General features: G+C 54.5%; 56 protein-coding genes (1 of these 56 only partly in view). 21 read left to right on the plus strand and 35 right to left on the minus strand.

The window, feature by feature from the left end:
- The 3 genes from AC2FFA_RS19455 to AC2FFA_RS19465 form a co-directional block, all read right to left on the minus strand.
- On the minus strand, nt 1-501 hold a 501-nt coding region (locus AC2FFA_RS19455), incomplete at its 3' end, for an enoyl-CoA hydratase/isomerase family protein (protein ID WP_496852865.1).
- Between the two features lie 11 nt (nt 502-512).
- Entirely contained in the window at nt 513-1199 is a 687-nt protein-coding gene (locus AC2FFA_RS19460; protein WP_014880570.1) for a dimethylsulfonioproprionate lyase family protein, read from the minus strand.
- Complete coding sequence (locus tag AC2FFA_RS19465) at nt 1196-2800, minus strand: fatty acid--CoA ligase (RefSeq protein WP_496677425.1); 1605 nt, start codon at nt 2798-2800, stop codon at nt 1196-1198. Before AC2FFA_RS19465 ends, AC2FFA_RS19460 begins: the two co-directional genes overlap by 4 nt.
- A 237-nt stretch (nt 2801-3037) precedes the next feature.
- Between AC2FFA_RS19465 and AC2FFA_RS19470 the strand changes: the two genes are divergently transcribed.
- Nucleotides 3038-3961 (plus strand): LysR substrate-binding domain-containing protein, encoded by a 924-nt coding sequence (locus AC2FFA_RS19470; RefSeq protein WP_298856016.1) that lies wholly within the window; start codon nt 3038-3040, stop codon nt 3959-3961.
- Nucleotides 3962-3994: 33 nt separating this feature from the next.
- On the opposite strand, the gene AC2FFA_RS19475 is transcribed toward AC2FFA_RS19470, so the two are convergent.
- The 6 genes from AC2FFA_RS19475 to AC2FFA_RS19500 form a co-directional block, all read right to left on the minus strand.
- Nucleotides 3995-5053, minus strand: a complete 1059-nt coding sequence (locus AC2FFA_RS19475) for a quaternary amine ABC transporter ATP-binding protein (protein ID WP_298856018.1) — start codon at nt 5051-5053, stop codon at nt 3995-3997.
- 12 nt (nt 5054-5065) lie between these two features.
- Nucleotides 5066-6094, minus strand: coding sequence for an ABC transporter permease (locus AC2FFA_RS19480; RefSeq protein ID WP_298856020.1), 1029 nt, complete (start codon nt 6092-6094; stop codon nt 5066-5068).
- A gap of 67 nt (nt 6095-6161) precedes the next feature.
- A complete protein-coding gene (locus AC2FFA_RS19485) occupies nt 6162-7133 on the minus strand; it encodes an ABC transporter substrate-binding protein (RefSeq protein WP_058274113.1) in 972 nt (323 codons plus the stop codon).
- 729 nt (nt 7134-7862) lie between these two features.
- Nucleotides 7863-8399, minus strand: coding sequence for a hypothetical protein (locus AC2FFA_RS19490; protein ID WP_281996014.1), 537 nt, complete (start codon nt 8397-8399; stop codon nt 7863-7865).
- Nucleotides 8383-9153 (minus strand): hypothetical protein, encoded by a 771-nt coding sequence (locus AC2FFA_RS19495; protein ID WP_496852867.1) that lies wholly within the window; start codon nt 9151-9153, stop codon nt 8383-8385. Before AC2FFA_RS19495 ends, AC2FFA_RS19490 begins: the two co-directional genes overlap by 17 nt.
- A gap of 73 nt (nt 9154-9226) precedes the next feature.
- On the minus strand, nt 9227-9742 hold the full coding sequence (locus AC2FFA_RS19500) for a DUF805 domain-containing protein (protein WP_171711797.1): 516 nt from the start codon (nt 9740-9742) through the stop codon (nt 9227-9229).
- 568 nt (nt 9743-10310) lie between these two features.
- Here AC2FFA_RS19500 and AC2FFA_RS19505 point away from each other — a divergent pair.
- The 6 genes from AC2FFA_RS19505 (at nt 10311) to AC2FFA_RS19530 (ending at nt 15668) form a co-directional block, all read left to right on the plus strand.
- A complete protein-coding gene (locus tag AC2FFA_RS19505) occupies nt 10311-10610 on the plus strand; it encodes a hypothetical protein (protein WP_170790054.1) in 300 nt (99 codons plus the stop codon).
- Nucleotides 10611-10910: 300 nt separating this feature from the next.
- Nucleotides 10911-11273, plus strand: a complete 363-nt coding sequence (locus tag AC2FFA_RS19510) for a hypothetical protein (protein WP_170790053.1) — start codon at nt 10911-10913, stop codon at nt 11271-11273.
- A 55-nt stretch (nt 11274-11328) separates the two neighbouring features.
- On the plus strand, nt 11329-11943 hold the full coding sequence (locus AC2FFA_RS19515) for a hypothetical protein (RefSeq protein ID WP_171728198.1): 615 nt from the start codon (nt 11329-11331) through the stop codon (nt 11941-11943).
- Between the two features lie 402 nt (nt 11944-12345).
- Complete coding sequence (locus tag AC2FFA_RS19520; protein ID WP_170493938.1) at nt 12346-12519, plus strand: hypothetical protein; 174 nt, start codon at nt 12346-12348, stop codon at nt 12517-12519.
- Nucleotides 12520-13303: 784 nt separating this feature from the next.
- On the plus strand, nt 13304-14737 hold the full coding sequence (locus AC2FFA_RS19525; protein WP_496852868.1) for a hypothetical protein: 1434 nt from the start codon (nt 13304-13306) through the stop codon (nt 14735-14737).
- A gap of 61 nt (nt 14738-14798) precedes the next feature.
- Entirely contained in the window at nt 14799-15668 is an 870-nt protein-coding gene (locus AC2FFA_RS19530) for a metallophosphoesterase family protein (protein ID WP_170790474.1), read from the plus strand.
- Here the strand turns inward: AC2FFA_RS19530 and AC2FFA_RS19535 are convergent, their stop codons facing one another.
- Entirely contained in the window at nt 15669-16427 is a 759-nt protein-coding gene (locus AC2FFA_RS19535) for a DUF4956 domain-containing protein (RefSeq protein WP_170493949.1), read from the minus strand.
- 182 nt (nt 16428-16609) lie between these two features.
- Between AC2FFA_RS19535 and AC2FFA_RS19540 the strand changes: the two genes are divergently transcribed.
- On the plus strand, nt 16610-17542 hold the full coding sequence (locus tag AC2FFA_RS19540; RefSeq protein ID WP_170790473.1) for an SdiA-regulated domain-containing protein: 933 nt from the start codon (nt 16610-16612) through the stop codon (nt 17540-17542).
- A gap of 345 nt (nt 17543-17887) precedes the next feature.
- Nucleotides 17888-19306, plus strand: coding sequence for a ShlB/FhaC/HecB family hemolysin secretion/activation protein (locus AC2FFA_RS19545; RefSeq protein WP_496852870.1), 1419 nt, complete (start codon nt 17888-17890; stop codon nt 19304-19306).
- A 1999-nt stretch (nt 19307-21305) separates the two neighbouring features.
- Here AC2FFA_RS19545 and AC2FFA_RS19550 read toward each other — a convergent pair.
- The 17 genes from AC2FFA_RS19550 to AC2FFA_RS19630 form a co-directional block, all read right to left on the minus strand.
- Nucleotides 21306-23198, minus strand: coding sequence for a type IV secretory system conjugative DNA transfer family protein (locus tag AC2FFA_RS19550; RefSeq protein WP_496852872.1), 1893 nt, complete (start codon nt 23196-23198; stop codon nt 21306-21308).
- The gene (locus tag AC2FFA_RS19555; protein ID WP_496852874.1) at nt 23191-23349 is read right to left on the minus strand and encodes a hypothetical protein; all 159 of its coding nucleotides are present in this window, start codon (nt 23347-23349) and stop codon (nt 23191-23193) included. The genes AC2FFA_RS19550 and AC2FFA_RS19555 overlap by 8 nt, the downstream gene beginning before the upstream one ends.
- 12 nt (nt 23350-23361) lie before the next feature.
- Entirely contained in the window at nt 23362-24375 is a 1014-nt protein-coding gene (locus tag AC2FFA_RS19560) for an ATPase, T2SS/T4P/T4SS family (protein WP_496852876.1), read from the minus strand.
- A 207-nt stretch (nt 24376-24582) separates the two neighbouring features.
- On the minus strand, nt 24583-25416 hold the full coding sequence (locus AC2FFA_RS19565; RefSeq protein ID WP_496852878.1) for a TraB/TrbI/VirB10 family type IV secretion system protein: 834 nt from the start codon (nt 25414-25416) through the stop codon (nt 24583-24585).
- An 11-nt stretch (nt 25417-25427) separates the two neighbouring features.
- Complete coding sequence (locus AC2FFA_RS19570; protein ID WP_496852880.1) at nt 25428-26108, minus strand: hypothetical protein; 681 nt, start codon at nt 26106-26108, stop codon at nt 25428-25430.
- Nucleotides 26108-26923 carry a TrbG/VirB9 family P-type conjugative transfer protein gene (locus AC2FFA_RS19575; RefSeq protein WP_496852882.1) on the minus strand — a complete coding sequence of 272 codons (816 nt, stop codon included), beginning with the start codon at nt 26921-26923 and terminating at the stop codon, nt 26108-26110. The genes AC2FFA_RS19570 and AC2FFA_RS19575 overlap by 1 nt, the downstream gene beginning before the upstream one ends.
- Nucleotides 26923-27567: a VirB8 family type IV secretion system protein gene (locus AC2FFA_RS19580; RefSeq protein WP_496852884.1), complete on the minus strand. Its 645-nt coding sequence runs from the start codon at nt 27565-27567 to the stop codon at nt 26923-26925. The genes AC2FFA_RS19575 and AC2FFA_RS19580 overlap by 1 nt, the downstream gene beginning before the upstream one ends.
- A gap of 17 nt (nt 27568-27584) precedes the next feature.
- Nucleotides 27585-28640 carry a TrbL/VirB6 family protein gene (locus AC2FFA_RS19585; RefSeq protein ID WP_496852886.1) on the minus strand — a complete coding sequence of 352 codons (1056 nt, stop codon included), beginning with the start codon at nt 28638-28640 and terminating at the stop codon, nt 27585-27587.
- On the minus strand, nt 28637-29137 hold the full coding sequence (locus tag AC2FFA_RS19590) for a hypothetical protein (RefSeq protein ID WP_496852888.1): 501 nt from the start codon (nt 29135-29137) through the stop codon (nt 28637-28639). Before AC2FFA_RS19590 ends, AC2FFA_RS19585 begins: the two co-directional genes overlap by 4 nt.
- Entirely contained in the window at nt 29134-29880 is a 747-nt protein-coding gene (locus AC2FFA_RS19595) for a type IV secretion system protein (protein WP_496852890.1), read from the minus strand. The genes AC2FFA_RS19590 and AC2FFA_RS19595 overlap by 4 nt, the downstream gene beginning before the upstream one ends.
- Entirely contained in the window at nt 29880-30017 is a 138-nt protein-coding gene (locus tag AC2FFA_RS19600) for a hypothetical protein (protein ID WP_170417970.1), read from the minus strand. Before AC2FFA_RS19600 ends, AC2FFA_RS19595 begins: the two co-directional genes overlap by 1 nt.
- A complete protein-coding gene (locus AC2FFA_RS19605) occupies nt 30014-32380 on the minus strand; it encodes a VirB4 family type IV secretion/conjugal transfer ATPase (protein ID WP_496852892.1) in 2367 nt (788 codons plus the stop codon). Before AC2FFA_RS19605 ends, AC2FFA_RS19600 begins: the two co-directional genes overlap by 4 nt.
- Nucleotides 32373-32651, minus strand: coding sequence for a VirB3 family type IV secretion system protein (locus tag AC2FFA_RS19610; RefSeq protein ID WP_496852894.1), 279 nt, complete (start codon nt 32649-32651; stop codon nt 32373-32375). The genes AC2FFA_RS19605 and AC2FFA_RS19610 overlap by 8 nt, the downstream gene beginning before the upstream one ends.
- Nucleotides 32652-32654: 3 nt before the next feature.
- Entirely contained in the window at nt 32655-32951 is a 297-nt protein-coding gene (locus AC2FFA_RS19615; protein ID WP_496852896.1) for a hypothetical protein, read from the minus strand.
- A complete protein-coding gene (locus AC2FFA_RS19620) occupies nt 32948-33739 on the minus strand; it encodes a lytic transglycosylase domain-containing protein (RefSeq protein WP_496852897.1) in 792 nt (263 codons plus the stop codon). Before AC2FFA_RS19620 ends, AC2FFA_RS19615 begins: the two co-directional genes overlap by 4 nt.
- Nucleotides 33740-34311: 572 nt before the next feature.
- Nucleotides 34312-34725 carry a thermonuclease family protein gene (locus tag AC2FFA_RS19625; protein ID WP_496852899.1) on the minus strand — a complete coding sequence of 138 codons (414 nt, stop codon included), beginning with the start codon at nt 34723-34725 and terminating at the stop codon, nt 34312-34314.
- A gap of 48 nt (nt 34726-34773) precedes the next feature.
- Nucleotides 34774-35130 (minus strand): hypothetical protein, encoded by a 357-nt coding sequence (locus tag AC2FFA_RS19630; protein WP_142638830.1) that lies wholly within the window; start codon nt 35128-35130, stop codon nt 34774-34776.
- Between the two features lie 155 nt (nt 35131-35285).
- On the opposite strand from AC2FFA_RS19630, the gene AC2FFA_RS19635 reads away from it, so the two are divergent.
- On the plus strand, nt 35286-36008 hold the full coding sequence (locus AC2FFA_RS19635) for a hypothetical protein (RefSeq protein ID WP_496852901.1): 723 nt from the start codon (nt 35286-35288) through the stop codon (nt 36006-36008).
- 153 nt (nt 36009-36161) lie between these two features.
- On the opposite strand, the gene AC2FFA_RS19640 is transcribed toward AC2FFA_RS19635, so the two are convergent.
- Nucleotides 36162-36428, minus strand: a complete 267-nt coding sequence (locus AC2FFA_RS19640; RefSeq protein ID WP_496852972.1) for a hypothetical protein — start codon at nt 36426-36428, stop codon at nt 36162-36164.
- Between AC2FFA_RS19640 and AC2FFA_RS19645 the strand changes: the two genes are divergently transcribed.
- Complete coding sequence (locus tag AC2FFA_RS19645; protein WP_496852903.1) at nt 36375-37664, plus strand: helix-turn-helix domain-containing protein; 1290 nt, start codon at nt 36375-36377, stop codon at nt 37662-37664. The two genes, AC2FFA_RS19640 and AC2FFA_RS19645, sit on opposite strands and share 54 nt — an antisense overlap.
- Before the next feature lie 187 nt (nt 37665-37851).
- Complete coding sequence (locus AC2FFA_RS19650) at nt 37852-38805, plus strand: autoinducer binding domain-containing protein (RefSeq protein ID WP_496852905.1); 954 nt, start codon at nt 37852-37854, stop codon at nt 38803-38805.
- 122 nt (nt 38806-38927) lie between these two features.
- On the opposite strand, the gene AC2FFA_RS19655 is transcribed toward AC2FFA_RS19650, so the two are convergent.
- Nucleotides 38928-40652, minus strand: coding sequence for a hypothetical protein (locus AC2FFA_RS19655; protein WP_496852906.1), 1725 nt, complete (start codon nt 40650-40652; stop codon nt 38928-38930).
- Nucleotides 40653-40846: 194 nt separating this feature from the next.
- Between AC2FFA_RS19655 and AC2FFA_RS19660 the strand changes: the two genes are divergently transcribed.
- The 7 genes from AC2FFA_RS19660 (at nt 40847) to AC2FFA_RS19690 (ending at nt 47831) form a co-directional block, all read left to right on the plus strand.
- Nucleotides 40847-41125, plus strand: coding sequence for a hypothetical protein (locus tag AC2FFA_RS19660; protein WP_496852908.1), 279 nt, complete (start codon nt 40847-40849; stop codon nt 41123-41125).
- Nucleotides 41085-41984 carry a hypothetical protein gene (locus AC2FFA_RS19665; RefSeq protein ID WP_496852909.1) on the plus strand — a complete coding sequence of 300 codons (900 nt, stop codon included), beginning with the start codon at nt 41085-41087 and terminating at the stop codon, nt 41982-41984. Before AC2FFA_RS19660 ends, AC2FFA_RS19665 begins: the two co-directional genes overlap by 41 nt.
- Nucleotides 41985-42188: 204 nt before the next feature.
- Nucleotides 42189-43583: a metal-dependent hydrolase family protein gene (locus tag AC2FFA_RS19670; protein ID WP_496852910.1), complete on the plus strand. Its 1395-nt coding sequence runs from the start codon at nt 42189-42191 to the stop codon at nt 43581-43583.
- Nucleotides 43584-43600: 17 nt separating this feature from the next.
- Entirely contained in the window at nt 43601-43987 is a 387-nt protein-coding gene (locus AC2FFA_RS19675; RefSeq protein WP_496852911.1) for a hypothetical protein, read from the plus strand.
- Between the two features lie 62 nt (nt 43988-44049).
- Complete coding sequence (locus AC2FFA_RS19680; RefSeq protein ID WP_496852912.1) at nt 44050-45405, plus strand: metal-dependent hydrolase family protein; 1356 nt, start codon at nt 44050-44052, stop codon at nt 45403-45405.
- A gap of 1 nt (nt 45406) precedes the next feature.
- Nucleotides 45407-47029, plus strand: a complete 1623-nt coding sequence (locus AC2FFA_RS19685; protein ID WP_496852914.1) for a HoxN/HupN/NixA family nickel/cobalt transporter — start codon at nt 45407-45409, stop codon at nt 47027-47029.
- Between the two features lie 166 nt (nt 47030-47195).
- A complete protein-coding gene (locus AC2FFA_RS19690; RefSeq protein WP_496852915.1) occupies nt 47196-47831 on the plus strand; it encodes a hypothetical protein in 636 nt (211 codons plus the stop codon).
- Between the two features lie 332 nt (nt 47832-48163).
- On the opposite strand, the gene AC2FFA_RS19695 is transcribed toward AC2FFA_RS19690, so the two are convergent.
- The 6 genes from AC2FFA_RS19695 to AC2FFA_RS19720 all read right to left on the minus strand — a co-directional run bounded on the left by AC2FFA_RS19695 (nt 48164) and on the right by AC2FFA_RS19720 (nt 54768).
- On the minus strand, nt 48164-49519 hold the full coding sequence (locus AC2FFA_RS19695; protein WP_496852917.1) for a phospholipase D family protein: 1356 nt from the start codon (nt 49517-49519) through the stop codon (nt 48164-48166).
- Between the two features lie 253 nt (nt 49520-49772).
- Nucleotides 49773-50879, minus strand: coding sequence for an AI-2E family transporter (locus AC2FFA_RS19700; protein WP_496852918.1), 1107 nt, complete (start codon nt 50877-50879; stop codon nt 49773-49775).
- Between the two features lie 1050 nt (nt 50880-51929).
- Nucleotides 51930-52253: a potassium channel family protein gene (locus tag AC2FFA_RS19705; RefSeq protein WP_496852919.1), complete on the minus strand. Its 324-nt coding sequence runs from the start codon at nt 52251-52253 to the stop codon at nt 51930-51932.
- A 251-nt stretch (nt 52254-52504) separates the two neighbouring features.
- Nucleotides 52505-53164: an alpha/beta fold hydrolase gene (locus tag AC2FFA_RS19710; protein ID WP_496852920.1), complete on the minus strand. Its 660-nt coding sequence runs from the start codon at nt 53162-53164 to the stop codon at nt 52505-52507.
- Between the two features lie 26 nt (nt 53165-53190).
- Nucleotides 53191-54299, minus strand: a protein-coding gene (locus tag AC2FFA_RS19715) for an IS3 family transposase (protein ID WP_496852921.1) whose coding sequence is annotated in 2 segments (ribosomal slippage) — nt 53191-54035 and nt 54035-54299 — 1110 coding nt in all. Because the reading frame shifts where the segments join, the coding sequence is not laid out codon by codon here.
- Nucleotides 54244-54768, minus strand: a complete 525-nt coding sequence (locus AC2FFA_RS19720) for a hypothetical protein (RefSeq protein ID WP_496852923.1) — start codon at nt 54766-54768, stop codon at nt 54244-54246. Before AC2FFA_RS19720 ends, AC2FFA_RS19715 begins: the two co-directional genes overlap by 56 nt.
- 710 nt (nt 54769-55478) lie before the next feature.
- On the opposite strand from AC2FFA_RS19720, the gene AC2FFA_RS19725 reads away from it, so the two are divergent.
- Both AC2FFA_RS19725 and repA read left to right on the plus strand, forming a co-directional pair.
- Nucleotides 55479-56534 carry a tyrosine-type recombinase/integrase gene (locus AC2FFA_RS19725; protein ID WP_170724941.1) on the plus strand — a complete coding sequence of 352 codons (1056 nt, stop codon included), beginning with the start codon at nt 55479-55481 and terminating at the stop codon, nt 56532-56534.
- A 366-nt stretch (nt 56535-56900) separates the two neighbouring features.
- Nucleotides 56901-57534: the 5' portion of a plasmid partitioning protein RepA gene (repA, locus tag AC2FFA_RS19730; protein ID WP_170724940.1), read on the plus strand. 551 nt of this gene lie beyond the right edge of the window; the window shows 634 of its 1185 coding nt (coding positions 1-634); it begins with the start codon at nt 56901-56903; its stop codon lies off the right edge, out of view.

Raw genomic sequence — 57534 nt, forward strand, 5'->3', positions numbered from 1 at the left:
CCCACAAGACAGGGCATAATCGCCTTTCACGGGGTCACCGGAAAGGATCATTTGCGTTGCCACTTCCAGACCGGCAATCCGGGGTAGTCGTTGGGTGCCTCCGGCACCAGGCAGCAGCCCCAGTTTGATCTCAGGTAGGCCCATCACGGCATCCGGCGTGGCGACACGGTAATCACAGGCAAGCGCGATCTCCAGCGCACCACCCATAGCGGGACCTGCTATCGCGGCGATAATGGGTTTCTTGCTGGTTTCAATCGTTACACACAGGTCTGGCAGGTCCGGCTTGTCCCAAACTGCCCCGGTGCGGAACTCAACGATATCAGCGCCGCCGCAATAGAGCGGCAGAGCCGAGCATAGAACGATAGCTTTGACCTGTTCATCGGCGTCCAGCTCGTGGATGGCCGAGGAAAGCGCCAGTCGCATCTTGAGACCAAGAGCGTTCACTGGCGGGGCATTCAGCTCAATGAAAGCGACACTCTCGGTGTGTTTAGTGGAAATCATGTTTGGAAACCTCAATTGGACTGTTTGGCAAGATCTTGTTCGATCTCTGCCCAATCGTCGAAGTGGATTACGTTGCAGGGTGAATTCACGTTCTCGAGCCAGACAAAGACGGAGATGAATGGCTGGTCATAGACCCGGGTGGCGTGGGGATCGCCCGCCGCGTTCCAGATAAGTGATCCAGCCGGATAATCCTGCCAGTCACGGGTGCCAAACCGCCAACCAGATTTCTCGGACAGGTTCAGGTACAGCTCTGGCGCGTCGTGGTTGTGGTCGCGATACAGCGTCCTTGGACCCAGCATGAAAATGCCAAGGTTGAAATCGGGATGGTGATGTCCACATGCGTCTGGCCCAATCAGCAGAGTATGTAGGTTACACTTTGTGTATCCCTCGCCCAATTCGGCACCAGGGGGATAGAATTGGGCGTTGTCTTCGCGCCAGATCAGATCATCCTTGGCCGCTTTCAGACAACCTGCGATTTCCTGCAATTCGGGGGCGACAATCCCGGCGATGGCGTTCTTCAGAACCTCATCGTGCCGGGTTCCTTGGGGAGGTAAATCAATGAGCCTCTCACCCTTCAGGTCCATGGCTGCCAGCTTGTCCAACGTCAGGTCAACGCCGCGCGTGGCAGCTCTGTGAGCCTGCAGATAGGTGACAATGGACCCGATAAGCGCCTGAATACGGCGTTGCTTGTCTGTCATGATTTAAAGTCCGAGCGCGTTGAAATATCTTTCCGCACGAGTTTCTTGTCGAGCTTGCCGACGCTGGTTTTAGGTAGGCGGTCGACAAAGACTATCTCGTCTGGAACTGCCCATTTTGAGATCTCGCCTGCACCGACACGCGACTGGATTTCTTCAATGACTCTCAAGCGCACAAGATCCGGATCGGCATCCTTTGCGGCTTGAGCGACCAACACTGGCCTTTCGCCCCATTTCGCGTGCGGCAGCCCGATTGCTGCGACGTCCTCAACGCCGCTGCAAGACGATGCTATGTTTTCCAGTGCCAGTGAAGATATCCATTCGCCGCCGGTCTTGATCACATCCTTGAGGCGGTCAGTAATCTGCAACGATCCATTCTCGCGGATATACCCAACATCCCCGGTATGCAGATACCCAGCGTCCCAAAGCTCATCCGAGGCTTGCGCATTATCCAGATAGCCTTGTGTCAACCAGGGAGCCCGAGCAACAACTTCGCCGGTTGTTTCGCCGTCATGTGGAACGTCCTGCATATCCGGTGTCACAACACGAAGGTCGACAAGCGGGCCGGGAAAGCCGGTTTGCGCCTGCACCTCTGGATCGTCGCTGGACAAATCGGCCACCGTCAGAAACGGACAGGTCTCGGACATCCCATAGGCCGCATGCAAGGATATGCCTGCCGCCGCCGCCCGGTCCTGCAAATTGCGCGGCAAAGCGGCCCCGCCAATGATCACTTTCCATCTGTCCAGGTCAATTTGTGGGCAGCCCGGATGGTCGAGCACCATTGACAGAACCGTGGGCACGCAGTGGGAAAAGGTGACGCCTTCGTCTGCAATCAATCGTAAGATTGTGTCAGGGTCATATCGACCGGGATAGACCTGACGCAGCCCCAGCATCGTTGCGGCATATGGAAATCCCCAGCCGTGGACGTGAAACAAGGGCGTCAGCGGCATGTAGACGTCGCCGCGATGAAATCCGGCGTTTCCGGGCCACGCTCCGAAGCCGGCGATCAGGCCCAACGTGTGAAGGACCAACTGCCGGTGTGAATAGCTCACCCCCTTGGGATTGCCGGTGGTCCCGGTCGTATAAAACAGGGTTGCGGTTTGGTTTTCATCGAAGTCCGGGAAGTCAAAGCTGTCTGGGGCCTCGCCTATCCACTCTTCATATCCTTCTCCGTCTCCAATCGGCACGATGGTGATGTCCCGATCAAAGCCCGATTTGATACCCTCTATGAGCGACATGAAATCGCGGTGCACGATGATCAGATCTGGTTGCCCATGGTTGATCGTATAAAGAACCTGAGCAGGAGATAGTCGCACGTTGATCGTGAAAAGGGACGCGCCCATCATCGGGATCGCGAAAAAACACTCAAGATAGCGGTGGGTATCCCAATCCATGACGCCGACGCGCATGCCCTCACCTATCCCGCTGGCCTTTAGAGAACTGGCAAGTTGGCGTACGCGTTTGCCCAAATCCGCATAACTCAACCGCATTTTGGTGCCGCTGACGATCTCTTGGCTGGCTGACGCGAGCTGAGATCCGGCCAGCAAGTGTTTAATCAGCAACGGATAGCCATATGCATTTGACGAAGGTGATAATGGTGGCATGAAGGTGGAATCCTTGAGCTTCTTTAGCCCCTAATCTGGCATCTCTTCCCCAGTTGAAGAACTGAAAGAAATTTCCGTTCATCAAGATATTCTAACCGATCACATCGCACCGCGAATTGCGTGCTACCCCCTGACAGGTTATGAAAAAGAGTATCAATACCCTGCTATATTCGCGCCCGTCGTCGGATAACTCTGCTTGAGGGTAAGCAGAATTGATTTCATCGAGGAGATGCAGCAATGACCACTCACATGCCCACGCTGGTTTCACTGCGCGCTTTTGAGGCGGTGGCGCGTCACAAGAGTTTCCGAAAGGCCGCTGACGAGATTTGTGTGACGCATGCGGCAGTCAGCCACCAGGTCAAAGCATTAGAAACAACAATCGGTGTTAAACTACTGGAACGCACAAGCCGTTCGGTCGAGCTAACACCGGCTGGCGAGCAATATTACCCGCCAATACGCGAACACATTCAGGGAATCATCAAAGCCACTCGGCGCATCCAGACACCTGAGGAACCGGACGTGTTGCTCGTTCAGTCCTACGCAAGTTTCAATACAATGTGGTTACAGCCCAGATTGGCTGAATTTCTTCAGGATAATCCGGACACACGCGTGCGCATCGTCTCGACCTTTGAAGACGGTGATTATGATATGCACCGGTTCGATGTGGGCGTGTTCAACGCGCCACCGTTTGATAAGAGATTTGACTACAGCCCCTTGTTCGAAACCGATATCTACCCGGTATGTGCTCCGGAGGCCTTGAAAACCGCAAGCGGTGGAATGCCGCTGGAAGAGCTCAGAAATTTCCTTCTGCTTAGTGTCCCAAGCACATGGAATGAGCCGGATGACTGGGACTGTTGGTTGGATGCGGCGGGCTTAGATCGCGAAACGATGAAATTTGGCTCTGTTTTCGACAATTACCCGCTTGTCCGTGAGGCTGTTCTAAATAATCACGGTATCAGCGTCGCAAGGGCACCGTTTTGCGAGCGTGATCTTGAGCGGGGGCGTCTGGTTAGACCCTTCGACATTTCAGTACCCGAGCCAGGCCGCTGGTATCTGGCGACGCAAAAAGAGCGTGCACCCAACCCCAAGCTCGATACATTTATCGACTGGCTGTTCGAACAGATCGAGGCCGACCCAACCATGCGGCTATTTCGGGCCTGATCTGTTGAATTCCAGCTCTGCCGTCAGCGCGCTTCAGGACTGACGGGCACCGGCCTCGGATGCGACGCGAGGGACAAGAGCGCGAACCAGTTCAGTCATATCCAGTGAGCCGACTGTCTTCTCCCCATCCTTGACAACATAGGCGTGTGACGTATCCCCGCCGGACCGCGCGATCATGCTTTCGAGCGTGTCGTTCACGTCCACTTCGCCATGGGCATCTTTTGGCACTTTGCCACCGACAAGCGGGGTCATAATCGAGCGCACCCGCAGAACCCGTGCGCGGTTGATGTCGCTCACGAAATCTTCGATATAGGGATCGTTGGGGTTCAGCAGGATGTGCTGCGGCTCACCCTGCTGCACGACAAAGCCGTCCTTTAGGATCACAAGGTGATCGGCCAGCTTCAACGCCTCATCTAGATCGTGAGTGATGAAGATGATGGTCTTGTGCAGCTCTTTTTGCAGCTCGAGCAGCAGGTCCTGCATGTCGGTTCGGATCAGTGGGTCAAGAGCCGAGAAAGCCTCGTCCATCAGCATGATCGGTGTGTTCGCGGTCAGCGCCCGGGCAATGCCCACACGCTGTTGCATCCCACCGGACAATTGCGCTGGATAATGGTTCTCGAACCCGCTAAGACCCACGCGTTCCAGCCATTTTGCGGCTTCACGGTCGCAAGTCGTCTCGTCCTCGCCGCGCACCGAGAGCGGCATGCCTGCGTTCTTCAGCACGGTTTTGTGCGGCAAAAGCGCGAACTTCTGGAACACCATCGACATCTTTTCCTGTCGAGCATGGCGCAACCCGTCCTCGGACAGTTGCATCACGTCCTCACCCTGCACGATGATCTCGCCCGCAGTGGGTTCGATCAAACGGTTCAAGTGGCGGATCAGAGTAGATTTCCCAGAGCCGGACAGGCCCATGACCACTGTGATTTCCCCCGCCTGCATATCGATGTTGATGTTGTTGAGCCCCAACACGTGCCCGTGCTGCGCCAGCAATTCTTCCTTGCCCATGCCATCCTGGACATGGTGCAACACGTCCTTGTCGCGGGCGCCAAAGATTTTATAGAGCCCGGACAGGCGGACCATTGGCTGTGTCATTGAACCGGCTCCTTAATGTTTGACTTGGGTCTTATCGACCCGTGTGAGAGCTGCCTTTGACACGCGGTCAAGGATCACGGCCAGCAGAACAATGCCGATACCCGCAACGATGCCCACACCCAGTTCAAGGTTTCGGATACCGCGCAACACGTTCACGCCAAGGCCAGGGGCCGAAACAAGAGAGGCGATCACGACCATGGCAAGGCTCATCATGATGGTCTGGTTGATCCCGGCCATGATGTTCGGCAACGCCAGCGGCAATTGTACTCGCATCAGTTTCTGGCGGTCATTCATGCCAAAGGCATTGGCCGCTTCGATCACATCCCTGTCGACAAGCCGGATGCCCAGATCGGTCAGGCGGATCACCGGGACAATCGCGTAAAGGATGATCGCAATCCCGTACAGTTTGGATTCCGTGACCGAGAACAAGAAAATCAGAGGGATCAGGTACACGAATGTCGGCAGGGTCTGCAGCAGGTCGAGCAACGGAACGACGCCTTTTTGCAGTCGGTCGGATTTCGACATGGCAATTCCAATGGGCACACCGAACAGCACCGAAATCGTCGTACACACAAAGACGATCGACAGGGTTTGCATCGCCACATCGTAGTGGTCTACGAGGGCCAGCATCATAATCGAGGCGGCCACGAAGATCGTCACAGGGCGCGAACGTGACGCGTACCAGGAAATCGCCACCAGAAGCGGGACCATGATGAACCATGGCGTCGCTTCAAATAGCCAAAGTGCGCCATCCAATATCCAGCTCAATGGCTGTGTGATCGGGTCCAGAACGGTTTTCAGGACCGGTTTGGCTGCCAGAAACCCTTCTTCGATCCCGTTGGTTACATCGCGCGACTGCCATATGCGGTTGCAGCTTTCGTGCAGATTATCAAATGAGGGAATTGGAATGAACGGCCCAGAGGCCTCTTCTCCTCCTGCTTGCGCCGCAAGGTCCGCCAGCGAAAGAGGCGCTTTGTCATCTGACGTGCCACACCATTCGCTCAAACCCAATGCGCTGAACAACTTGTCATAGAAGGCCATTTATCCCACTTTCCGATCTACTTCAGTGCGTTAGGGGCATCGCTGAGGATGCCCCTGTCCATGCAGTTTACTGCAGCAATGCGGAAAGTTTGTCGCGCGCAGCATCGTTAAGCCACGCTCCCCAGACATCCTTGTAGGTCGTCAGAAAGTGCACCGCACCTTCATCGTAGGAGGCATTGTTGTCCTCGACCCATGCCAGCGTTTCGCCCATCTGTGCGTTGGTGAAGGACAGATTTGTCATCAGGTCAGACACTGCTGCGTTTTCGGCCATGAATTCTTTCGACAGAACTGTAACGACTTCACTGCGGGGGAAGGCGCTCATTTCTGGCGTCGCGCATTCCGCTGTGATGTTGCAGGCGTGCTTTTCAGGGTCATGGGGGCCCATATCGACCAGGGTCATCGGGTATTTGCCCAGTACCGATGTCGGTGCCCAATAAAAGCCGAACCACGGCTCTTTGTTTTCGTAGGCGGCAGCGATCGAAGCCGCAAGGGTTTCGCCTGATCCATGCACGAAGTTTTCAATGCCTGCATCAATCAGCCCGCCTGCCTTCATCAGGTTGGTGCTGACATTCAGACAGGTCCATCCCTCGGGGCAATTGTGAAAGCGATTTCCGACGAGTTCGGGGTTGGCTGCGATGCCTTCAATTGTTGCCAGTTCCGGATGCTCCTCCACAAGGTAGTTCGGAACAAAGAACCCTTCGACACCGCCATCTGACAGAACTTCGGTCACAGGAATGATTGCACCTGAGTCAACCAGCCCTTGGTAAGCCGGCGCGCCGTTTGTCCAGATTTCAGTCAGAATATCGGGCTCTCCTGTCTCGGAAACGGATGCCAGCGCAGGGTTGCTCGAGAGCGGAACCGTGGTCACTTCGCAACCATAGCCTTGCTCCATCAGAAACTTCGAGACCGCGGTCACAATTTGCGCTGACCCCCAATCGGCCTGCATCAGTGATACTTCACCGCATTCGTTTGCCTGGGCCGCCGAAGCGGTGATTGCCGCAGCAAATACGCACCCGAGACCCGCTGAAATCTTGAACATTTCTTTCCTCCTTGTCATCGGCGAAACAGGGGCAGAGAAACGCTCCAAGCCAAAATTCGCCTTGTTTGTAGCGATGATTTGTACAGACAGGCCTAATAGCAAAAAACTGAAAAGAATTTTATATCATGTACAATTGTTTACAGGTGGAGAGTTGAAGCCAGGCTCGAATTTAGTGACCTTCGTTCCAACGAAAGCTTCTTAGATGTAAATCCATAGGTGGCTTATGCGTGTGTATAATTGCCTCTTCTCAAGAGTCGGCAGGAGGAGTGATCAAACCCGGGGACGTCCGTTCTGTGCTCATCACGCCCATTCGAACTAGCTGCAGCATCGGTAGATTTGGGCTCAGTGTTGCCGTTCTCCGCAGCAAGCATGATTGGCTGGTCCCAGCCTGAAGCAGGCATTCACAATCACGCTTTTCAGTTTTGCACCAAGCCATTGACTAGGACATGCGCGACGTTCAGGAAATCATGTTGTCTGCTGTAAACGACTGAATTGGGCTCGGTGCCATCGTTGTCTGCTGTTAGCATGATTGGCCGCACGCAGCCCAAAGCGGACCTTCGTAACAAGACGTTGCAATTTCCGAGACCGGATGTGGGTACGCTCATAACGCTGCGTTTCTGACATTGATTTCATAAAAGAAAAGCTTGGAAGTTTGCCAACAGGTTTGCATGCCACTGAGGAACCCGAACATACAGGCTCTCAGGCTTATATGCGGTGCCCAATTACAGTTTACTCCCAATCACCAGCAGACGAGCGCCACGTCTTTGCTTCCGCATCCCAAACACTGGCTGTTGCGCAAGGCGTCGGGTTTATTCCGTCACAATTAGTTCCGTGGACATCTGCAAGGACAATGCGTTGACGCCCGAATTCGACGACCGTCCAGCCTCGATTGAGCAAGGAGTGAACTTCCTCTTCAATCAAGAAGTGCGACATGCATCCACCAGTTCCGCAATAAAGAGATGCAGCACTCGAACACGCGAATCCAGATTCATTCAGAACCCAGTCGGGTTGTAGATCTCCGTCGAGATCGACCCTCTCAACCGCACCCCAATCTAAGTCAAACTGACCGTCGTTGAACTCTGCGCAGGCTTGTTCTGCCAGATCAACCTTAGCCCGCAAACCAGTTGGAAGTTGCGAAACATCAGCCGCGACAGCTGGTGAGGTCCATACTGGGCTCGAAACCAGCACAATCCCGGAAACCAACCCTTTCAACAGGCCCACTAATTGGGAAGCCGGTTGGAGGGTGGCATCAATTGCACTGATCATACCTGTAGTCCCCGTATTCCAGCCAGTTTGCCGAACCTTCGCTAAAAATTAGAAACTCGGACCTGTCTTCCCCAAGCAGGGCGACAACAAATCCGGTCGGCGGCTCAGAGTTTCCGAAAAAGCTGTAGGCTGTCATGGCTCTGATCGACTCGCCGTTGACCGTTACTCGCGCGTCCCACTCTCCTTCCGGATTGTCCAAAATTACAGGTTCGATGACTCGCTCCACCGCTCCGCCACCACAATAGACGATGCCTTCGGGGGGTTCGTAGGAGGCCCCCTGGCTAGCACCTGAATCGCAGGCGGAACGAAGGGACTGAATTGCCGCGCTGGAACCTTTCAAGTCAAAGATTCCGTAGCTAACATCTTGATCAATCATGGACAGATTAACGGATGCATTGGCTGCAAGCTGGTCCTGTACAAAACCATAGTCCTCTTGACTATTGAAACTGACCTCGACGGGATAGTTGTCGACGATCTGCACGGCAGCGTTTTCTGCGCCAACCTGAAATGCCCCAACTTCGGTGGTGCCGTTCTTCAAAAAACGAATGGAAAGCCCTTGTTTGTCCACAATGTTCTGGCTGTCCTCGTATCCAGCCGGAGCAAAGCGGATACGGTCACACTGAAGTTCCAATGTCATGTTTCCAGTCTGAATAAATGCATTGGGATTAGGCCCGGAACTGAACGACCATTCTGCTGATGCTGTGGTCGCCATAGCCATCAGTAGCGTTCCAATGGGAATCAGCTTGAAACTCATTTTCTCTCTCCCTGGTATTAAGAATCGAACTGTCATTCAGCAGAGATTCTGACCCGCTGCCTGCGCAACCAGGTCAGGAAACAGGTGCGCCGTATTCGTTTGCGCCTTCTTGAGAAGGTCGCGTCAGCCACCAGATCATCAGGATGGACAGAACCAATTGAAGAATTGAGACAACAACAATACCGGTCACGCCCAAAACTGCCGCGGGTCCTCGCAATGCATCGGGGTTTTCGGCCCCTTGCTCCAATGCCGAGAAGAACGCCACGCCACCCAGCATAACAAAAAGCGTTGTAATGCTGAGCGCCATCGGCAGCAGCAAGTACCAGCCAGGTCGCCCTGTATCATGCAACCTCCGCCAACCGGCGGCCAGCATAGGGATGATAACGGCCAGTTGGAAAACAGAGGACAGAACTCGAGATCCTTGCCCTGTTTCTGGGTTGGTCCCGAATATGATCGCATCCACCACAGCTAAAGCAGCACTCACGAGAACCACAAACAAGAAGAACCACCAGTATTCTGAGCGCATAGCCCGACCGGAGAACTGGAAGTATTTCGAGAAACACGTTTTGACGGCTTCAACAAAACCCATTTTCAATCCTTTCTTGGTTTCTGCGCGACCTCAGAACGCCTCGCCGACCCAAAAGAACACATTCGCCCTCATGGGTGCTCCCACCTACCTTTTTGTTTGAGGGCAGACGCCTATCGTATGAGAGCGTAATGAAGTTTACGCGCGGAAAAAATGTTGATTTATTAAAAATTAGATTCAAACATGTGAATTTGACACAACTTTCATTTTACCTCCGTTGTGATCGCTGTCGCCCGACTTGTCGGGCCCTACCGGCCGCTGGAGTGAGTGCTGGCGGTCGGAAGGCACTTTACAATGATTGAGCGTTGGGAGGACGCGATGCTTATACTTAGTGTACTCGGCCTACCTCCAGAATTCGCTCGAGCTTCTGCCATTGTCGTCATTCAGCCTTCACACGTTGTCGGCGGTCTCGGTTGTCAAAGTAATATAGCTCCGCCCGCCACCCCCCGCGACAAGTTGTTGGGAAGGGAAGTTACAGGGCCGAAGTATGTTTCATAGCCTGCTCTGACGCGAGAACTTCAAACAAGCCATCCAATTTCACCAATTTCAACGGAACCAGAGGGAGAAGAAAATGTCTAAAAAGATGGTGATGATTGCGGGCGCAACTTGTTTCGCACTGCTTGCGGCCTGCGACGATACGAGTACATCCAGTGCGTCCGCCGAACTCACACCCGCTCAGCAGGCGTGTTTGCGAGATGTAGCCAGCACAACGAACAATTCGCAAGTCGTGGTGCTCTCATCCGCGTTTAGCGAGGCGGGGACACAGGTCACTGTAGGCGTTGGCGAGGATCGTGCTCCTTGGAATTGCATTGCTTACAGTGATGGCACGACAGCTGGTATCGAGTTCCTGGGCGACGAAGGCGCATTGTGACCAGTCTGCTGCGTAGCCGAAAACGGCTGCGTAGCACTGGCTTGATTTGCTGAGGCTCGACTTGGTTTGTAGAACCACTATCATTGTATTCGCGATCCTTTACCTGTTGGTGTTGGTTGCGTTCTTGACGGGCACATTTGGCTGGTTGGGACAGGAAAGAGACCCTTTGTCCGGGGTGTTCCTTCTGCCGTTGGGACTACCTTGGATACTTGTAGCGGACTCGATCTCAGAGTCGGCCAAACCGTGGTTCGCGGCGCTCGCACCGGTGCTCAACCTGTTAGCGCTGGTCTTGATTTGCAGATGGGCACATGGTTTGCGCCGGTAGTGAAAGCCGCGCTTATTCTCACCAAAAGGGAGGAAAACATGGGAAAAGTGATCTTGGGTATTGTGATCGGGCTCGTCCTCGGCGTGGTTGGGGCGATGACCTTAGGTGGCGGGGCCGCAGTGGGTGTCGGCGTTGCGACAGGCTTGTCCGCCGGTGTCTGCACCACATTGAAAGGAGCACAAGCAGAGAACCTGATCACCCCCGAGCAAGCGGATCAGATCCTCAATCGCGTAAATTCCGAGATGGCATCACTGCAAGGAATTGAAACGACAGACGAGGTCGTCGGCAGCGCACAGGCATGCGATGAGTTTCTATCAAAGTTGAGGGATGCAAAGTGAGGTTCCGCTTAGTACGGAACAAAACTGTAAGGACAAGCCAACAGGGAACCATCTGATGAAACTCGTTTTACTCAAACTCCTCACTCCCATGTTCGCAATCGCGGGCACTGCTGCTTTTGCAATGTCAGAAGCCGATGACGCGTGTATCGACCAATTACGGCAGGTTGGAGGACCAGACGGTCAATCAGGTACGATAGAAAGCTCAGAGTTCTCGGAAGCAGGTACGCTCGTCATGCTACGAGATGCAGGTGGAACACTTTGGCGCTGCATCGCGTACAAGGATGGAAGCATTGGAGAGATGTCGGTTGTCGAGGCGATGGATGATGGCGGTGGAGCCATTGCAGGCGTCGCCGGTTCTACCGGTAGCCAGCGTGTCAAATTCGATGTCGGTTCCACTGGCGCCGAACTTGTCGGCCAACTCGCGCCCGGAGCGTCGCAGCAATACCTTCTCGGTGCAAAGAACGAACAGTTCCTTTACGTCCGCGTTGCTCCGCGAAATGGCTCCTTGGACTACGTCATTCGTAACCCCGATGGTTCTGAACTGTTGGGATTGATGTCGGCGGACAAGGAGTATCGAGGACAGCTTTGGCAATCCGGTGATCATGTTGTGGAAGTTATCAATCGCAGCAACTCTTCCGTCGACTACAACGTAATTTTCGGAATTGAATAGGTGATCAATCAGAAACCCTGGAACGCAAGTCCAAAAAAGCGAGGGAAACACAGATGAATCCCAAGGTCCTATTGGTGATCGGCACGACGTGTATTACTGCGCTTGCAGCATGCGACGAGAGTGGCGGATCAGTGGATGCAAGTGCACCAACTGTGGGCAGCTCTAGCGATCTTTCGTCATTTGAAGGGGCAAGAGCGGGACAGGCTGAAATGGGCATCCAGAGTCTCGGATTTGAACTCATCCGAAGCGAAGGGCTCACCTCGTACTGGTTTAACACGGATACTGGTGCATGTGCTCGGATCACGACATCTGAGGGAAGGTACTCAGATGTAGCTATGCTGCCATCAGGTGACTGCTGACACATTTTTCATAAATCAAACATCTGCAAAAGGGAGCTTAAGTTTGCATTTTGATCTGGCACATGCGGCGGTCATCGTTGTCGCTCTGATTGTCACAAACCTGGCATTGAAGTCGTCCGGCGTGATCAACGAAGAAAGCAAACACCAATGGAACTGGAAAGTTTTTCTGGCCTACTTCGTGGTCGTCTTTATCATCAATCTGGTGTGGCCGATTTAAAGCTTCAGGTCGGAAAGTCTATCCCGCACTTGATACGGCTGTTGAGAATGAGCCGCTCCAATAGATTACCAAGTAGGAAGAGTTTGAGCATAACAGGCTGAAAAATAGAAAGGAGCTGGCATGCGGTTTTTGACGTCCCTCATATTCATTGGTGCTCTGGCAACCGCGGCGAATTCTGACGTAACCAGTCGAAACGGTGGCCCAAGCAACAGTCAAATGCTTTCAAAGGGTGGCGACGGAGGTGTTGATGGCGTCGCTTTCTTTCGCCCAGTCTTAAGCGGAGTATTGTATCGCTCTGGTTTCAAAGGCGGCGACAAGGATCGAACGGGTCTGAGTAAAGTTCAACGCGAGACCCTTTGCGATGAAGGGTTTTCAACCGGGTTTTACGCAGACTTCGGCAAGAACACCGAATACGGCCGCACAAGTTGCGGAAACGGATCTTTCGACTATCAAAGCGCCAGATCCTCCCGACCCAGTGCTGTCATGGCGTCCATACACGAGGTGATTCAAAACCCTGGAAAGGGCCCTGTTCTGGTGCACTGCATGTGGGGCGTTCATTCCTCAGGTGCATTGTCGGCGATGGCGCTCGTTCAGTTTTGCGGTTGGACAGAAGAAAGGGCCAAGGAATATTGGAATGAGGCCCGAAACGGGGCCCCATGTTCAGGCGGGTGTGACCAGTGGATTGACTCAAAGTTCTCCAACTTCAGTGTCGACCCCAATTTGAAGATCTCTACCGAACAACAGGCAGCGATTTGCCCCAAATGATATTGGGAGAACTATCCAAATGAAGTTCATTCTTCTGGGGTCACTTGCTTTCATTGCACCCACCGTCTTGTGGGCGAACGACGATGTCCTCGGTGAAGCCACGACATTTGATAGTCCCAACGGCGTTACTGAACGCTGTATTCGGATCGAAAAAGTTTCAACGGGCGAGTATAAGAAAAGCGATCTTGAGGAAGAAACGGCCTATTGCGAGATCGATTTCTATGCCTCCGAAATTGCTATTTGCCCAAAAACCTGGAGTACCAGCCCAGGAATGGCCGTGTACGATATTTCGGAAGGACCCTACACAGGGAACCGTACTGAGTTCGAGAGAAACGCTTGCAAAGAGGGGAAGGCGGCGAAAGATCTGGCCAAGGACAGGGTGGCCAAATTCAAATCCACCATGAACCAAAAGGGCACCAGTGGAACCTTTTCCACCTCGTCGCTGCTTTACTATCATTTCTCCAGATATTTCGACACGACTGTAAAAGTTCCAGTCGCCGTTTGGCGTAGCATGGACGCCCAGGCGCACTTTTCCGAGGTCGCAGAGCCCGGCCTTGCGATTTCTGGCGGCTCTCATGGTGGGCGCATGAACCACGAAGGCTGGCGGGTCTTCGCGGCTGCGGATGCCGACCCGAACTCGTACCAGCCAACCGACGATCTGTTCACCGCAGATCGAACGCAAATATACGGTGTCCTGCTTGACAGCCCCGGTCATCGCTACGGCTCGGAAATCAACGGCACCCGTAAATCCGGTTGGGGCAAAGGCCAAAACCGCGATTTTCAGGAAACACCCGCCTTCTTGGCCTTGCGGTCTTCAAAACCCTTGCCCGAGGCCATTGTAGAGGGTGTCAGGGAAGGTCGAAAGGATCGGCAGATCAACAAGGATCTCGGTCCCGATGTCAGCGACCAACAGATGGCATTTTGGATGCAAGAACTTACCGAGATTGTACTCCTCGATTTCATCTTTAGCCAGCAGGACCGCGTAGGAAACATAGACTTCACACCCTATTGGTATTGGGTCGAAGACGGAAAGCTGAAGCATAAGAAAGCCAAGCACCATGAGCCAAACGATGGAGACGTTCCCGACGACGCATTATTGATCCGTCGCAGCAATCTAAACGACAACGATGCTGGTGGGCGTGTCGAATACGCCAACTTCGCGAAATCTACTCAAATGCTGGAGAAAATTCGCCACTTCTCTCCAAGCACGTATCGGCGCTTGGTTGCATTGAATAGTGACCTTCAATCCCAAGGCCCAGTCTATGACTGGCTATCGCAAAGCTTTGGTTTGTCAGACAGTCAGATTGCACAAGTTGTCAAAAATACTGCGCTGGCAACGTCCATTCTCCAGAGCAATTGCTCAAATGGCGATTTGATGTTCGACTTGGATCCTGTCGCATTCTTTTTGAGAAACGGCACCGAGGTAGAGGCTGTGGACTGTTATGTACCGTAGGTGTTCTGCTCTTATTGCGGTGTGTATTTGGACCGCTCTGCTCGCCTGCAAAGCGGCGGCATTGGATGTCATCGTCATATCGGATCTGAATGGAAGCTATGGTTCGGTAAGATACGATGCCCGCGTCGACAAGGCGATTGAGCGCATAATCGAGTTTGATCCAGATCTGGTTATTTCGACCGGAGATATGGTTGCGGGACAGCGCATTCCCAACTTGTCCGACAAACAGGTCAGGGATATGTGGAATGCGTTTCACGAGGTCGTATCAGATCCATTAGAGGCTGCCGGCATTCCATTTGCGGTCACACCTGGAAACCATGATGCCTCCGCCTACCGAGGGTTCGAGCGTGAAAGGAAAATATACGCAGAGGAATGGACGCCGAGAAAACCAGGCGTCGACTTCCTGGTTTCAGATGACTACCCGTTCTTCTACGCATTTGAGATGCAGGGCATTACGTTTGCGTCTTTGGATGCAACGACCCTAGGACCCCTATCCGGTGACCAGCAGGACCGGTTACAGGAATTGGGTGCAGACGGAGACCCGATTGTCACTTTCAGTCACCTCCCACTTTGGCCGTTCGCGATCCAGCGCGAACGCGAAATCATCGGTGACCCAACACTTGAAAAAATCTATCTGGAAAGCGGTGTTGTTCTGCATCTTTCAGGCCACCATCATGCCTTCTACCCCGGTTGGAAAGACGGTGTGGCTTATGTCTCTCAAGCTTGTTTGGGAGGTGGTCCGCGGCGGCTTATTGGCGATAGCGCCAGATCACCTCACAGCTTCACTCATGTTACGTTCCAGCCGAACGGAGAGTTTGAGATAGCCGTATATCGAGGCCCTGACTTCGAAAGGTCGGTAAACTTCAAGTCGCTCCCGAAAGAGATCAGATCCCCGAATGCGGTGTTGAAACGCTTAGACCTTGTGAAATGACTAGAGGTTGAGTTTCAGTTCGACTTTTTCAGGGACCAGATCATTTATCATCTCTTCGATCCGGGCTTCCGTCAGTCCACCCGAGGTGATGAAAAGCAATGAAACCCGAGATTTTCCGGGGACGTGGTGTTTTCTGACCAGCTTCCAGCCAGCCTCTGTGGCCATGGCTTCAATGGCTCCGGTGACTTTCAATGAGTGCTCTTCGTCCGAAGCTTTGAGCGAAATTTCCACACCCTTGTTTCGCCCTCCGAGCCAAATGAAACACCAACAAACAACCGCCACTAGTGTGGCCATCAGCGGCAAGCCCAAACCGACCGCAAGACCAAGAACAGTCACGATTATCATTTCGACAGTGTCCACCGGATCATCGAGATTGGAGCGGAACCTGAGCAACGCTCCGATACCAAAGATAACGAAACCGATCATTGACCCGTGCTGAACCACCAGGAAACCAACCGCCATGCCGATAAGCGCATACAGGAAGAAAAGCCTTGGCATAACTATGTCGCGGACGCTTCTACGGGCTTTACGTCTCACCGGATGATATACGATCAAGCCAGCCAGAATGATCGTGACGATCACATCGAGAGTAAAGAAATACAGTTCCTGTTTTCCACGAAACTGCGTCCACCGGCGTTCGATAACGATTTCCGACCCCGAAGCCCCGGCCAGCATCGTCGCAGGGTCGACTTGTGACACCGCAGCACCTGGCAACAGCAGCATCAACAACACGGTCACAAATGTGAGGGTCGTATTCAACTTGTCTTCCTCCCTGCTCACGCCAAAGGCTTACGCTTAACCAAAGGCACATCGTGCCCTATTCAATTCAATCGCAACAGGCGGGATCAGGTAAAGAGATTACAGTGCATTCTTCGGACATCGTATCCGGACTGTGATACGAACGCTGATACAGGGATGTGGTCCAAGCGCGAGAGAATCCAATGACAGAAAACAGAGTGTTTTCGTCAAAAGCTGAAATTTCACGGTGTTTCTGCAAACTTAGACGACTCGCTTTTACGGCCAGCTCGGTTGCGGCAGCCTTCTTGCCTTGGACCAATTTTGCCTACGCCGAAAGTGCTGGTTTGGTTCTGGTCGATAAATTCAAGGTGGCAGACAAATCAGAGGGATTTTCAGAGCCTTCCGGTTTGGCAATGTCTAACGCTGAAGGCTTCTTGTGGTCTGTAAGTGATGCCGAACCTAAACTGCACCTACTCAGAGTCGACGGGGTATTAGGAAACTCTTTCAAGTTGCCAGCATTGGCAGGATCAGATTTGGAGGGTGTTGCACCTCGAAAGGATGGGTCTGTTTTGGTGCTTCAGGAAACTGACCGATCAATTCTAGTCGTTCACCCAACCGAACCCATTCAATTGACAACAATACCTCTCACATCTCTTAAAGGTTACTCGGCCGCCGCTGAATTACTCGTTGGCAACCCATTAAACAAGGGACCCGAAGGTATCGCTGTTGACCCGGAATCGGGGCGGGTCTTCATTGGCATTGAAGGACAACCAAGGTTGTTAATGGTCGTATCACCAGCGCTAGACGAAATTGTTGAGATCATTCCTTTAGCCCGCGATGCAGGTTTTATCTCCGAGCGTGTAGATGATGATGAACTGGATTTGAGCGGCCTAGCATGGTCCCCGTCCTCACGTTCTCTTTGGATTGTAAGTGACAAAGGCCGTCAAATCTTCGTCTACAATCCAGAGTCCAAGTCCGTAAAGTCTATCAGTTTGACGTTCACAGAAGATGGCAAACAAAAGGAAGTTAAACATCCCGAAGGAATCGCTCTCGATGAGACCAAAGGGCTTCTCTATGTCCTAACAGACGATGCCAAGAAATCGCGGCTTTATGTTTTTGAGCAACCGGAATTGTGAGGACTGTCCTACTAGTTCTCTACTCTAACTTGTTGAAAAGCCGGTTTGTGTAATTCAGCGCCGTCGTATGTGCGGCGTAATAAGTAAATCTGCGTTCTGTTCACTGTGTTTCTTAAAAACATCACCCATCAATACATTCGAGTAGCGTCAGGTTCACACATGCGAACCACATAATAACATTGGACTTCAACATGCTCAGTCACTTTAAGGTTGTCAAAAATGCGCGTATTCAGATCAGTTGTTTTTGCGATCATTTGCACTCTTGTGGCCACTGCATCAGTTCCAAGAAGTAGCATTGCCCAAACCTGGGACATCGCATCCCAGCACTCGGTCAGCGGCGTAACGGTGTATGATGCGGATGAGCTGTTAACTTTTGCCGGTCAGTTGGCCTTTGATCGATCAGGGCGCATTACAGCGGTGGAGGTCGCATCAACGATCACTCAGATCTACCGAGAAGACGGCTACTTCTTGGCTGAGGCGTGGCCTGGTCCCGATGGGCAGAGCATAGTTGTTGATGAAGGGCGCATTCAAACCATCGAAATTGAAGGCGTAGATACTCGCACGTTCAAAACACTAGAGAAGATTTTTCAGCCCCTCACCACCGCATATCCAATAACTCTCAAACGATTTGAGCGGGCGGTTATGCTAGCCGAGGACATACCCGATTTGGACGTGTCGACCGAACTTGATTACCCGGATCAGGCTGGTGCTCGGCTGAGGGTATTGGGAGAACCTCTGCGAAAACAAGCCGGCAGTGCGACACTCGACAACCCTCCGCGTGAGCTTGGAGAAGCGCTCAGTTTCTATGTCGTACAAGAGTTTTATTCGACGCTGACCGTCGGCGATTTGCTGCGCTTTGAGGGGTCAGGCAACTACAATTGGGACAAAGACGACGAACATTCATTGTGGGGCGCTGTTACCTATCGCGCACCGTTGAACAGCAATGGCCTGTATGGTGAGATTTTCTACGGAAACATAAACGCAAAACGTGACCTCTCGGGGGATTTTGCGAGAACAGATGTTGATGGCGAGAACTTCACCGTCGCGTTGGGTTACCCAGTGATCCGCGATGTGGCCCGCTATGGGTACCTTCTGCTGGACTATCGCCTTTCCGAAGCGGACTCAGTCAGTGGCGGCGTTCCATTGTCTAGTGACGCGAGTGTCGTTGGCCTTACATATCTTTACGGGCAAAACTATCCAAAAGGACAAGCTCTGGAAGCGGGACTAACCTTATCTTTTGGCGATAACGACAATGACACGACGGACGCGAATTTTGACGACGGAGACTCTTCGTTCTGGCATCTGCGGGGCGGCATTGGATACGAAAGCCCGCTAACGAGCTTGTCGCCCAACACAGCTTGGCGCACTGAGATTTGGGGGCAGTACACCACCGACCGGCTGCCCTCGGTCGAGGAGTACTTCCTTGGTGATCGTTATGCTTTGCGTGGATATCGGTTTGACGAAGTGGATGGTGATTCCGGGATTTCCGCGATTTTCGAAGTGTCTCACTCCTACTTTCCAAGTTCCCAAAGCATTCATCGCTTAACGCCCTTTGTCTTTTTCGACGTGGGCTACATCTCGAACAATGACCCTGCGAGTTTTGAAGTTGATAGTGCTACACTGGCCTCGACAGGTCTGGGTTTGGACATTGAGTTTAAGCAAAACCTATTCCTGTCCGGATATGTCGGTGTCCCTTTGAGAGACGGTCCGTTGACTGACTCTGGCGATCCTGGCGCGTATCTTGCTCTGACAACAAGTTGGTGAGGATGTTATGAAACGGAACCGCATTGTTTTACTTTCCGCAGCTTGTTTGGTCGCAGAGCTGGCCGCCACGCAGGTCGTCGCCCGCGGCAATCATTACGGGTGGTGCCGTGGCGTAGGGAACCCACACCAATCGAGCCAAGGATGTGGGCAGGCCGGCGGGCAAGGGGCAGGCAACCAAATTACCGGTCCAACGCAGCCGGTGGCAAATCAGTTGCCACCTCAGGGAACGCCGCAAACGCCCACCTCCGTTGCTGTGCCGGTCCTTGCGCCGGGCGCGGTCCCGAATGCAATTCCCGGTCGGGTTCCTATCGCGACGCCAATAGCGATTCCCGGTCAAGTTCCAACGCCAATCGTAGCGCCGACCATAGCTCCGCCCTTGGTGCCAAATCCAACACCAAACCAGGTTCCGACAGCCGTTCCCAATCAGGTTCCGCCATTGGCTACTGTGCCGCCGCAAGTTCCGACTGCGACTCCTAATCAAGTTCCGATAGCTGTCCCTGGCCAGGTGCCGCCTCAGCCTAATGTGCCGCCCCTTGTGCCAACCGCGACACCCAACCAAATACCAGTCGCCGTTCCTGGTCAGATTCCTCCTCAGCCTACCGGCCAAACTGCTGTGCCACCGCTCGTCCCGTCCGCGACTCCTAATCAGGTTCCCATAGCGGTTCCTGGCCAGGTTCCACAGTTGACACCAAGACCTACGGCAACTCACATAGCCGTCCCAGGACATAAGAATCCACAAGGTGTCGTGACAATCATGCGCCCTAGGCCGAGGCCAACAACCGGTACTGTTCAGCAACCTGGCTCAACACAAGTGACCCACCACTTAAGTCACCAAAGCAACTCAAAGAAACACGATCACGTCGCAGCGACACCGGGACGGCATGACCCGCACGACCTACCGAGATTCCGCAACGCGGCAGCCAAGGAAAACTGGGAATGCGTTGCCAGCGGATTTGGACAGCGCCGGTATGATGCTGGTCGAGGCGTGTTGCTGAACAACGGAGCGTTGCGGCACCTTGGAAACGTGGACGCAATGGCACGGGATGTACCTGCAAGGCATCCAAAACACTCTGGCTGCATTATATCGGTCAAACGAAAGCAGCGCTGAAGCTCGCATGGTAGGTTTTGCTCGGACAATGAGATTAGTCGACCAATAGTTCGTCAATTGTCATCTGGATAATTGGATTTCGTATTGCCCATATTCCCTGGCGTTTACGTTGGCTGACGTAGCCCAAAAATGCTCTGTACCTAAATTTGCCTCAATTAGGACAACAATCTAAAGTGCCGCACTTCCAAGAAGAGCCTCCGACCATCTGGGACGGTCAGGTCGGGCAAGCGAAACGTTGAACGGCAACTTTGCAAAGTCAGCTTTCTGCGCATTGCTGTCATTAGGACATCGCGCAGCATCGGTCAAAATGGGCTCGGTACGGTCATTCGCCGTTGTCCGCTCGAACGTCCGCTTCTGCGCCAACGGTCAGCCACTTCATCAATGTCAACAAACGGTCGTCAGCCGGTCGGCCTACCCGCGCTCGAATTCAATAGTAGCGGTTCACTTGGCGTTGCATCTGGGTGCAATGACGCAAGATACGTACAACTGGGTGTATCATGGTTACTGCGTGTTCGGTGCGAGTGTGCCAGGTATTTGAAGCCTTACGAAGCATTGCGACCTCCCATTGATGACCTAACGTTAACCTGGATGAATGAGAGGTTCTGTGAACTGGGACACAGAGCGCCAGTACAAGTTTCCGCCCCGCCAACCACCAGCACCAGCCACCACCCGTCAGCCCCCGGAACGCCTCGTCAGCGGTCCTGTCCTGCGCCGGTTAGCGGTTCTCAAGCGGTGTAGTAAGCTCATCGGTTTGCTTCGCCGCGCGCGACACGAACGACCGCTTGTTCAAACAGCTTGGGCGTTGCGCGCGCATTCGCAATAAGATTGTATGCTCGATTGTTCGAGATTCCGGTGCTCGAACCTCTGGGATTTTGCAATACAGCACCCACGTCAAGCGGAGGCGCTACTTTCAGGCCGTTTGGCTCTCATTTTCTCCATCGCCATGTCTTTTGCGGACCGGCTTTTTCGTTTTGCAACGGCGCGCTGCGCATCAAAAGCTGCCCGAAGTTCCTGATCTTTTTCCGAAACCTCTTTCACCGGGGCAGGGGCCGGTTTCGCATCAGCCAGTGCCTTCGCCGTGTCCCTCGCTTGCTCTGCAGCAAGATCTAGGTGTGTGCCTTTGATCTTTGGCGTATCGCCACCAAGGAACTGCACAAAATACGGATCTTCGAAGTATCGGATCTTGTTTGCAATCACCGGCATCTTGCCTTCGCGGATCAGCACAACCTCATTTTCCGGCAATCGGCCAACGTGTTCCGGCCGGAGCAGGCGAATGCCTTCCTCGCGTTCCGATATGCTGCCCATTTCCATTTTGCCGAGCGCCCGAGACTTCGATTTGCTCATTACTGTTTTGTCACCGATAGACCTAGACACGTGTTCGCGGACCTCTGAATCCTCAGAGGCCGCGAACATCTGCGTCCCGGCGTTTGCCAGCATCGCCCGCACACCTTCATGCCCATAGATGTCCTGCAGGCGCGACAGCGTTTGCGAAATCACGATGATCCGGCCACCGAACGATCGCATGGTGTCATACGCTTCAACGACGCGCTCAAGATGGCCGAGGCGCTGAAACTCATCGAGCAGCATCAAAACCTTGAACGGCTCATCTTCGCCCGGCTCAACGGTTTCGATGGTGTTCACCAGATCGAGGAAGAACAGGCGAATGAGCGTCCGGAACTCTTTGACCTTCTTCCCTGGCACAGAAAAGTAGATCGAGGTGGGGCGCCGACGCAGATCTTCGAAGTTGATGTCATTGCCCTGCGTGGCTCTTGCCACAGAGGGGTTGCGCCAGAGCTGCAGGCCGGAGTTGTTCATAACCGAAATCGTTGATCGCAAGATTTTGGATTCTTCGGCTGCAAGATTCAGGAACTCATCTGCAGCTCGCGCATATCCAACTTCTTCAGCCATTTTCTCATAGTCCTTTTGCTTGGTCGTTTTGACCAGGCGCAGGACTTCGGAAATGTATGGCCGCTTTCTTTTGATCGCCAACATCGCCATTGCGCAGAACATGCCTTCGACACCACCCATAAAGCCCTGTGCGGACGAGCTGGGCGTGTCGAACATCTGGGTTGCAACCTGAATCACTTCTTCCCATCGCCGGTCCAGATTGTCGGCACGTGCTGCGCGGCGCAGAGGGTTGTAGCTGTGGCTTTTGTCGGGGTTCTCGGGATCGAACACGAAAACCTCGTCGCCCATTGCTGCCCGACGCGCGCCGGTTGTCTGGAAAATCTCACCCTTGATGTCCAGGACGACGCAAGACCCATTGAAACGCAGGACGTTCGGGATCACGAAGCCGCTGGTTTTGCCCGAACCAGACGGGGCAATGAACATCGCGTGCGGCTTTTGGACACCGGGGCCGGGCTTATAGTAGATCGCGTTTTTGTCCTTTGGCTCACCAAATTTGGCAAACACAATTTCACTATCCAGTTTGTCTTTGAGCTTCAGCACCGACGCATAGCCCTCCTGGACGAGCTGAGGGGCCTTTGCAAAACTCGCATCACCGTATTTCGTTGAGGGACCACGCAGCGCAGCCGCCACAAATGCGAAGGTCAAAACACCCACCGCGACCACCGCCACCAGACCCATGACCTGCTGCGTCTCTGCAGGCTGTGCCATGAACTTCTCTGGGATCGCCCAGATGTCCAGCCCGCGAAAGCTTCTGGTGTTGATGTATTCGAGAGCCAGACCGACCACCAACACCGCGCAAGCCGAGGTAGCGATAAAGCCCATAGTACCGGCTATCGCTATCTTCTTGCCTTTTGGTAGATCCTGAAACTCAGCCATCGGTCAGCTCGCGTTTGAAGAAACACACGATGCCAAATTCAGCACGGGCGACACCGACCATTTCCCAACCTTCACTCCCCAGCTTTGCGAACTTTACTTTCGCGTCGTCATGCTCCGAAAAAGGCACGTCTCGATACTCGAATTTCTTCATCTTTGTACTCCTTCAGATAAGTTGTTCAGCGGTCATCAAGGGCGGAAAAATCACGCCGTTGACCTTCCGTTCGTCCCCGATTTTCTTCATGTGAACGATCATGTGAATGGTGGCCCGGATGTCATCGACCACCTCTGACTTTTGGACGGTCGGAGATCCGCGTCGCACCATTTTGCTCATCCGTCCAATGGCATCTACGGGCGAGTTGGCGTGCATGGTGCAGACAGATCCATCGTGGCCGGTGTTCACCAATTCCAAAAACATATTTGCGTCGTCGCCCCGGATTTCACCGCAGACAAGGCGGTCAGGCCGTAACCGCAGCGCCGATTCCAGCAGCTTTGTTGGTGATCGAGGGCCATCTTCTTCGGAACGATCAGCAAGCAAGTCAACCGAGTTTGGTTGCTCGATGTCCAATTCGGCCACTTCCTCAATCGTCACGATCCGTTCGCCTGGATCGACGCGCTTCAACATGGCATTCAAAACGGTGGTTTTACCCGACGATGTACCGCCCGCAATGATCACGTTCCATTTGTTTTGCATGGCGAGGACGGAGAGGTCGTCAAAGCGCAATGTGCCCGCTGCGAGGGCAGCACGGGCGTTTTCGAGCGCACAGTGATCGTTGCTTTCTGCCAATGCGGCCTCTCTGCTGGCAAAGCTGAACGCGCCCAGATCGACGGTCTTCACCCGCAGCAGACGGATCGCCACGGACCCCACGCCGGTTGTTGCTGGCGGAATGACGACCTGGACCCGCGCTTTGCCCTGCTGTGTTGGCACATTGGCCGTCGCAATGGGCTTCTTTTCCCCGAATGTCACGTCGCTGAACCCAGCCACACAGCGCCCGATATTCTCTACATCGTTTCTGGTCAGAGTGATGTCTGTCCTGCTCATGTGGGTCGTGCCCATTTCTTCAACCCAGACTGATCCGTCAGGGTTCACAGAAATTTCGCTCAGGCTTTCGTCGTGCAACAGATGCTCGATCTTGCCTGTATAATATTCCAGAAGGCTATTACCATTCCGCCCGCTCATGTTCTTGTCCTTGGTAGAGCACTTTCTGGAACAGTGGAGGTTGGCTTCGCTGCCTCTCGGCTTTGCCTCGAACGCGAACGCACCCACATAAGATTTATTGATTCCAAAAAAGTGCTGAATTTGCTTCAAAAAAAGGCCGCTACCGCACTCCATCATGCTGGCAGCGGCCGGAAAGACCGCTGAGGCGGTCGGCTCATTGGCTCGCGCTCAGAAGCTATCGAACACAACGTCGCGCTGCAGGATCGCGTTGATACGACTGCCCTGATCGACAAAGATTGTCGGAGTAATGCGCAGGTATTCATCAAGCGCCGCCGCCGTGGCGTTTTGCAGGTTAGACCCCACTTGCGTTGCCAGATCCGTGCGAACCGAGTTGTTGCTATCGCTGTCCGACACTAGAGCCACAGGGGCAATACCGATGATCGACAACAATGCAGCCGTGCCGAACCGCTTCCCAAAGTGTGTGTTCACCCTGCCGGTGGCACCAGTCCGGCCTTGACCGTCCGTACCAGCCGAACCGATCTGAGCGGACAGGCCGTCAGGCGTGAAGACACGGCTCCAAACGATCATGATGCGCGTTTGCGCCAATGTCGTATCCGCTCGATACTCGCCATAGAGCTTCGATCCGCGCGGCAGAAGCAAACGCGTGCCGTCCATGGAATAGACGCCACGTGTGATCGTCGCCACGACGCTACCGGGCAATTCCGAGCTGACCGCGCCACCGAACACAGCCGACAAAACCGTGCCTTGCGTTAAGGTGCGCGACGGATCGTCAATGATCGAGGCCGCGACGATGGGGGGATATTCTTCGACCAGATTGTTCTGCCATGTCGTGTTTTGGTTTTCCTGATAGCCGCGCTGTTCTTCAGGCAGGCGGGTGTCGTCTGGCTGGACTTGAACCGGCTGCGGCGCAGCAGGGAAGGGTTGGAAAATGACCGGCTGCGATCCACCATTGAACGGCTGGTAGTTTTGACCGGGTGCTTCCTGTGCCATCGCGCTTGACGCCAACGTGACCAGGGCGAGGGTGATTGCTGTTCTGTTCATCGTCAGCTCCATTAGTTTCTGCCGTATGGGTTTTCATCGAACACGATGCCGTCTGACTGGTTTTGGCGCTCGCGCATCCGCTTGAGTTCTTCAAGCCTGCGCCGCTCATCATCAGTCAGACCCGTAGTCTGCAAGTGGCTCATACTGGCGAGCGCACGGGCCTCTGCATCAGCAACCGCCTGGGCAAGCTCAGTCTGAAACTTTTTCGCGCGCTCGTCATATCTGACCTGAAGGCGTTCATTGGTCAGGTTCAGCGTTGCGATTTCACCGTCTTTTTCTGACAGCGAAACTTTGGCGTCCGTCAGCTCGTCTTGCAGATCGGAAATCCGACCGTTCTGTTGCTCGATTGTTTTCAGGGCTTGTTTCAGCCCTTCGGAATCGACCTGCGGCACTGCTGCCGGTGTTGCCACCGCAATTTCCTCGGGCAAAGCCTCTGGTTCCGGCTCATCGACCTCTGGTCCCCGTGCGGTCAAAAGCCCGTATCGCTCGCCACCGCCTTGTTGCAAAGCGTCAACGCGGACACCCGTGTTGGTGCTTTTGTTTTCGTCGCCCATGACAAACCATACAAAGCCCAAGAACACCGCTCCTGCGATTGCAACGGTTATCAGCTTCTTAGGGTCGAACTTCTTTCGGACACGTTGCGACGGCTGTTCAGCCGCCGCCCGTGCCGCAATTGTCTGATCGCGGTTCATTACTTGCTGCCCCCCGGTTTAACTGTCTGTGAAGTGACGGGCCGACCGCTCACGCTTGCCTGCTGAAACTCGTCGCCATCGTTTCGAACACAGATCGAAGTGTCCTCGATGCGCAGTGTCCAAAGGTCGGAAAGGCCCTGCACCTGGATAATGCCGCGCTCTTTGACTGTGGTGTTCACCATCAGCTCACGTCCATCAGGCAGGACACGGAAGATACCCGGCAGCTCCGCATCCTGCGGGATCTGCATATAGGTGTGAACGCCATCATCCCAAACGGCGGTGGGCGCAAAGTCCGCTTTGCCCGAGCGCGCGTAGTTTTGGTTGACGAAGCGGCCTGTTGGTTTCGGCTCGCTGCGTGCCACCGTGCCACGGCGCGTTGTGGTCCCGCCGCTGTTGTTCTTGTTGTAGAACGTGACCCGGAATGGAACACGTTTGCGTTCGGCGGCGCTCTCGGCCGGAACCAGATAGAAGTTGTATGTGCCGCGATTGGTCAGCACGGTCAGGTTTGAATCCGAGTTCAGGATTTCCGGCTTGAACGCAATAACGCGCCCTTCCTGCAGGCGGGTGATCTGAAAACTTTCAGTGTCGCCCGCACCAATGCTGCGGACGGTCTCACCTTGCGGAAAGTGAATATAGGTAATCAGGCGTTCACCCACGGGGATGCGGTACACCTGGTTCTCAATGTAATGGAAATGCGTGATGCGGTGATCCGCATTCTTTCCGTCTGGTGTTGGTGTGATTTCAGCGAGCAGAGGCGTGGAGAATGCCAAAACTGCTGCGGCGGTAGCGGTGAGGGCTTTGAAAGAACGCCGCATCAGATGTTCCCCGTGGCGTCTACGCGGTAGTTAGTGACGACGAAGCCGAATGGGTTTTCCAAAAGCTCATCCATCGACGTCACGATTTTCTCCTCAAACCCATAGGTGACTGTGACCACGTAGCGGGCTGAGGCTATTGCCTGGTTTGGCACGATCAGGGACTTGCGGATCTCGACCTGCACCGTCTCATCGTTGACCGGCGAGACGCCCAGAATTTCGGTCTGCACCTTTGTCTTGGGCGTATAGATTTCGTCAGGATGGTTGTCGTTCGACCCATCCCAAAGTTCGCGATAAGACGTTTCGGCTAGCTCATCAGAACGACGCAGCACCGATTTCAGGCGTTCGTTGTTGTCCTGGACATCATAGGTTTCCCGGTCGCGCACATAATTTGCGACTTCACGGAAGGCCATCGCTTCAGATGGTTCCAGTTCTTCGACCTTTTCAGTCAGCAGCACCGGGAGCTTTGTGTCCGGATCAATGGAGAATGGCACCGCCCGGATTTCCTTCAAGGGAAGGAGCATCGCCCAGCCAATCATAGAGGCCACGCCCATTGCCATACCGACCATGCCGAATACCTGCCATTTGAAGGCATCGCGGCGTGCGCCCAGAAAGAGTTCTTTTTCGTGATCTGTCACGTGTGACATTTGCTCTGTACCTCGATTTATGAAGATTTATTGGCGCGAGCTTGTCGAATGCTCTGCCGGTAACGGTCAGCGGCGTAGCTCTGTCGAGCTGCCCCATCCTGATTGCGGGCTCTGTGCGCTATGTCCCGACGCGCTTGCATTGCGCGAGACGCGCTGTCACGAACGCCAGTCCCGTCACGTGCTGCGGAAGCCATCGCGGCGGCGGTTTTGCCCCCGGCAACAGCACCGCGCGCGCCATCGCTGGCAGTGCCCAATGCACTTCTTGCGGCTGCAACCGCGCCGGTTGCCACAGCAAGACCGGAGGATGCCGAAACTATCGCGCCAGACATGCCGCCTGCCAGTGACGGGATTTGCGTGAGCATGACGATAGCCACGATGCAGATTGCTAGAAAACGCCCGCTCGCTTCCATGTCATTAACATCAGACAAGGAACCAAGCTCTGAAGCGAAAAGCGCCTGAATAAGAGAAACGATGCCTGTCAGAACGACGATGACCATGATCAGGCCAACGGTCGTTTTCGCCCAGGCTGCGAAGATATTGGCTGTTGCCGAGCTGAGTAGCGTTGCGATGAAAACTGGCGCTAGACCCAGCAACACCGCCAGACCGCCTTTTGCGATGAGTGCCATGCCAGTGCCAAAGGCAACGATGACTGCCCCAACAACCCAGAGAATAGCCCCGGTGATGCTCAGGCCCCAAGTCGCGTTTTCAATGGCCTGCTGGCCCATCAAGAAACACTGAAGCGCAATCTCATCCAACGCTTGCCATACATTAGTGGTTCCTGTGAGTGCCCCGGCAATACTGTCCGGCAAGGTTTGAACGCCTTGATAGATTGGTTGGAAAAAGGACCAGCTCGACGCCATTCCGATCATTATCGTCGCCCGAATGATCCAGCCTACATAACCACCAAACCCAATTTCTCTGATCTGAAGTACGCCGTTGATCAGCATCGCTACAAAGATCAGCGCAGCAATAGCCCAGAGGGCGGATGCGAGATCCGCCGCAAGGCTGGTGTATGCTTGCTGAGAAAAGTTGCTGATTGCTGATTCAATCGAGCTGACGAAATCCTGAATCACGGCCCACAAGCCTCCTCAATTGCAGGGCGCAGCGCTTCCAAGCGTTCTTGCTGCGTTTCTTTGAGCGATTTGAGTTCGCTGGATGGCTTCGACCAGAAATCGCCCTGGTCTGCGCCCACCAACTTGATTGCAGCTTCGCGGCTGAGGTTGCCGAGCGGGCATTCAGTGCTGAATGCTTCATCGGCTTTGCGCAGGCGGCATTGCTCTATGGCAAATTCATGAGCAGCTATCACTTGCTCATTCAGAATGGCATCGGTCCAGTTGCCAACGACATACTGTTGATCCGCGCCCTGACCAGCGTTGGCGAGCTGTTCAACCCCGTATTCCTTCAGGGGTTTTTTGAACGCTCGCACGCCCGAATAACCAAGACAGGTCCGATATTCCCCAAATGTCCAATCAACATTGGGGGGAAACGGAAGTCTGGCCTCAGCACTGGCCGACGACGCTAGAAGCGCCGCCGTCAGTGTGGTCAGGGCGAAGGTGGTGCGGCTTTTCATTGGGATTCTCCTCTTACGTAATTGCTAAGCGTCTTTAGATCCGCTGCGGTTGCAGCCAGATCCGTTCCTGACGCCAGGGCATTTGCCGAGGTTGCGCGTAAGATTTCAATTTCAACTTGGAGGAGTTTCAAGAGAACCGCTGTGTTGTAATCGATGGCATCCTTCAGATCTTCTTGCTGACCGATTTCACCGCGCAGTTTTTCAGCATCTTCGGAGAGCTGACCGGCCATGTCATAGCCATTCTCACCCAACGCCGACGCCATCAGGCCCGCAACACCACGCTCAGACAGGATGCGGCGCGCCTGCACATCCGATCCGCTGAACTCGGACAAGATGCCATCGTTCAGGCCGAGGTTGATGGATCGACGTTCCATTGCTTGAGCCGCGACTTCGGGCAGGCCGGAGATACCGCCCTCCGCTGCGTCCAGCGCGTATCCGAGCGTGTCAGCAGCAGTCGCCAGCTTCAAAAAGCTACGGCTGTTGAACTCGTCCAGATCCGTCAGGCCAGTGATAGTCTTGAACGAGTTTTCAAGCAGTGCCCGTTGCTGTTCCAGTTTCTCGTACTGTTCCAATAGTTGCTCGTACTGGCGGACCATTTCAGCGATTTCTTTGGCCGAATTGGCGGCGTCCTGCGTAATGGATGCAGAGTCCACCACCGGAACACCCTGGGCCGACGCCATGACGGGCAGGGCGGCCAGAACTGTAACAGCAATGGTTGTGCGGAATTTCTTTGAAATATTCATCAGACAAGCTCCAAGTTTTCAGGGGGGGTCATGCGCTCAAAGTCGCAGGCGCATTTGCTGCGATAGCCCGAATAGGTGCTGGTGCAGGCCGAGACAGCGGCCAGAACTACAAGGGCGATTACAAGGCGGGTTTTCATGTGATTTCCTTCCAGAAGTTGGGGTTTTTTCGCCAGTCAGGATCAGGGAACGATTTTCCGTCTGATCCGCTCAGAACACGGAGAAGCGGGCCGAGAGCGCCGACATCGACATCGAGCCAAACACTCTCATCACCCTTTTTCATGAGCATTACGCGGTCGCCAAAATGCGCCCTCAGCGCGCCAAGCTCTGAATCGTTCAATCCGATTGCTCGGTAATCCGCTTCATTGCCGGATCGAGAGGGGAACAAGAGCTGTGTGCTGGTGTTTTCCAGGATCGACTTGCTTGCCGCTGACGACAGGATGTGATCGGGGATCTGCGTCATCATCATCATCATGACGTTCAGCTTCCGATACGTGGTGTAAGCGTTCTTGAGAATTTCCGCGCCGTAGGGGTTGCCTGCAATCACCCAGGCTTCATCAATCACAAAGACAGTGGGCACTTTCGCGGCACAACGGCGCTCGATCTGGCGCATGACGTAGCTGATCCATGCCAGCCGCACCAACTCGTCATCCAGAACCTCAGAAATATCGAACACAAGATGCCGATCGTAAGAGGCAAAAGGATCTGTGCCACCCTCGCCAAACATCCACGACAAACGCCCGTCGCCCGCCCATTCACTCGCGCGCTTGAAGAGGTCTTTGCCATCATCAAAGGCTCTGAACCGCTCGACCAGTGAATCGAAGTTCTGCAGTTGTGGCGGCAACGTCGCGTTTGCCTGACACGCCTGTTTAATCTCGTCTTTCTGTTCGGCTGTCAGTTTATCGTCGTAACTCATCAGAGCTGTGGCCCAATTCGCCAACCAGCTTTGACCGGCCTCATCCGTTTCCGTTTGAAACGGGTTCATGCCAGTGGGTTCGCCCACCCGGACGCGGGTGTACTGTGCGCCGAGCGCCCGCATCGGAGCCTCCATTGCCCGGTCTTTGTCAAAAGCAATGATCCGCGCGCCCTGTGCCACCGCCATTGTCGCCAGCAGCATCGCGATCACAGTTTTACCCGATCCGTTCGGCCCGAGAACGATTGTGTGGCCGGAGGGCAGGTTTTCAGCGTCTTTGCTGGTCTTGGGAAGGTGCAGCGAAACATCGTAGCTGTCCCCGTGCGTTGTCGGGAACGTCGCCAATGGCCCCGGCCAGGGCAGCTTTTCCGCGTCCAACCCTTTGGGCCGCATGTGGAACGCAACCATGTCCGCAAAGTTCTGGTCCGTGATCAGTTCTTCACGAGGACGGAATGCGAAGTTGCCGGGGTGCTGCGCGAAGTACACCGACCGCACCGACATCGCTTCGCGTTTGACCGTGCCGCCCGAAATCTGGATTTCACCGATGATGTGTTTTTCGGCGGTTTTCAGATATTCTTCTGTCCCGAACACGCAGATCGACAGATGGTGCTTGCCGAGTGACATGGTGCCGGAGGCAATGCCGTCCGCCAGAATGGACAAATCCTCTTCAAGCGACTTCGCTTTGTCGCCTGCCGAGCGCATTTGTCCCGACTTGCGGCGTTCCATTTCCTGCGCCTGGGCGCGGCTGATCGGCAGGAAGGATTGCGAAATCACAACATCAACCGGCAGGTCCAGCCCGTCGAAAATGCCGGGGAACGAAGCCATCGGGTAATTCTTCAGGGAATAAACACGGATGGAGCGTTCCTGCTCGTCGTCTGTCACCAGTTTGCCGGTCTTGCCCTGAAACAGCACATCCTCTTGCGGCATGTTGAAGGCAATGGGTTCTGCAATGTTCGTGTGAATGATCGGCTGATACCGACCGTTCAACAGCATTCCATAATAGCCGAGCCAACGCCCCTCGCTGAGCTTCAGCCGGCGCACACGGGCCTCGCCCAGCGTGCCCGCCAGTGTTGTGAACACACCGTCGAGCTGTTCCATCATTTCGCGGCGTTCCTCGTCTATCGTTCCAGACGACATGCCGAACATCTGTTTTGCCCGCTCATCCTGACGCTTCTGCAGAATGGCGCTGATGATGATCTTGCGTTCTTTCAACTCTGCATCGACGGACGCTGAGCGCATGGCCTGCGCCACTGCACCGGCAAAGCCGGTTGGATCTGTGATGACATGACCCGTCTCAGCCGGGACGGTCAGTCGATGAACATAAAATGCCACTTCATTGGGTGTTGTGCGCAACACACGCTCAAACCGTTCGGCCAGGAACTCGAACTCGTTTTCGTCCAGCGTGTTTGCATTAACTCCGGTGATTTCTGCAGCGGAGATAAGGCCACCATTGCGCGTGGAAATAACCTCATCGTCCACGACATAGCCATAGGGCAACATCTGAAAGAGGCTCATTTCATCCTTGCGCCAGCTCGGCTCGAGCAACGAGCGGGCAAGGGTCCACATGCTTCGGGCAGCAGGCTTAGGCATTATAGTAATCTCCCCCATGATGCTGGCGGTTTTTGGTGCGCGGAGTTTTGGAAAGGGTTATGGACAGGACGCGGAAGAATGCCGGTTCCCATTCGTAAAAGAGGCGAAGCCCGGTGTAGAAAACAAAACCCGCAATGATGGCTGGCGCTATCCCGAACATGAAGAACGAAAGCATGGTCATCCCGAGGATCACCAGCAGATAGATCACGGGTAGGCCGCCCCATTCTGCGGGGCGGCTCAGGCCGCGAAAAACCGTATTGCGGCGCGACATCAATCAGCCTCCGATGAACGTATCAGCAAGGCCGATAACAGCACCGACAACGATTGCGATCACCGGGCCTTTCAGCGAACCCCAGCCGAACACGTAGGCGAGACAGCCCCAAATGAAGCCAACCGCCGCAAGGCTGACGCCAACGACCTTCGAGTCGGCCAGTGTCTCGTTGATGAAATCGCCAATGGCATCCTGCAGCCAGCCAGCGGAGGCAGGTGCTGCGCTAACGATGGTCATTGTCAGCGCAAAGAATGCCACTTGTTGGATGAAGTGGTGCCGCTTCATGGGGGGTCTTTTCATAGTTCTGTACTCACTTTGCTTAGGATGATCCGCACGTAGTCGCGGGTTTCGGTGAACGGGGGGATGCCGCCATACTGGACGACGCGATGGGGACCGGCGTTGTAGGCGGCAAGCGCCAGTTTCCAGTCTCCAAACTCACGGTACTGCGCTGCCAAATAGCGAGCGCCACCGTCGAGATTTTCTGCAGGGTTCTTTGGGTTCACGCCCAGGTCTTTTGCCGTTCCCGGCATGAGCTGCGCGAAACCGATGGCACCCTTGGGCGACAGGGCATCAGCCCGATACCGGCTTTCCTGCCAGACCAGTGCCATGAACAACTCGGTCGGAACGTCATGCCGTTCCGCCGCTGCGTGAATTTCTTTGACGATCCGTTCCTGCGACCAACCACCAGAGGCTTTGCGAGGCCGCGGTGCTTTTCCCGCAATCTCGATCTTTGCCGTGCGCTTCGCTTTGGGCGATTGCGGTTGCTCGTCTAGCTCGTATTCCCGCATCTGGATTGGTTTCACCACGCCATCAACGATTTCCGCCCGCGCACCGTTCAGGAAAACGCTGCCATCGGGTTGATACTCGATGACCTGGGCAACAACGGGGTTTGTCGCTGCAAACCACAGCAAGAAAACCGAGGTGGAGCGACTGAAAAGCGTCCTAAGGGGTTGGTTAACAAATCCGTGATCGGATTTGATTTCGCGTTGTTTTGAATAGATTGGCTTGGGTAGTTTTGATGGTGCCGCTTCGCTTTGATTGGCGGAGTCGGATAGGTGGTGGTGGGTACAGCCCCATCTGGAGCTCACCACGTTCTCTCTTCGGTGTAGCACCACATGCATCGAAGAGAGTTCCCCGCGGAGAACACCACTCGTTGCTAAGCAGTTCAGCCAAGTTTCGAAGGCCAAGGCGATACCCTTTCCGTTTTCTAAATAGGTCAGTAAAGTTTACATAATTACTATTATGGGGTTCGACATCAGGTCATCTGGGCGGTGGGAAACAGAGTGCCGGGACACAGCACTGAGCCCTTCGCGGGCTTCGTAGACAGCCAGCGTTCAGCTTGGATCAATCAGCCGGAAGGTCTGACCAAAGTGTCGGGGATGTCCTGCTCGGCGCTGTCGCGGTCAGTGCTGTGCCGCCGCAAGCTCAGGCACGTTGTCTGGGTCCGCACCCATTGACTCTGGCGCGGCGCTGTCCAATCTAGGATCGGCATCTAGGACTACTGTTTTTACCATAGTACAGTTCTCTCTTGATGTTGGAGGAATGCCCGGATGGATTTGGGGCGTTTCTTGTCCTGTCGATTGTTGGCGCAATCGACAGGACGGCTCACTTCTCATTAGTTTCGTTTTTTGGTCATCAAGTCGTTGTTTGATCCTTTCCTTCAGCCGCACCAGGACTGGCGTTTGCCGCCGTGGTATGGTCGGGCGAGACCTTCGGAAATCAGGATGGCCCCGACGTCCTGCCTAGCCACACGCCCAACCGCTAGGAAGCGGTCATGCACGTCCAGATCTGGTTGGATGACCAGCTCTATCTGGTCCGCCGTCTGGATGAGCTCTGTCAGCCTTGCTTTCGCTTCCAATCCCAGAGTCTTTTCCGCACGGCATTGCGGCCGGTAGGTCTCAGGCGTATCGAAGCCAACGAGCCGGTAGCGGTCGTCGCCGTGGTCGATCGTGTCACCATCAATGGCAATCACCTCGGACGCGCTCAGAGTCTTTGTTTGTTTTGATGGTTCAATCCAGACCGCAGCAAAGAACAAGGACGCGAGTGTAGCGCTGAGAAACAAGAGCCGTTTCATGTGCCCTGCCCCAGTATTTTGATGAGCCAGGTTCTCGAACGTGACCGATCAGGTTTTGGATTTCGCGTCCAGGGCCTGAGCTGCTTCGAGACCCTCTGGGGTAATCGACTCGATCGTGTAATCTGATTTGACGCAGAGAATGCGACCGTCGCCAAATTCCTGGTGATGCTTAAAAAGCCCCGGCCAAAGATCGAACTCTCTGGGCTCAGCGCCCGCTCGAGAAATCTTCGACTTGCACAAGGCCCCGACATAGTTCGGCGAGCTGTAAATGCAGTGGTACTTAGGTCGACCAAGGGAAGCGAGTCCGATAAATTCGTAGCGGCATGTAAAGGGAACCTGATCCTCTTTCAGGCCCCGGACCATCTCGATGGTTACCACAGTGTATTGTCTCTTGTTGTCCGCCATGACGACCCCCTATGGGCCGTCTTCTACATCCAAAAGTTGTGGACTAAAACACAATCTACGTCAATATAAGAAAACACGCCAATATACGATATTGGATTGTCAGAAATATTTTGGCCGGATATTGCTTTAGCGATTCGCAAGCAGGAGAGATCATCTTGAAACACTCAAAATCCGGAAATAGTACTCGCGCAAAGGCCCTTGCAATTGCACTCGCTGCGTTGCCAGCCTCGCAGACCAGCGCCTATCCAATCGACTGCGCGATATTCCTGTGCCTCGCCGGAGGTTGGCCAGGTTCGCCTGATTGCGTCGCTGCCAAGGCGGAGTTTATTCGGCGCATCACACCCTACCCGGTCGAACCTCCGCTACAACTTTGGCGCTGTCCGATGAATGCTTCAGAAAGTTCCTCAGGCGTGAGTCCTATGGAACGGTTGGAAGCTATCAAGCGCAACAGTGCCAGTCCTGTTCCAGAGCTTCCAACGGACGACACGACTGAGCCATTACTGGTAGATGCAGCGATCTCGGTAGAAGCGATCCAGTCACTTCACGACCAATACGGTTACGGTTTCCAAGCCACGCCGATCAGCGTTGATCTGTCCTCCCCCGATTTCGACGTTGTCAGGTCCATCAGAGTTTGGGATGTGCGTCACTACAGCTATCGCCGTCGTTCACGAGAGGGAGATTGCGAACGCTCCCTTGATCTGGTTGTCGGCAGCTATGACGAAAACGCGAGCTTTCAATGGTCTGATCACGCTCCTGCGCCCATCCCAGCTTGGCTGCCCCTTAGGAATCGCTGTGAGCCTCCCAGCTACTTCCGCGGTGTTGGTGTTGAGTGGACCGACATATTCGGGTTTGGCGACTACGAGCTCATCCGATACTGACGTTGTTTGCCTGGCAGGTGAGTGCATTGCCCCTGTAGACGTCAGTGAACGTGCCAGCCACATTGGCAACCAGGCCTTCTTGGCCAGAGGAACACCCTAATTCCAAAACAAAAAACCCCCGCAAGGCGGGGCCTCAGCGGGGATCTTCCTAAGTCACGTTTGATCACCTGATTTATAGGAAACTCCCAAAATTCTGACAAGGATAAACGCATCCGTGCGAATGGATTTTCTTTGTCTTTCGCTGAGGTTCGACGCGCCTTGCTTCCCCAATGAGAAGCACACCATGAAACGGTTGAACCAATCCAAATACTCTGCCCCCCGAAGCTGCGAAGCCATTACTGGCCTTTGCAAGGTGAGGCCAAAACCATGAGCTTTCGGCACATCGCATCCGCCCATCACCACAAAAATATACGCTTCCACAACGGCCTTCCCGAGGGCTGGAACCGTGACAGGTTTCGGCAGCTCTGCGTGAGTTATGCTCAGATCAGAAGCGTATCGGCCCAGTGCATTCGCACCTTTGAGATCATCATCGACATGATCTCGCCATGCGCGTTTCGGGACACGTCCCGGGAACCCTTTTGCTACGCGCGCCAGGAAACCCTCATTGCCGGGCGTGGCGTGACAGATCGGACAATCCATAATCACGAACGAGAACTGGAAAAGATTGGTCTGATTGAACGCAGGCTTGGGGCAAATGGCGCGCGGTGCAAGCGCAAGGGGCTTGGCCTCTTCCTGACCCCTGCCCTAAACCTCATTCCCGAGATGCTCGCCGCAGATGTGCGAAGCAAAGCCGAGAAGAAAGAGCATGACGAGCTGCGCGGTGATAGATCACGGCTTTACCGATATGTGAAACACAGCTTGCCTGTGCTTGCCTCACTCCCCTACCCTCCTGAAGGTATCGACGAAATGATGGGTGCGTTTCCGTCCTGGCCGCGCGCTGACAAGTTGAAATATATGTCGCTGGATAAGCTGAGATTACACGTTCGTATGGCCCACGATCTTTGGAAACGGATCGAGGAGCATGTCGAAAAAGCCGGTGAAATTTCGGGTGAACCCGAAGCTGGTTTCGGGTCCCATATACAAGACCAAATTGAAGAAAAAATTCTGTCCTGTAACGCCGATGGCGAAGAGAAAATGTCCTCGGCTAAAGCCTCGGAACCAGATTGTTCCGGCTCCGGGCCTGACGGCCCTCCGAATTGCTTTGAAAGCAATCATCCGACGGATCTGATATCATGCAAGACCCAAAACCTGCCTCGGGTGAACAATCACATCCTGTATGAACTGGCCTCACCCGAGTTGCGCATGCATATCGATATCGCCGGTGGTGGAGATCAGAATTCCAATCCAAGCCTCTATGCAATTGAGACCGGCACTTGGTCCCGGCTGTCTGAGATCGGCACCAATATCTCCGCCTGGCATGCGGCTATCGAACGGTTGACCATCATGGGGGCGATCCTGGCTGGCGTGATCACGGAGGCGAGGCTGAGTGATCCGCGGCTGCCGCCCGTTGTCAACCCGGGCGGATATCTGCGCGGTATGGTGCAGGCTGATGACAGTGGTGAATTGAACCTGATATCCAGTTTCATGGGACTGTTGGCGCGAAGAGCCCGGGAGGGGGAAGACGGGCTTCAGCAAGAACACGAGAACGGTTATTAGCAGTGGAGGACTATGCGCTGCCAGCTTTTCAAATTCATGTGTCTCATCGGCAGGTTTTCGCTCTGTTTCCGCCTCCAGAACAGAACAGTATTCAGATCTGTGATTAGCTACGGGAATTCCCGAGTGGTTTGTTCAGCTTTAGGTTGCTAATCGGCCCCAACGGCAACGCGGAACAGAAAGACAGCTTATGAAAATCGCGGATATTGGCAATTCTGAACTGGATTTCAGGCAAACCGGGGAGGCGCGCCTCCAGGAGATTTGCTCCAGGTTTGGACTGGAAAATGCGTCCTACGCCCATATCGACAAGCATCACAACGTTGTCCACGGTTGCACCACGTTTTCAGCCGAATGGGTCAGGTATTACGTCGACAACGATCTGGTTCTGGCCGATCCCCTCATTCGGTTTGGCGCCACTATGATCGCACCGATTGACTGGTCAGTGTTCGACAACCAGGCTGACTACGCAGCGCTTTTTGAGGCAGCCCGAAAATTTGGTGTTGGACGCAACGGTCTTTCCATTCCGGTTATCAACCCCTTCGGGGAGCGGGGCGTATTTACCGTCACGTCCAATGCGCCTCGTCCAGAATGGGATGCTTTGATCGCGAAAATGCTCCCTGCCCTACGTCATGAAGCACAGGTTCTGCATCTACTCGCCCTTGATGTCATTGAAACCGTGTTCAACTTTCCGTCGGATTCCCTCTCTGGTGATGAGTTGGATGTGTTGAAGATGCTCGCGTCGGGTTTGATACCGTCTGTCATTGCCAGGCAATTGCGGCACGCTTCGGGAACCGTTGATGTGCTGACTGCTTCGATCACCACCAAGCTTAAAAGCCGGACGATCGAACAGGCGGTTGCACGGGCAGTCAGTACCGGTTTTCTTAAGTGGAGTGATTTCTTTGCCGACCCTGTGGTCGAACTGGTCAATATGGAAAGTCAGCGGCTTTGCGGTGGGATCGTCCGTTGGGGTGGCAGGTCTCACGAGTTTATCGCCTTCGAAGACGGCAGACTGGTTCGGAACGCCGATAGCTTTCAGTCGGTCCTGATCACGGACCTCGCGAGAGAATTCAACTTGAGTGCAAACGAGGTGGTCGAGGAACTTGGGTGTAACCATGATCAAAGATTGTGGATCAGGTATCTCTGAAATCGGCTAAAACGCACTGCTTCGTTTCTGAATGATACGCAGGCGCATGTTTCACATAATTTAGCTTACGCCGCTCGGGTATCGCTCACAACAACATTGCCGAAGAGAATGGCTCCCGACTTTCAATCGCCAACAAATGTATGCGCTTCTGACAGACCCTCGGTGACGGCTTCGACAAGAACCGCGTTCATTCTATGCGATTCCAGCCATGCTTTGGGGTCCTGGTATAGAAGCGGGTCAAGCTCGGCCAAACTGGCGAGTGCCTCTCTCGCAGCTGCTTCATTGGAAAGATTGCTGTGAGCGATGGCAAGCAATGCCTGGCCAAAGGACCAACCATCCGCCGATGCTCGCTCTGCATCAATGGCCAATTCCTCCCATTCTTCTTTAAGCAGATGATCTGCGGCTAACAGGTGATAGTAGAACGGAGGCGGTGCAACAGAGCGGTCTAGTGCGCGGTTCATTATGGGAACTGCCTCGGCAAAGCGTCCTGCTATACCGTATCGGATCGCAAGATTTGCCAACGCGGCCGGATCGTTGGGGTTAACCTCTACGGCCCGACGCGCAAACTCGATCGAGCGTTCCATATCCCCCGCGTATTGCTCGACATGGGACATCGCCTGAAGCGCGTCTGTATCTTTTGGATCTAAGTCGATGGCGCGGGCCGCTGCTTGTTTTGCAAGGGCAAAGGCCGCGTCCCTTGAAAGCTCTTTCTCATAACCAAACCGAGCGGCATCATTGCGCAGATAGGCAAGCATAGCCCATGCCCGAACATATTTCGGGTCTTCGCGAACCGTCGCTTCGAGACAATCTCGCGCTGCCGGATAATGGTCCCGATGGTATGTCCTCCGGTAGATCTGCGCACTTGCGACACACGCAAATCCGCGCAGACTCGGATCGTTCCGGTCCCCCAGTCTGTCAGCCCGCACATCGCGAAGCGCATAGCCATATTGCTGCCCTATTGTCGAAGCGATCTGTGACGAAATCGTATCCTGAATATCTGTGATACTCTGGCCATTGGTGCCCTCTGCATAGCGCTCACTCCACAAGACCTCGAGATCAGCGCTCCGAATAAGATTTGTTCGGACAATCAACTCGCCGCCCTCGCGCCAAACGTCACCGGTCACCTTGAACTCAGCTGTCGGCGTATGGCTTCCCAACGACGTGGTCCCTGAGCTACGCTCGATCTGATCAGACTCAAGATGCACGGCAAGATCCGGGAACCTGATAAAAGCCGCGGCGACTTCGTTGGTCATTCCAGACGCGACAAGCGAAACCAAAGGGTCGTCGGTTCGAGCTTCGAAGAGCTCAACGAGAATGGAGACTTTTTGGGTGGATCTCGAGGCCTCAGTTTGTGCACCACCTTCAATCCGCGTGTACCAGAAACCAAGCCCGACCAAAATCGCGATGCATATGACCACCAGTAGCGCCAGTCCCGTGTAAAGCTTGGTATTCGGCTTCAATTCGTGCTCGTGGTTGTCAACCGTTTTCTCGCTCGAAAGAGCTCCGTCGGGAATTGCCGGCTCTTGCGGGGAAAACTTGGGAATGTAGTGACCTTTTGGGATGTTGATGCGGATCGGATCATCCCTGCCTCTCCCCGCATAGTAGTTGTCGAGATCCCTGCGTAGTTTTCGTGCTTCAAGCCGCACAATCGGGTCGGATTGCTGGTCAAAATCAGAACCGCGCCCGAAAACTGAAATGGCAATGGTCGTCGCCTTGAGTTCAGCTTGGCGACCCGCCAAGGCCTCCTCGACCACATATCTCAGCATCTCACGACGGCGTAAGCTGGATTGCAGTTCGCTGTAGTCAAGTATTCGCTCGAGTTGCCAGCGTATGTCCTCTTTGGACATCTCCAAACTCGTGGGCGGGCTACTCATGATCACTGCAATCCTCTCTAATCCTTCGGTCCCGTTAAAACGATCACTGAGCCAAGTAAACCCGCGGCCACGCAAGTTCCGTTCCCCCTGAAGGGATGTACGCTACATGTTACAACGTTTCAATCCAGGCCTTATGATGTTCAAGTTCAGCAGGAGCACAACGGGTGATGGACGCTTTTTTGAACAAGCTGATTGAAAGGTACCCCGAGCAGGGGCAGCGGATCGCTGTTCTGGCACGGGACAACCCAATTTTCAGGTCAATCTGTGAAGAGATGGACATCGCAGAACAAGCGATGATCCGTTGGAAAAACCTTCCGCTTCGCGCAGCAGAGTATGAAGATATTTTCAATGGGCTGAATTTGGAGTTCTGGGCTTGCCTCGCGCAAGAGTGTCAGCGCGTGTCGAATGGCTGTCGAGACCGGGCGGCAACAAAAGGTGGAGAATAGTCAAGTGGATGCTGTAGATAACAAATCCTTGTGTCGGACCGAGGAAAGGGTGCTCCTGTCAAGACTACTCAGAGTTGGCGCTATCTCGGCTTGTTTAACTGCTGCGATCACTCAGCATGTTGCCGCTCAAGAAGACCTCAGCGAGATCAACAATGGAACAAATCCAACGCTGTTAACGACGCAGTTTGGAATTCAGTATCAGTTCAACCAGATCAATTCCGATCTGAACACCGGCCTATTTGAAGCTTTCTACACGCAACCTTTCGGTGAAGGTGGAAAACGGGCGTTTAGGTTTACCGTGCCCGGATCAGATAGCCCGTTCAACGCAAACCCCATCTACGGCGGAGAGCCAGGGATTGAATTCACGCTGGGCGACATAAGCGTAACCTACATTGACGTCTTCTACCTTACCGAAAAAAACGGGGCAGCTTTCACTTTTGAGTTGTTTTTGGACACAGCGGAAACCGAAGCCGCCGGGTATGGGCAATTTGCCGGTGAAACCTCGGCCTTTTACGCTTGGTTTCTCAACAACGGAGCAATTTTCGCCCCAGCCTGGGTTCAAACATTCGGACTGGAGGGCGGAAATGATCAAGGCCAGAATGTAAACACGACCACGATCGACTTTTACTACGTTCCCAAGCTGAAGAACCCGCGATTCTATTTGACGTTCGACCCGGCGATCATCCACGATTGGGAAACGGACGCGACCTTCGGCAGCCTGCAGGTGACCGCGGGCATGCTGACGGGGAAGGCTTTTGGCGGCGATGGTCAAGTGTTCATCAAGCCTGGCATTCTGTTTGGCGGCGACAGGCCCGCGGAGTGGTCTGTCCAGGTTGGATACAAGGTGCTGAACTTCTGATGCGGGTCGATGTCGCTGTTGATTTCTTGGGTCTGCTCACGCCCTCATGTGACTGAACAGTTCAGTGCCACGGGAGCACAAGAAAGCCCTGCGGGTCCACTCACCGCGATCCGCATTTTTTGAAAACCGAGGCTGCGCACCCAAAAACAGTTTTGCGCGACCAAAACTAAATTCATTCATAGGTTGAAAATGAGGATGTACATCATGACCAACAGAACGCTCACCTATTTGCTCTGCACGACGCTCGCCGCGACTCCGGTCAGTGTTGTGGCGCATGAGGCCAATCATGAGGTCGTCCCGGCCGGTGTTGTTGGTGAAATTGAAACTACCAACGTAAAGATGAAATTCGACAATGTCTTGATCAAGGGCGCACAGGTCTTCAACGGATGTGACGAAGAACTCGCCAATGTTGATGTTCTGGTTTCCGGTCAGCTGATCTCTACCATTGGTGCCGATCTTGAGACACCTGAAGGCGCCTTCGAGATCGATGCCGAGGGCTACACGCTGATCCCCGGCCTGATCGACGCACATTGGCATGGAGTCTTTGCCGAAGCGTCGATCGCGCAACTGGCCCTGACCGGCGAGGGCTACTGGAACCTTCTGGCCGCCAAGGCTCAGAACAACGCGCTGTCGCGCGGGTTCACAACAGTGCGCGACGTGGCCGGACCGATGTTCGACATCGCGCGCGCAACGAACGAGGGGCTGATCGACGGGCCGCGGGTGTTCCCTTCTGGGCCAGCCTTGTCAATCACCGCTGGCCACCAGGATTTCCGCATCACCCGGGACGTTCCAACTCCCCTGGGTGAGTTGCACTCTTTTGAAGAGGGCAACATGTTCTATCTCGCGGATGGCGTTCCGGCAGTTCTGAAACGCGTCAGGGAAAACCTGATGCAGGGGGCCACCCATATCAAATTGATGGCGGGTGGCGGCGTGACCTCGTCTTATGACCCGATCCACGTCATCCAGTTCACCGACGAGGAGTTTCAGGCGGCCGTCGAGGCCACCGAAGCCTGGGGCACCTATGTGACGACCCATGCGATCAATGATGAAGCAGTTCGGCACTCTGTCGAGAACGGCGCGCGCAGCGTCGAACACGGCCACATGGCTACCCGTGAGACCCTGCAGATGATGAAGGACAAAGATGTGTGGCTCAGCATGCAGCCGTTCATGGATGATGAAGACGCACCGGCTCTGAACGAGTTCCAGAAGGCCAAGTACAAGTTTGTCACCGACGGCACCGACTTCGTCTACAAGACAGCCAAGGAACTGGGCCTGAAGATCGCCTTTGGCACCGATACGCTGTTCAGCGCGGACCTTGCTGAACGCCAGGGTGCCGTCTTGGCCAAAATGGAACGTTGGTTCACGCCGTATGAAACGCTGAAAATGGCGACCTGCGACAATGCCGAACTCTTGAAGATGTCGGAAAAGGTCACACCCTATCCGCTCGGGCCGCTCGGCGTGATCGAGGAAGGCGCCTATGCTGACATGATCCTCGTCAACGGCAATCCGCTGGAGGACCTGCAGTTGATCAGCGATGCGAAGGCGAATTTCGGCATGATCATGAAGGACGGCACCATCTACAAGTTCGACATGGAGTAAGGGGAGACGTTGCGGGCATGATCGCTCTGAAACGACTTCTGACGCTTCAGGTGATCTTTGCCTGTGCTTCTCTCGCCTACCTCGTTGCTAGCCTCATCCGTCGCGAGACGACGGGTGAGGCGCTGAGCGCCGCGGCTATCGGCCCCTCGATCGCAATGTTCATCGCGTATCTCGGCATCCTCTATCTGCCCAAGGCGCAGCGGGTCGGCTGGTACCGCATTGGCATGATCCCGGCGCTGCTGCTCTTTGGCGGCGGCGGCGTGATCGGAAATGTGATGCGGTTCGTCGATACGGGGCTGGAGAATTATGCCTCAGTGCCCGCCTTCGCGCTTGCCGTCGCAATCAATGGGTATGGCACTGTTCTGAACATCATCGCGGCGTTGGGGCTTTTTCGACGCGTTTAGCCGTCATTTACATTTATTAGTGTCCCGTCGCCCCGCGACCAGCCAACGGAAGGGAAAGTAAGATGAAATTACCTGGAGGAACCAATCGCCGTTTGCTCTCGGCGCTACTTGTATGCTCTCATTTTGCGACGGTGGCAGTCGGGCAGGACGCTGCTGATAGTGGCACGCTGATCACCGGTGCGCGGATTTTCGACGGGATCGGGCCCGATCTGATCGAAGGTCAGGACGTGTTGGTGCAGGACGGCATGATCGCTGCCATCCGGTCGGATCTGGACACGCCGGAGGGGGTCACGGTAATCGACGCTGCCGGTCGCGTCATGACGCCCGGATTCATCGACATGCACTATCACCTCAGCCTGTGCACGGTTCCGGTCGTCGACATGGCGGGATCCTACGCTCCAGACCTCGACTACATCGGGATCAAGGCGGCACAAGCGGCCGAAGACGCGCTCATGCGCGGCTTTACAAGCCTGCGCGATGTTGGCGGCGCGTCTTGGGGCGCAAAACTCGCCGCGGACCGGGGCGAGATTTCCGGACCACGCGTCTGGCCCTCCTTGCGGGCGATTTCTCAGTTCGGCGGGCACGGTGACGCCAACCCGCGCTACATGGAACCGCGCGAGTTCGGCGGGCCAGAAAACAACCTCGAACGCCTTGGATACAGTCGTATCGTGAATGGCCGGGACGACGTGCTGGCCGCAACCCGCGAACAGCTCAAGCGCGGCGCGAGCCAGATCAAGATGCATCTTGCCGGCGGCGTTGGTACCGAGTTCGATCCGATCGACGGTCGACAGTTCGTTCTGGAAGAGATCAAGGCTGCGGTGGAAGTGGCTGAAGGTTTCGGCACATATGTCACCGCCCACGTCTACACGGTGGATGGCATCAAGCAGGCGATCGACGCCGGGGTCCGCTCAATCGAGCATGGGAACCTCATCAACGAAGAAATCGCGCAGATGATGGTCGAAAACGACGTGTGGCTGAGCCCGCAAGTGCTTGTCTACCGGACCTTCTCGCCGGATTTGGGCCCTGTGCGGCTGGAAAAAGGGCGGATGGTCGAGGCGGGGCTCGACACTATGTTTTCGCTCGCCAAGGAATACGGGATCAAGACAGTCTTCGGCACGGACGTCGTGGTCAATCCCGAGGCCTGTGCCGATCAAAACAAGGAATTCGCCGCTCGCCTCGACTGGTTCACCCCGGCCGAGATCCTCACCCAAGCGACGGCCAATTCAGGCGAGTTGTTGCAACTGTCCGGCGATCGCAGCCCCTATCCGGGCGTGGTCGGACGTATTGTCGAAGGGGCACACGCAGACCTCCTGCTTATCGACGGAAACCCGTTGGAAGACATCACAATCCTCGAAGATCACGACGCGGCGCTCGCACTCATCATGAAGGGCGGCGTGATCTACAAGGAGAATATGTGACATGAAAAACGTCGCGGTTTCCGGAAAACTGTTTGAACAGATCGGTGTTGGCATTGTTGTGATGCTGCTGATCGCCCTTTCTCTTCTTCCGGAGGCCGCGCGCGCCGATGCGCCGGCCCTTGTGATGTGGGACGATCTGGCGCCGTCAACGGCCCCGTATGATGATCCGTTTCTCGAGATGTCCTACAAGCAGAAGGATGATCTGCGAACGATCCTGGATGCCGCGCGTCGCCTGGATGATGCCGCACTTGGCCAGCGGGCACAGGATGCACGTGTGCGCCTTCGCGAACAAGGATATGACGCAGACGAGCTTTTGACCCAGCGCCTGGTGGTAATGGAGAAGCGGCGCGAAGAGGCGACCGGCGTAACCGGGCAGTACCTCGGCGACGAGGTCTCGCTCGATGGCTACGTCCTCCCGTTGCGTGGTGACAAGGGGCGCGTGTTCAGTTTTCTGCTGGTGCCGTGGGTGGGTGCGTGCATTCACACCCCGCCGCCGCCGCCCAACCAGGTGATCCGTGTCGATGTACCGCAAGGGATTGAAATAGACGAGGCGTTTCACGCAATTCGGCTGCGCGGCGTTCTGGAACATGAACCGTCTGTCAGTAATCTTTTCCTCGTCGATGGGCAGAGGATGGTGGAAGCATCCTACTCATTGAAAGATGCGCAGGTTTGGGGCGTACCGGGTGAGATCAAGGCGTCTGCCGCTGCGCCTGTTCAGGGCAATATCGTCGTCCGAACACAGGCCTGGATCGGCAACCTCTTCACTACATCAATGACATCAATGGACCAGGGCAAGTCGCTGGCGACGGTAGCGTTCGCTCTTTTCGTCGCCTTTCTCTACGGTGTCCTTCACACACTCGGTCCCGGGCACGGCAAGGCGGTTGTGATTTCCTATTTTGCCGGTGAAGGGGGCAGTCTGCGCCGCGGTATCGGAATGGGGGTTCGCATCGCCATCGTGCACGTGTTCTCCGCAGTCGCAGCCGTATTCCTGCTTGATCTTGCGATCCGGCAAACAACCGGTGGTGCACCCTCCGATTACCGGCTCATTCGGCTGGGCAGCTATGCGCTGATCATTGCCATTGGCCTTTGGATGCTTTGGAAAAGCCTTCGGTCAATTCATGTCTTCCGAACAACGGCCTCGACAGCCCATGAGCACGGGCCACATCACACACACCCACATGACCACGATACCCACAGTGGCTGCGCCGCCTGCGCAATTGCAGAAAAATCGTCCAGCCGATCCGACGGATGGCTTGCGACTGCGGTGGGTATTGTGCCCTGTACCGGCGCGTTGATCGTAATGCTGTTCGGGTTCGCAAATGACCTTGTATGGCCGGCGATTGCCATGGTGGCTGCGATTTCGCTGGGCATGGCGATCTCCATGTCTCTGATCGGCGTAGCGGCCATCTGGGGGCGCGCGAAGGTTGCTCAGCGGATCGGTATGAATGCGGCCACCCAACAACGCTTTGAAAGCGTTGCCCAGGTCGCCGGTGCAACCTGTGTGACCGTGGTCGGAGTATTTTTGTTCGTCACATCTTGGAATACGCCCGTTCAACCGCTTGCATCCCAGACGGACGAGCCCGGGAAACCACAGGGAACGACTTTATCGGCGCTGATGGATTGAAAGCCAAGATGGTGGTCTTGAGGATTCTTTCATCATTGCTGATCGCCCGAAACAAGCGATCCTCCTCTGGTTTACGCAACGGCTTGGGGTATCGCATCCGTTCGTTTGATGAGTGCACTTTTTTGACGACCTGTTCGTGGTGACGATGGTGTCGAGATACCTGACAATGATTCTGGCGTTCGCCGTCATACTACTAAGCGTGTTTGGCGTGTTTGAGCGGCGGACCTTGGGATTTCAACACGCGTCGGATGTCGACGTACCAGTTGTCAGGACGGCAACTCCCAAACAAACCGTCGAAAGCTTTGATGCGCTAGGGGACGCGCTTGGGGAAAAGCTCACCAGATACGCCCGCGACAAGGACGCCATCACGTATTCTTCCATTCTTCGAACAGTCGAAGAGCTGGTGTCACTGATCGATTTGTCAGACCTTCCGAGAGCCTATGTTCGCGAAAATGGTGTGAACACCGTTGTGGCACTCTTGGGGATACGCGAAGCACTTCCGGCTTTCGAGTTGGAGAGTTTGCCTGACGAACCCGGAACGCTTGTATCCGAAAACAATGCGTACTTGTTAGACGGCACACCGCTGGCACTGGTTCGTATTCAAAAGGGACGTCGAGAAGGCACGTATCCGTTAGAGGACAGCACAATAGACGTAGCACCAAGGTTTTTGCGTGAGTTGCGTGTCAATACTGGTCAGGTAGACGAACGGGATTGGCAAGCGGATTGCGTGGGTTTCGGAGCACTCAATATATCAGCGATGCTTCTGCATCTCGACAGGGCGAATACCGGAGCGGTTCATTGACAGGTTCGGCTTAGTCGAATTCGCTGCCGTTGGCGGTGGCGGCAATAGCCTTGCTTCACTGGGTTTCGACGAAGGCGGCGCATCGGCCGGTCTTGGGCTGCGGGTCCGGCTGTCAAAACGCTTCCAACTCGACGATGCATTTGACAATGCCAGAAATGACCGAGGTGAGGACTACTTTTATATCAGCCTTGGACAAAAGTTTTGAAACTTAAAAGATATCAAGCTTGAAGTTTTTCAGTGACTTGCTCGATGAGTGCCAAGTCGCGTACTGCATGCCATGATCATAACCCACCATTCAATCAAAATTTGACAGGCCTAGCCTGGCGGAAACGTCATAGTTGACCTTCGACCGGTAGCCAGCCAGAGAACCACGCCAGTATTCGTGCCATTGCTCCCGCACCCGGTTCGGTGCGGAAAACTTCGGGTCCGGAAACGCCATCGTAGTGCCATACAATCCGCTCGTCAGACCCGAGGTTAACGGAAAAAGTATAGTTCTTCGCCGCGGCATCGACTCTGCGAAGGATGTTTTCAGCCAAAGAAGGGCTGTCAATCACAATCCCGATCTCGGTGTTCTGCTCAAACGAGCGCAGGTCAACATTGCTCGAACCGGCAAATACGGATTTCCGGTCCACGATGGCCAGTTTGGTGTGCATGGTAAGCGGAGTATCAACTCCGGAAACAATGTCGGGCGCATCTGCGCGCACTTCCAGAAACTCTACCCCTGAGGTTAACAATTGTGCACGATAATTTGCGTAGCCGCCGTGTACGTAGGCGTGGTTGCTCGATGCAAGCGAGTTCGTCACAATCCTTACGGCGACACCACGATTGGCTAAAGTCGCAAAAAATTGCGCCCCTTCTCGCCCAGGCACGAAATAGGGGGTCATAACCACAACCTCCTGTTCGGCCATCGCCAGCGTCCGGTAGAACGCGTCCGATACGTCGCTTGGTCCGCGCCCTGGGGGAAATCGCAGTTTGTCGGGGCTGTCCACAACGATTGACGCGTTACCCTTATGTAGCTCGTATTCACCTGATCCAAGCGATTTCAAAAAGGCAGAGTTCACCGCGCTCCGGTAGATACGGGAAGATTCCGAACTTGCTTGTTGTTGGAACGATTTCAGCGCAATACGAAGTGGCTCAATGTCCCCGGCCGCCAAATCGTTGATGGGGACTGCCCAGTAGTCGTTCCAGTATATGTCAAAAGCTTGGGATACCGCATGGGTTGGAGATCCCACTAAGAGAAGATCGAAGTCGGCAAATTCGTGATCCGTCCCGATTTGGTAATATTCATCCGCAATGTTGCGCCCACCAAGGATAGCAAAGGAGCCGTCAACAATCATTGCCTTGTTGTGCATCCGTCGATTGACCCTGGAAAAATCCAGCAGAAAATTGGCGACATAGGGGATACTGCGAGACAACGGGTTGAAGGTTCTTATCTCGACATTCGGATGGGCGTCCAAGGCTGCAATCTGATCATCCCTTGCGGTAGTGAAAACATCATCGAACAATAGGCGCACCCGGACGCCACGCTCAGCCGCTTCAAAAAGCTCCAACCAGATTAGCGCCCCTGCCCTATCGGGCTTTATCAGGAATGTCTTGATGTCGATCGAACGTTCGGCAGCTTCGATCAAGCGCAATCTTGCGCCAAGCGCATCATTCCCTTCAACCAACGGTACAAAGGCGGCCGGCATGTCTCCGCGACCTGACAGGCGCGCCGTCAACTTGGCAAGATTAGTTCCCTCTCCCATCAGCGCAGGTGTCGGCTCACGTCCCTGATCGACAGGCTCATAGATTAACCAACGCGTTGCCACAACGACCGCTAGAATTCCGAGGATCGAAACCCAGAGCAAAAATCTTTTCATCGTGCTGAAATCCTCCGCCTGGGGTAATTGCGTGCTACTCCGGTCAGGAATGTATCAGTTGCGGAGGTCAGCAGCCCAACCCTCATTCCGGTTCAATGGAATAGTCGACTTCACCGTCGCTAGACAGCAATATGGCCAGCCAACGCAACGATGGTATTTCGGCGCAGATGACCATGACCACCACCATCATCGGAACCGCCAGGAAAACACCGATTCCACCCCACAATGCGCCCCAGAAGGTCAATGACACCATGACCATGAATGTGCTGACATTCAGCGACTTGCCCTGCATTGCCGGCTGCAGGATATTGGCCACGACCTGATCGAACATCCCGTAGCCAATCAGAACGATAAAGAACGGAGTCAGTGAATCGAACTGAATCAGGGCCATCAGGCATGGCAAGCTAATGCCGATGAACGCGCCAATGTTGGGAATGAAGCCCGCAATGAAAACAATCGCCGCCAAAAGGGCCGCGAATTCGAGGCCGATAAACCGGAATATGATGAAAGCAACCGAACCGCTCAAGGCGCTGGTGACAGCATTCACCAGCATGTATTGCTGCACACCCTTAGAAATCCGATGAATTATGATCCGGTTGCGTTGAGCCTTGGCGGGACTCGAAGCAAGCATTGGCATTTTCCTGATCCAGGCTTTGCGTTCCGAGATCAGGAAGGCCAGATACAAGGCGATCAACGCAAGGGAGGACACTCCGCCGGCGACTTGGATCACGGCTTCCGTCAGCCATTCGCCAATATCGAGGTTTGCAACCGTTGTTTTTACTGCTTCAACGGCCCGAGATCCGAAAATTCCTTCAAAACGGTCCGCGATAGTGGACATCCGCAGCCGCAGCTGTCGCCCGGATTCCGTAATCTCGCGGGCTGCTTCCGAAAAAACTCCGCCAAGGAAAAACAGAGCAACGATAACAACCAACACGGCGATTAGATTTGCAAGCCACCTTGGCGGCGAAATACCAACTACAGATTTGGTTGATATCCAGTCCACGATTGCGATGGACAACGTGAACACAAGCCCGGTTATCGCAAGCGGGATCAGGAAATCGCGACCGACCCAAAGCGCAAGTATCACAATCGCTCCAGCGACCAGAATTAGAAACCAGTTCGGAGTGGCAAGAGTCGGCACGGCAGTAGTGTTATGTGGACTTGGATCGGCTTTGCGCGTACCCGACATGCCTTACCCCCATGTCTCGCGAGTTTGGATTTTGATTTTGATCCCAGCGCTTTCAGGAGCCGCGCGCAGTGGCAAATTGCACGTGTATCCCTTCAGACTCAGATCGTTTCTTGACGTCGTTACCATGTACCTCTTCAGTATGAATAAACGTTCGGACTCGAATGTTCTAACCCACCAGTTCGATCTTACTTCATTGACATTTTCAGGGAAGGTGCCGTTCCAATTTCTTGTAACGTGTTCTTGCGTGGTTTCCGGGTGTTACTTTCCTTGGCTCCCTTGCAGATGCGGCCACCGTGTTCCAATGGAATTGCCCTACCTGCCGAGGCTTAGAGTCGAGTTAGTGGATCATAGTCCTGAGTAACTGACAATACTGCGACGTACGGCTTTAGGTATCTGCAGAGTTCATCGCTTATGTCAGCCCGGTCCATCTCCGTCACACCCTCAGTCGACTGATGCCAAAGGTTCACTTGCCGAGAATTGTTTCATCACCAACGGAAACTCGTTTGTGTTTAGGTGACCAATCGCATGTTGCTTTTTTTGGTGCCAAACCGATATCTGCTCACCTGCCATCTCGTCTCATAAAACCCAACACAGCACCGATCACAACTCCGGAGGCAAAAACAACCAAGGAAATTACCCGAAAATTGCCTTCTAACAAGCGTCCGTTTGGCATCAATAGTGCAAACCAGACGGTCATAAGTATTCCCCAGCCAAACAGCATAATCCCTACTGTCCGACCATGGTCCTGGTCACGGTCAGGATTAAGGAGGAGGAACATTCCTGCACCAGTAGGAAGGCCGATTAGCAGGGCTGTGTATATCCTATTTAACATCTAAACTCCCAATATCCCAACCGCCATCCCTCCCATGGCAAAAGCACTAGAAGAACCACATCCTCACAACAGGGTATCAGGGCCGCCTTTTTCTGCATAATTGAAATTGCGTCTTTAAGGTAGCATAACAGTTTCTCCATCTGCCAATTCTCTACGAAGCTAATACCGCAAATTGCCGGAACCCATTGCTGCAATTTTTGACTGCCACAAAATACGCTTCAATCCTGATCACGCAGCAAGACTTTTGCGAACTGGATGAACAATGCGATGAAGATGCCAACACCAACAAAAACGTATATCACTGTAAAGATCTTTCCGATTTGGGTTGCCGGGGATAGGTCACCGAATCCCACTGTCGAAAGCGTCGTCGCACTGAAATAAAGTGCGTCCACCCAACTCCAACCTTCTACACTGGTATAGAAAACAGTTCCCGACAGAAGAGTGACGAAGCACAGCAGCAGTCCTGCACGAAAATGCGGATCGTCCCATGATCTTGCGATAGCCTTGAGCAAACGCATTACATTTAGAAACAGTGAGATCATAAGGTGTCCTTTTTGCTGGGTTTTCGAGTATGGAAACTGGCATCTCCAATCATGTTTATTGGATTCTTTATTTTTTTCCCAGCGTTGGAGCCATCGTCAAAAAGTGACATCGCTCGACCCTGGTCAGCGCTGGCTCTCGATAGCATTCGACAGGCAATTGTTCGAACGGCTTTGCCAGGTGGCTATTTGTCTGCAGCACAAAACTATAAGATTGGAGTTCACGCGGTCAGTTCACGCGTGATGTACGTTCGTCATCCGCCTTTGCGCCCTCTCAGCAATCTCAAGTGCTGCGTCATCTGGTCTGGCGCTTCAATAGGGGTCAGGTGGCCGCTGCCCGGAACTATGACCAGATGCGAGTTCGGAATGGCGATGGCCATGTCGCGGTGCAGCTCCGGCGGCGTCCAGGTGTCGTACTCACCACAGAGCACTAGCGACGGACAGTGTATCCCACCGAGCATGGCGCGGTTGTCGGGTCGAGGGATCTGGCCCTGTCGAATGAACACGTCCGGCCCGAGCCTTTCAGTCATCGCCCGAACGCGGTCAGCTAATTCGACATTGGTCAAGTTTTCCGGTGCGAGGTAGCTGCGCAGCGGGCGTTCACCGAAACCGTGGAATTTTCCTTTGGTGCGCGTGGCATCTGCCAGCCGATTGCGTTCTGCGGCTCGCTCGGAATCGTCGGGCAGCATGATCGTGTCCAGGAGTGCCAGATGCGTCACACGTTCCGGCGCGCGACGCATGATCTCCAGCGCGACGATTCCACCCAGCGAAAATCCCGCCAGCGCAAAGCTTTCGTCTGCCTTGTCGAGGATGCCGTTTGCAAGTTCTTCAAGAGACTCCCCTTGCGTGATGTCGGCGACCACGGGGCGTGCGACATCGACGAGGTCTTGATCAGCCCCACTTGTGTGGTCCAATTTGATTGTTAGTGCATGACTTGCCTTTATTCCATCTGAACGATGGTTTCCGGGGCCGGTGGTTTATATCCCAGAGCACTGTGCGGGCGTTTAGTGTTGTAGTGTTTCCTCCATTCTTCGATCAATATCTGCGCTTCTTTTAGGCTGTAGAAGACTTCTCCATTCAGGAACTCATCTCTGAACCGCGCATTGAAACTCTCACAGTAACCGTTCTCCCATGGGCTGCCTGGCTCGATGTATGCGGTTTTTGCTCCCACTGCATTGATCCAGTCTTGCACCGCCACTGCAACGAACTCAGGGCCATTGTCGGAGCGAATGTAGCTTGGCACGCCGCACATGATGAACAGGTCACTCAGCACGTCGATGACATCGCCGGAGTTCAGCTTTCGGTCCACTCGGATCGCCAAGCACTCCCGGCTGTACTCATCGATGACGTTGAGCGTGCGGAATGCTTTTCCGTCATCCGTTCGACAATGCACGAAGTCATAGCTCCAGACGTGGTTTCGATGCTCCGGCCGCAGCCAAACACACGATCCATCATTTAACCAGAGCCGCCCCTTCTTTGGTTGTTTCATTGGCACTTTCAGCCCCTCCCGACGCCAAAGCCTTTCGACGCGTTTGTCATTCACCTGCCAGCCCGCATCTCTCAGCAAAGCCGCGATCCGACGATAACCGTAGCGGCCATACTGACGGGCCAATTCTATCATGTCCGCCACCAGGCGCTTCTCGTCAGCTCGACCATTCGGCAGCTTTCGCTGTGTGGATCGGTGCTGTTTCAGGACACGACACGCCCGGCGTTCTGAGACCCGCAGTTTGTGGCGCACATGGTTGATGCAGGCACGGCGACGGACGGGGCTCAGTAGTTTCCCTTGGCCGCCTCCGTTTGGATCAGTTTGTCCAGGGTCAGATCCGAGACGGCCTTTCGAAGACGCTCATACTCTTTTTGAAGGCGATTGAGTTCCTTCAATTGATCCGCACCCATTCCGCCGTACTTCTTCTTCCAGCGATAATAGGTCTGTTCAACAACACCAATCTGCCGGATCGCATCCAGACGGGACATGCCTTGCCCCATCAATATCTCAACCTGCCGCAACTTCGAGACAATCTCTTCCGGCTTCGGTCGCTTGTTCGCCATGTGGTTCCTCCATTTTCTTAACCATAACGGCGGACCACTTCAGAGGGGGAGGATCACGCTTCATCCGGTCCCGTATGGCATCGTCGATCTCTATCATCTCAAGGCCGCCGTCACCCAGACGGTGGGCCGCGAAAAAGTCCCCATCCGGCCAGCCGAAGATGATCCAGGAAATATTGGGCTGAGCCTGCAGTTGCGACAGAAAGACGAATTCCCGTTTGTCGGCCTGCCGGGTCTCGATGACGTTTTGGACAAAGATGGTTCGCACCGCAGCCCAGGCGGCCTCTGCCGATTGCAGCGTCAACCCGGCTTCGATACGAACGGTGTTGGCAATCTGGCTGTTGACTTCAGCGGCCAGCATCCGGCTGTTTTCCCGCGCCGTCGTCCACCACAGCCAGTGCACCACGGCAGTCGACGCGCCGATCGACAGGGCAACGAGCATCGTCACAGCGATCCCTACGCTGACACGCATTTTGGCTCCACTAGGGCGGTTGGCGCCGGCGTCCCGAGCTTAGACCGCGGACCAGCCAAAAGAAACCTTGTTGTGCGATCGGTGCCATCGCGACCGAACGTTTATTGATTGGCGTCCCAGGCAACCGAAACCAAGATCGCTGTCAAAGCTCTCAACCGCATGACCCGTCTCGGTCGTGCGACCTATGAACGTGTCGCATGACGAACCGGGGAAAGGTGCGAATGCGGCCCAAGCGCTATTCGTGCAACGCGGTCGTTCGCGCCTGTTGCAGCGGGGCGTTCCAATCGGGTGCGCATTTCGAACCTCCCGATTCTTCAAAGTTCATGGACACTCCGAACTCACGAAGTGCATTTGTATGCCTTTTTGCGCATTACTTTTCCAAGGCTGAGAATGACACATCATATCTGATAAGTATCGCTTATCATGCTTGATTGATTTTACCGGGGAATGGGCGCAGAATGCGGGCCATGAAGTGTCGGTTTTCCTTAACCAATGGACTCGCGACGGCATTGGTCCGTAACCCGTAGACCCCTGCCCCGATCCGGCAGCAAACCATATTAGATGCAGCACAGTAACCTGCAATTTTGTAAACAAATACCGGCACAAATCTGGTCCGCATCTACACTTAAAGGAACAACTCAGCGTAAGGCCAACCATGAAACATGGTGAAAACAAGCAAGAACAGTCTACAGGTTAGGGAAAATCGACACATGAAGCCCCCTGCCCCATACCTCCCCGCCGCCGCCCCTGCCCTCTCGGAAACAGATCAGGAGGCGCTCACTGATCTTTATGTGCGCGGCACACCGGAAAACACGCTGCGGGCATATGAACGGGATTTACTTTATGTCACCGCCTGGAAGTCCGCGCGGTTCGCAGCGACGCTGGACTGGCCGGAATCTGAGGCCACCGCCCTCGCCTTCATTCTCGATCACGCCCGCGATCTGAATGACGCACCAGAAACGGATGTGGCGCGCGAAACCGCAGAAGCGCTAATTGCTCAGGGGCTGCGCAAGTCCCTCGCCTGCCCTGCCCCTTCGACGCTGGACCGGCGCATCGCCTCCTGGCTTGCCTTTCATCGAATGAAGAACCTGACCAGCCCTTTCGGGGCGCCGCAGGTGAAGCAGGCCCGTGCCAAGGCGCGCCGGGCTGCAGCCCGGCCCCCTGCCCCAAAATCGCAGCACCCGATTACCCGCGATGTGCTCGAGCAGTTGCTGTCCACCTGTCGGGGGTCCCGGCGGGATTGCCGCGACCGCGCCATCTTGATGCTGGGTTGGGCTTCTGGTGGTAGACGGCGCTCGGAGATCACCGGGTTGATGTTTGAAGACGTCTCGCTGAAGGAGTTCGACGAGAAAAGCCTGGTTTGGATTTCACTTCTGGAGACCAAGACGACAACCAAAGGTGAAACGCCGCGGCTGGTGCTGAAAGGCCGCGCGGCCCAGGCGCTGGTCCATTGGATGGAGGTTGGACAGATTAAGAACGGGCCACTGTTCAGACCAGTCTCAAAAGCGGATCGTGTGCTGAAACGTCGGCTTTCGCCGGACGCTATCTATCAGATCGTCAAACATCGCCTCCAGTTGGCGGGGTTGCCGGAGGACTTCGCCTCGCCGCACGGTCTGCGTTCTGGGTTCCTAACCCAAGCCGCACTGGACGGCGCACCAATCCAAGCTGCCATGCGCCTCTCGCTACACCGCTCCATGGCCCAGGCGCAGAAGTACTATGACGACGTCGATATCGCAGAAAACCCGGCAACGGACCTGTTGGGGTGAGGAAATACGCAATCAGCTCAATTGGCCCCCTGCCCTTCCCTATTTCTTGTCTTGGTGCGCAAGCCGTTTCTTCTTTTGTGCCAACTGCTCGTTATGAAAAGCTCAACTCGAGGCGGAGCATTCGGAAGAGTTTTGTGTGTATGCCTACTTTTTGCACAGCAGAACTTCATCAGCTATAAAAGCCCGGGAACCGCTTCAACGAGGTTTACAGCTGTAAACCACTTTGCTTTGATGCAAAGCGTATGTAGTTCACAGCTTTGTAGAACCCACAATATAAGCGAAAATCCTTGACTTAGGACAATGAATCACGCCTGTTTGTCTCAAGTGGCGCAAAAATGACCACATTCTTTATTTTGAGGCAACTACATGATTCCCGTGACACCACTTACGGCAGAACGACCATCGGCTCTCGCCACGGAAATTTCTGAGAGATTAAACTCGGCCATCCGGGAACATCTTCTTGCGGCATTTGCCCCTGACAACACCAAATCACTACGCAACTTTGCAGCCCCAGAAGCGGCCGAACTCTTAGGTGTCTCAGGTCAATTCATGCGTAAGGTCCACGCAGAAGGAACGATTCCTGAACCAAAAGACGTGCGTAGCGGTCGACGCTACTATACCGCCCATGAGCTTTGGGAGGCTCGCGAAACGCTTGAGAAAACCTCTCGCAAAAAGGGGCGCTATATCCCTCGTCGGACTGAAGGAGAGAAACTCCAAGTCTGGCAGTTGATGAACTTCAAAGGTGGCAGCAGCAAAAGCACCACAACAATTCACCTGGCCCATTATTTTGCGCTTCGCGGTTACCGTGTATTGGCCGTTGACCTGGATCCACAAGGCTCGCTTACATCCATGTGCGGCATCAGCCCGGAAATTGAGTTTGACGGACTGACGATCTACGATGCTATTCGGTATGAAGATCCGGTAGATATGGCGGACGTTGTGCTTCCGACATACTTCCCCGGTCTGTCTGTGGCACCGTCTCGGCTTGTTCTTTCCGAGT

Source organism: Ruegeria sp. YTSB088 (assembly GCF_059609825.1).

Excerpts from the sequence above, each read along its gene's own strand:
- AC2FFA_RS19540 (WP_170790473.1), top strand. The coding sequence starts at position 16,610 with ATGACAGAAAACAGAGTGTTTTCGTCAAAAGCTGAAATTTCACGGTGT.
- AC2FFA_RS19615 (WP_496852896.1), bottom strand. The coding sequence starts at position 32,951 with ATGAAAAGACCCCCCATGAAGCGGCACCACTTCATCCAACAAGTGGCA.
- AC2FFA_RS19480 (WP_298856020.1), bottom strand. The coding sequence starts at position 6,094 with ATGGCCTTCTATGACAAGTTGTTCAGCGCATTGGGTTTGAGCGAATGG.
- AC2FFA_RS19510 (WP_170790053.1), top strand. The coding sequence starts at position 10,911 with ATGGGCACATGGTTTGCGCCGGTAGTGAAAGCCGCGCTTATTCTCACC.
- AC2FFA_RS19525 (WP_496852868.1), top strand. The coding sequence starts at position 13,304 with ATGAAGTTCATTCTTCTGGGGTCACTTGCTTTCATTGCACCCACCGTC.
- AC2FFA_RS19485 (WP_058274113.1), bottom strand. The coding sequence starts at position 7,133 with ATGTTCAAGATTTCAGCGGGTCTCGGGTGCGTATTTGCTGCGGCAATC.
- AC2FFA_RS19570 (WP_496852880.1), bottom strand. The coding sequence starts at position 26,108 with ATGAACCGCGATCAGACAATTGCGGCACGGGCGGCGGCTGAACAGCCG.
- AC2FFA_RS19695 (WP_496852917.1), bottom strand. The coding sequence starts at position 49,519 with ATGCCGGCCGCCTTTGTACCGTTGGTTGAAGGGAATGATGCGCTTGGC.
- AC2FFA_RS19460 (WP_014880570.1), bottom strand. The coding sequence starts at position 1,199 with ATGACAGACAAGCAACGCCGTATTCAGGCGCTTATCGGGTCCATTGTC.
- AC2FFA_RS19645 (WP_496852903.1), top strand. The coding sequence starts at position 36,375 with ATGAGCTTTCGGCACATCGCATCCGCCCATCACCACAAAAATATACGC.
- AC2FFA_RS19655 (WP_496852906.1), bottom strand. The coding sequence starts at position 40,652 with ATGTCCAAAGAGGACATACGCTGGCAACTCGAGCGAATACTTGACTAC.
- AC2FFA_RS19685 (WP_496852914.1), top strand. The coding sequence starts at position 45,407 with ATGAAAAACGTCGCGGTTTCCGGAAAACTGTTTGAACAGATCGGTGTT.
- AC2FFA_RS19700 (WP_496852918.1), bottom strand. The coding sequence starts at position 50,879 with ATGTCGGGTACGCGCAAAGCCGATCCAAGTCCACATAACACTACTGCC.
- AC2FFA_RS19590 (WP_496852888.1), bottom strand. The coding sequence starts at position 29,137 with ATGAAAAGCCGCACCACCTTCGCCCTGACCACACTGACGGCGGCGCTT.
- AC2FFA_RS19475 (WP_298856018.1), bottom strand. The coding sequence starts at position 5,053 with ATGACACAGCCAATGGTCCGCCTGTCCGGGCTCTATAAAATCTTTGGC.
- AC2FFA_RS19465 (WP_496677425.1), bottom strand. The coding sequence starts at position 2,800 with ATGCCACCATTATCACCTTCGTCAAATGCATATGGCTATCCGTTGCTG.
- AC2FFA_RS19625 (WP_496852899.1), bottom strand. The coding sequence starts at position 34,725 with ATGAAACGGCTCTTGTTTCTCAGCGCTACACTCGCGTCCTTGTTCTTT.
- AC2FFA_RS19650 (WP_496852905.1), top strand. The coding sequence starts at position 37,852 with ATGAAAATCGCGGATATTGGCAATTCTGAACTGGATTTCAGGCAAACC.
- AC2FFA_RS19605 (WP_496852892.1), bottom strand. The coding sequence starts at position 32,380 with ATGCCTAAGCCTGCTGCCCGAAGCATGTGGACCCTTGCCCGCTCGTTG.
- AC2FFA_RS19550 (WP_496852872.1), bottom strand. The coding sequence starts at position 23,198 with ATGGCTGAGTTTCAGGATCTACCAAAAGGCAAGAAGATAGCGATAGCC.
- AC2FFA_RS19720 (WP_496852923.1), bottom strand. The coding sequence starts at position 54,768 with ATGCGTGTCAGCGTAGGGATCGCTGTGACGATGCTCGTTGCCCTGTCG.
- AC2FFA_RS19660 (WP_496852908.1), top strand. The coding sequence starts at position 40,847 with ATGGACGCTTTTTTGAACAAGCTGATTGAAAGGTACCCCGAGCAGGGG.
- AC2FFA_RS19575 (WP_496852882.1), bottom strand. The coding sequence starts at position 26,923 with ATGCGGCGTTCTTTCAAAGCCCTCACCGCTACCGCCGCAGCAGTTTTG.
- AC2FFA_RS19560 (WP_496852876.1), bottom strand. The coding sequence starts at position 24,375 with ATGAGCGGGCGGAATGGTAATAGCCTTCTGGAATATTATACAGGCAAG.
- AC2FFA_RS19725 (WP_170724941.1), top strand. The coding sequence starts at position 55,479 with ATGAAGCCCCCTGCCCCATACCTCCCCGCCGCCGCCCCTGCCCTCTCG.
- AC2FFA_RS19490 (WP_281996014.1), bottom strand. The coding sequence starts at position 8,399 with ATGATCAGTGCAATTGATGCCACCCTCCAACCGGCTTCCCAATTAGTG.
- AC2FFA_RS19690 (WP_496852915.1), top strand. The coding sequence starts at position 47,196 with ATGATTCTGGCGTTCGCCGTCATACTACTAAGCGTGTTTGGCGTGTTT.
- AC2FFA_RS19600 (WP_170417970.1), bottom strand. The coding sequence starts at position 30,017 with ATGAAAACCCGCCTTGTAATCGCCCTTGTAGTTCTGGCCGCTGTCTCG.
- AC2FFA_RS19595 (WP_496852890.1), bottom strand. The coding sequence starts at position 29,880 with ATGAATATTTCAAAGAAATTCCGCACAACCATTGCTGTTACAGTTCTG.
- AC2FFA_RS19665 (WP_496852909.1), top strand. The coding sequence starts at position 41,085 with ATGGCTGTCGAGACCGGGCGGCAACAAAAGGTGGAGAATAGTCAAGTG.
- AC2FFA_RS19515 (WP_171728198.1), top strand. The coding sequence starts at position 11,329 with ATGAAACTCGTTTTACTCAAACTCCTCACTCCCATGTTCGCAATCGCG.
- AC2FFA_RS19610 (WP_496852894.1), bottom strand. The coding sequence starts at position 32,651 with ATGTCGCGCCGCAATACGGTTTTTCGCGGCCTGAGCCGCCCCGCAGAA.
- AC2FFA_RS19500 (WP_171711797.1), bottom strand. The coding sequence starts at position 9,742 with ATGGGTTTTGTTGAAGCCGTCAAAACGTGTTTCTCGAAATACTTCCAG.
- AC2FFA_RS19470 (WP_298856016.1), top strand. The coding sequence starts at position 3,038 with ATGACCACTCACATGCCCACGCTGGTTTCACTGCGCGCTTTTGAGGCG.
- AC2FFA_RS19495 (WP_496852867.1), bottom strand. The coding sequence starts at position 9,153 with ATGAGTTTCAAGCTGATTCCCATTGGAACGCTACTGATGGCTATGGCG.
- AC2FFA_RS19555 (WP_496852874.1), bottom strand. The coding sequence starts at position 23,349 with ATGAAGAAATTCGAGTATCGAGACGTGCCTTTTTCGGAGCATGACGAC.
- AC2FFA_RS19675 (WP_496852911.1), top strand. The coding sequence starts at position 43,601 with ATGATCGCTCTGAAACGACTTCTGACGCTTCAGGTGATCTTTGCCTGT.
- AC2FFA_RS19705 (WP_496852919.1), bottom strand. The coding sequence starts at position 52,253 with ATGATCTCACTGTTTCTAAATGTAATGCGTTTGCTCAAGGCTATCGCA.
- AC2FFA_RS19565 (WP_496852878.1), bottom strand. The coding sequence starts at position 25,416 with ATGAACAGAACAGCAATCACCCTCGCCCTGGTCACGTTGGCGTCAAGC.
- AC2FFA_RS19630 (WP_142638830.1), bottom strand. The coding sequence starts at position 35,130 with ATGGCGGACAACAAGAGACAATACACTGTGGTAACCATCGAGATGGTC.
- AC2FFA_RS19580 (WP_496852884.1), bottom strand. The coding sequence starts at position 27,567 with ATGTCACACGTGACAGATCACGAAAAAGAACTCTTTCTGGGCGCACGC.
- AC2FFA_RS19670 (WP_496852910.1), top strand. The coding sequence starts at position 42,189 with ATGACCAACAGAACGCTCACCTATTTGCTCTGCACGACGCTCGCCGCG.
- AC2FFA_RS19680 (WP_496852912.1), top strand. The coding sequence starts at position 44,050 with ATGAAATTACCTGGAGGAACCAATCGCCGTTTGCTCTCGGCGCTACTT.
- AC2FFA_RS19505 (WP_170790054.1), top strand. The coding sequence starts at position 10,311 with ATGTCTAAAAAGATGGTGATGATTGCGGGCGCAACTTGTTTCGCACTG.